At 69.1% G+C, this 40,765-nt stretch carries 35 protein-coding genes and 1 pseudogene (1 of these 36 cut by a window edge); 9 read left to right on the forward strand and 27 right to left on the reverse strand.

What is annotated here, in order from left to right; genetic code table 11:
• The 3 genes from galA to J7357_RS10420 form a co-directional block, all read right to left on the reverse strand.
• Positions 1-434 carry the 5' portion of a beta-galactosidase GalA gene (gene galA / locus J7357_RS10410; RefSeq protein WP_209246227.1) on the reverse strand. Its footprint begins 2,449 nt before the window's first position, so 434 of the gene's 2,883 nt are visible here — the first part of the coding sequence; its start codon is at positions 432-434; the stop codon falls past the left edge of the window.
• Between the two features lie 85 nt (positions 435-519).
• Positions 520-3,219, reverse strand: coding sequence for a TonB-dependent receptor (locus J7357_RS10415; protein WP_209246229.1), 2,700 nt, complete (start codon positions 3,217-3,219; stop codon positions 520-522).
• Positions 3,220-3,644: 425 nt separating this feature from the next.
• Positions 3,645-3,914, reverse strand: a complete 270-nt coding sequence (locus J7357_RS10420; protein ID WP_209246231.1) for a hypothetical protein — start codon at positions 3,912-3,914, stop codon at positions 3,645-3,647.
• A gap of 444 nt (positions 3,915-4,358) precedes the next feature.
• Here J7357_RS10420 and J7357_RS10425 point away from each other — a divergent pair, with 444 nt between their 5' ends.
• Positions 4,359-6,992: a TonB-dependent receptor gene (locus tag J7357_RS10425; protein ID WP_209246233.1), complete on the forward strand. Its 2,634-nt coding sequence runs from the start codon at positions 4,359-4,361 to the stop codon at positions 6,990-6,992.
• A gap of 106 nt (positions 6,993-7,098) precedes the next feature.
• Here the strand turns inward: J7357_RS10425 and J7357_RS10430 are convergent.
• The 3 genes and pseudogenes from J7357_RS10430 to J7357_RS10440 all read right to left on the reverse strand — a co-directional run.
• Positions 7,099-7,701, reverse strand: a pseudogene (locus J7357_RS10430) (expansin EXLX1 family cellulose-binding protein); the annotation flags it as partial.
• 268 nt (positions 7,702-7,969) lie between these two features.
• Positions 7,970-8,371, reverse strand: a complete 402-nt coding sequence (locus J7357_RS10435; RefSeq protein WP_244663830.1) for a VanZ family protein — start codon at positions 8,369-8,371, stop codon at positions 7,970-7,972.
• Complete coding sequence (locus J7357_RS10440) at positions 8,371-9,555, reverse strand: SAM-dependent methyltransferase (RefSeq protein WP_244667419.1); 1,185 nt, start codon at positions 9,553-9,555, stop codon at positions 8,371-8,373. The genes J7357_RS10435 and J7357_RS10440 overlap by 1 nt, the downstream gene beginning before the upstream one ends.
• A 54-nt stretch (positions 9,556-9,609) precedes the next feature.
• Between J7357_RS10440 and J7357_RS10445 the strand changes: the two genes are divergently transcribed.
• Positions 9,610-10,344, forward strand: coding sequence for a pteridine reductase (locus tag J7357_RS10445; protein WP_209246238.1), 735 nt, complete (start codon positions 9,610-9,612; stop codon positions 10,342-10,344).
• A 118-nt stretch (positions 10,345-10,462) separates the two neighbouring features.
• Here J7357_RS10445 and folK read toward each other — a convergent pair whose 3' ends face one another.
• Complete coding sequence (folK, locus tag J7357_RS10450) at positions 10,463-10,987, reverse strand: 2-amino-4-hydroxy-6-hydroxymethyldihydropteridine diphosphokinase (protein WP_209246240.1); 525 nt, start codon at positions 10,985-10,987, stop codon at positions 10,463-10,465.
• Between the two features lie 95 nt (positions 10,988-11,082).
• Between folK and J7357_RS10455 the strand changes: the two genes are divergently transcribed.
• A complete protein-coding gene (locus J7357_RS10455) occupies positions 11,083-11,922 on the forward strand; it encodes a 20S proteasome subunit A/B (protein ID WP_209246242.1) in 840 nt (279 codons plus the stop codon).
• 284 nt (positions 11,923-12,206) lie between these two features.
• Here the strand turns inward: J7357_RS10455 and J7357_RS10460 are convergent, their stop codons facing one another.
• The 5 genes from J7357_RS10460 to J7357_RS10480 form a co-directional block, all read right to left on the reverse strand.
• Positions 12,207-13,721: a hybrid sensor histidine kinase/response regulator gene (locus J7357_RS10460; protein WP_209246244.1), complete on the reverse strand. Its 1,515-nt coding sequence runs from the start codon at positions 13,719-13,721 to the stop codon at positions 12,207-12,209.
• Between the two features lie 6 nt (positions 13,722-13,727).
• On the reverse strand, positions 13,728-14,168 hold the full coding sequence (locus J7357_RS10465) for a response regulator (RefSeq protein WP_209246246.1): 441 nt from the start codon (positions 14,166-14,168) through the stop codon (positions 13,728-13,730).
• A complete protein-coding gene (locus J7357_RS10470) occupies positions 14,165-15,976 on the reverse strand; it encodes an ATP-binding protein (RefSeq protein WP_209246248.1) in 1,812 nt (603 codons plus the stop codon). Before J7357_RS10470 ends, J7357_RS10465 begins: the two co-directional genes overlap by 4 nt.
• A 199-nt stretch (positions 15,977-16,175) precedes the next feature.
• The gene (locus J7357_RS10475; RefSeq protein ID WP_209246250.1) at positions 16,176-16,544 is read right to left on the reverse strand and encodes a hypothetical protein; all 369 of its coding nucleotides are present in this window, start codon (positions 16,542-16,544) and stop codon (positions 16,176-16,178) included.
• Positions 16,545-16,707: 163 nt separating this feature from the next.
• Positions 16,708-17,127, reverse strand: coding sequence for a BON domain-containing protein (locus tag J7357_RS10480; protein WP_209246299.1), 420 nt, complete (start codon positions 17,125-17,127; stop codon positions 16,708-16,710).
• Positions 17,128-17,268: 141 nt separating this feature from the next.
• Here J7357_RS10480 and J7357_RS10485 point away from each other — a divergent pair, with 141 nt between their 5' ends.
• Positions 17,269-18,309 (forward strand): oxidoreductase, encoded by a 1,041-nt coding sequence (locus tag J7357_RS10485; protein ID WP_209246252.1) that lies wholly within the window; start codon positions 17,269-17,271, stop codon positions 18,307-18,309.
• Positions 18,310-18,319: 10 nt separating this feature from the next.
• Here J7357_RS10485 and gnd read toward each other — a convergent pair whose 3' ends face one another.
• Entirely contained in the window at positions 18,320-19,264 is a 945-nt protein-coding gene (gene gnd, locus J7357_RS10490) for a phosphogluconate dehydrogenase (NAD(+)-dependent, decarboxylating) (RefSeq protein ID WP_209246254.1), read from the reverse strand.
• Positions 19,265-19,334: 70 nt separating this feature from the next.
• The gene (locus J7357_RS10495; protein WP_209246256.1) at positions 19,335-20,618 is read right to left on the reverse strand and encodes a hypothetical protein; all 1,284 of its coding nucleotides are present in this window, start codon (positions 20,616-20,618) and stop codon (positions 19,335-19,337) included.
• Positions 20,619-20,828: 210 nt separating this feature from the next.
• On the opposite strand from J7357_RS10495, the gene J7357_RS10500 reads away from it, so the two are divergent.
• Positions 20,829-21,719: a TIGR01777 family oxidoreductase gene (locus J7357_RS10500; RefSeq protein ID WP_209246258.1), complete on the forward strand. Its 891-nt coding sequence runs from the start codon at positions 20,829-20,831 to the stop codon at positions 21,717-21,719.
• A gap of 146 nt (positions 21,720-21,865) precedes the next feature.
• Here the strand turns inward: J7357_RS10500 and J7357_RS10505 are convergent, their stop codons facing one another.
• From J7357_RS10505 to J7357_RS10530, 6 genes are all read right to left on the reverse strand, one after another.
• A complete protein-coding gene (locus J7357_RS10505) occupies positions 21,866-22,234 on the reverse strand; it encodes a glycine zipper 2TM domain-containing protein (RefSeq protein ID WP_048492391.1) in 369 nt (122 codons plus the stop codon).
• Positions 22,235-22,365: 131 nt separating this feature from the next.
• Positions 22,366-23,106 carry a DUF2242 domain-containing protein gene (locus tag J7357_RS10510; RefSeq protein WP_209246259.1) on the reverse strand — a complete coding sequence of 247 codons (741 nt, stop codon included), beginning with the start codon at positions 23,104-23,106 and terminating at the stop codon, positions 22,366-22,368.
• 124 nt (positions 23,107-23,230) lie between these two features.
• Positions 23,231-24,280 carry a DNA methyltransferase gene (locus tag J7357_RS10515; RefSeq protein WP_209246261.1) on the reverse strand — a complete coding sequence of 350 codons (1,050 nt, stop codon included), beginning with the start codon at positions 24,278-24,280 and terminating at the stop codon, positions 23,231-23,233.
• A complete protein-coding gene (locus tag J7357_RS10520; protein WP_209246263.1) occupies positions 24,273-25,379 on the reverse strand; it encodes a hypothetical protein in 1,107 nt (368 codons plus the stop codon). Before J7357_RS10520 ends, J7357_RS10515 begins: the two co-directional genes overlap by 8 nt.
• Before the next feature lie 9 nt (positions 25,380-25,388).
• Entirely contained in the window at positions 25,389-26,813 is a 1,425-nt protein-coding gene (locus J7357_RS10525; RefSeq protein ID WP_152243648.1) for a nicotinate phosphoribosyltransferase, read from the reverse strand.
• A 61-nt stretch (positions 26,814-26,874) separates the two neighbouring features.
• A complete protein-coding gene (locus J7357_RS10530) occupies positions 26,875-27,930 on the reverse strand; it encodes a bifunctional nicotinamide-nucleotide adenylyltransferase/Nudix hydroxylase (RefSeq protein WP_017909091.1) in 1,056 nt (351 codons plus the stop codon).
• Positions 27,931-28,215: 285 nt separating this feature from the next.
• Between J7357_RS10530 and J7357_RS10535 the strand changes: the two genes are divergently transcribed.
• Positions 28,216-29,214 carry an arabinogalactan endo-1,4-beta-galactosidase gene (locus J7357_RS10535; protein WP_209246265.1) on the forward strand — a complete coding sequence of 333 codons (999 nt, stop codon included), beginning with the start codon at positions 28,216-28,218 and terminating at the stop codon, positions 29,212-29,214.
• Positions 29,215-29,300: 86 nt separating this feature from the next.
• A complete protein-coding gene (locus tag J7357_RS10540; RefSeq protein WP_244667421.1) occupies positions 29,301-30,182 on the forward strand; it encodes an endonuclease/exonuclease/phosphatase family protein in 882 nt (293 codons plus the stop codon).
• A gap of 575 nt (positions 30,183-30,757) precedes the next feature.
• On the opposite strand, the gene J7357_RS10545 is transcribed toward J7357_RS10540, so the two are convergent.
• Entirely contained in the window at positions 30,758-31,657 is a 900-nt protein-coding gene (locus J7357_RS10545) for a LysR substrate-binding domain-containing protein (RefSeq protein ID WP_209246266.1), read from the reverse strand.
• A gap of 86 nt (positions 31,658-31,743) precedes the next feature.
• Here J7357_RS10545 and J7357_RS10550 point away from each other — a divergent pair, with 86 nt between their 5' ends.
• Positions 31,744-32,487, forward strand: coding sequence for a sulfite exporter TauE/SafE family protein (locus tag J7357_RS10550; RefSeq protein ID WP_209246303.1), 744 nt, complete (start codon positions 31,744-31,746; stop codon positions 32,485-32,487).
• 337 nt (positions 32,488-32,824) lie between these two features.
• Here J7357_RS10550 and J7357_RS10555 read toward each other — a convergent pair whose 3' ends face one another.
• The 4 genes from J7357_RS10555 to J7357_RS10570 form a co-directional block, all read right to left on the reverse strand.
• Positions 32,825-35,002, reverse strand: coding sequence for a carboxy terminal-processing peptidase (locus J7357_RS10555; RefSeq protein ID WP_209246268.1), 2,178 nt, complete (start codon positions 35,000-35,002; stop codon positions 32,825-32,827).
• Between the two features lie 232 nt (positions 35,003-35,234).
• A complete protein-coding gene (gene lipA, locus J7357_RS10560; RefSeq protein ID WP_043094712.1) occupies positions 35,235-36,245 on the reverse strand; it encodes a lipoyl synthase in 1,011 nt (336 codons plus the stop codon).
• A 22-nt stretch (positions 36,246-36,267) separates the two neighbouring features.
• A complete protein-coding gene (gene lipB, locus J7357_RS10565) occupies positions 36,268-36,975 on the reverse strand; it encodes a lipoyl(octanoyl) transferase LipB (protein ID WP_209246270.1) in 708 nt (235 codons plus the stop codon).
• A complete protein-coding gene (locus J7357_RS10570) occupies positions 36,963-37,241 on the reverse strand; it encodes a YbeD family protein (protein WP_010343116.1) in 279 nt (92 codons plus the stop codon). Before J7357_RS10570 ends, lipB begins: the two co-directional genes overlap by 13 nt.
• Positions 37,242-37,575: 334 nt before the next feature.
• Here J7357_RS10570 and J7357_RS10575 point away from each other — a divergent pair, with 334 nt between their 5' ends.
• Positions 37,576-38,631 (forward strand): lipid A deacylase LpxR family protein, encoded by a 1,056-nt coding sequence (locus tag J7357_RS10575; protein ID WP_209246272.1) that lies wholly within the window; start codon positions 37,576-37,578, stop codon positions 38,629-38,631.
• A 164-nt stretch (positions 38,632-38,795) separates the two neighbouring features.
• On the opposite strand, the gene J7357_RS10580 is transcribed toward J7357_RS10575, so the two are convergent.
• Both J7357_RS10580 and J7357_RS10585 read right to left on the reverse strand, forming a co-directional pair.
• Complete coding sequence (locus tag J7357_RS10580; RefSeq protein ID WP_010343114.1) at positions 38,796-40,007, reverse strand: D-alanyl-D-alanine carboxypeptidase family protein; 1,212 nt, start codon at positions 40,005-40,007, stop codon at positions 38,796-38,798.
• A 148-nt stretch (positions 40,008-40,155) separates the two neighbouring features.
• Positions 40,156-40,765 (reverse strand): SPOR domain-containing protein (locus J7357_RS10585; RefSeq protein ID WP_209246274.1); only part of this gene is annotated, 610 nt, incomplete at its 5' end.

Here is a 40,765-nt window from a genome sequence, read left to right on the forward strand (position 1 = left end):
TGCGCCTCGTCCAGCCGCAGGCTGCGCCGGTACCAGCCGATGCCGCGGCGGCGATAGCCCTGCGCCACGTTGGCGCTGGCCTCGATCGGCTGCTCGATGGCGAAATCGTGCGGCAGCCGCAGTTGCCGCCACTGGCTGTCGTCGAAATCGCCGGCGGCAGCGCCCCAGGCCTTGCCGGCCTTGGCGTTGTCGTAGCTGGCGTCCTGCCCGGTGATCGGCGGAAACGGGATGTCGCCCTCGTGGAAACGCCAGCCCTCGTCCAGGCAGAACAGGCCGGGATCGGCCGCCAGGGTCACGGTGGGTACGGCCGCCACGGCGGCCGAGCCCCTGCTGGCGAGCCCGGCAGACGCCGCCGTGCCGGCCCGGCTCCCGCGCGGCAGCGCCAGCAGCAGGCCAGCGCCGGCACTCCCCGCCAGGAAGGTTCTTCGTTGCATGCGCTTGTCCTCATCGGATCAACCGCCCGGCGCCACCGCGGCGCCGGGTCGGGGTCGCGCTAGCCCGCAGGCGCCTGCGCCGCCCTCACAGGATGTCCCACTGCATCGACACGTAGAAGCTGCGGCCGGTGACCCCGGTCATCTGCCAGCGGCTGCTGATGTCCTTGTACGCCTCTTCCTTCTTGTTGGTCAGGTTGAGCGCGCCGAGCTGGAAGCTGAGTTTGTCGGTGGCCTGGTAGCCGAGCACCGCATCGACCTGGGTGCGCGCCTTCATGGTGTGGCCTTCGCGGGCGAAGAAGCTGTCGCTGCTGTCCTGCTCGTACTCGCTGCGATGGTTCAGCGACAGGCGTGCGGAGAACATCGCGTTCTCCCAGTAGCCGGTGGCGTTCCAGGTCTTCTCCGACAGGTTGCGGATCTTGAAGTCGGTGTCGCGCTGCGGGATCACCCGGGTGAAGTTGGCGGTCAGGCCGAAGCCCTGGATCGGCAGCCAGGCATCGAAGGATTGGGTCCAGCCCAGTTCGTAGCCCTTGATCTTGACCTTGCTCGGATCGTTGCGGGTGGCGGTGATCTCGTAGATGTTGCCGCTGCCGTCCACGCAATCGCCGGCGCCATTGGTGGACAGCGCCGTGCCGTTGAACGTGGCCGGGCAGACGATGCTGTTGAAGGTGCCGTTCTTGACGTTCTTCCAGAAGCCGGCCAGGGTCAGCCCGCCGCCCTGGCCGTAGTACCACTCCAGGCTGAGGTCGGCCTGGTCGGCGGTCAGCGCCTTCAGGTCGGTCTGGCCCAGCGCCACGTCGTAGGTGGTGGTGCCGCCGGTGTTGCTGCCGGAGGAGATGGTGGTGGCGATGGCGGTGTTGCTGTCCAGGATCGGCCGCACCAGCACCTTGCCGGCGGCGAAGCGCAGCAGCAGGTCCTCGCGCATGTCCAGCACCAGGTTCAGGCTCGGCAGCCAGTTGTGGTAGTCGTACGGGGCGCGCGCGGTGCCGACCACCTCGTTGGCGTCCTCGCTGTATTGCGAGGCGGTGGTCAGGTAGGTGTCGGTGGTGCGCTTGGTGCCCTCGTAGCGCACGCCGACGTTGCCGCGCAGGCGCATGCTGCCGACGTCGGTGTCGATCTTGGCCAGCGCGTAGGCGGAGAAGATGTCGTTGCGGATGTGGTAGCTGGCCTGCGGCGCGAACAGCACCGGCACGGTGATGCCGGAGGCCGCCAAGGCCCTGGCGTAGGCGTACACGTCCGGCGCCACCCAGTCGCTCTGCGAGGCCAGGTCGCCGTCGAGGAAGTTGCTGACGTTGGAACTGGCCGCCGACAACTCCGGGAACATGCCGTAGCCGGACACCGCGCCGGAGTTGATCAGGTACAGGAAGTCGCGGCGCCAGACGTTGCGGTCGAAGGTCTCGCGGCGGAACTTGGTGCCGACCTTGACCGCGTCCAGGAAGCCGTTGCCGACGTAGCGCTCGGCATCGAGCTGCAGCGACCATTCCTTGTTGCGCAGCGCGTTGATCGCACCGTTGGGGTATTCGTCGCGGACCAGGTTGGCCTTGTTCCAGGCGCTGGCGTCGGTGGCGTCGGCATCGGTGGTCAGCGAGATCGCGCCGGGATTGGACATGTCGAACAGGGTCGCGCTCGGCTTGCGGCCGAGGATCACCGCGCGCTCGTCCTCGTCGGTCTTGCCTTCGGTGTAGTTGGCCACGCCACTGAAGGTCCACGCATCGCCCTTCCAGCGCGCGTCCCAGGTCAGCAGTTGCGAGCTCAGGTCGTGGCGCTCGAGCTGGCGGTTGTTCTCCAGCCAGTAGTTGGACGCCGACACCTTGGTCGCGGTCAGGCCTTCGGTCTGCAGCACGGTCAGGTAGTTGCGGTCGAAGGAGTAGACCAACTGGTTCATGTCGTTGTCGGTCTTGTCCTGCGAATACAGCGCGGTCAGGTTCATCTCCAGGCGGTCGTTGGGTTTCCACTGCAGCCCGGCGGTGAACATCTTGCGGTCGGTCTCGCGCTCGATCGAGCGATAGCGCGGACGGCGCGGAATGTAGAGGGTGCCGTCGCCGGTGTCCTGGGTGTACCAGCGGTCGATCCACAGGTAGTCGGCACGGTCCCGGAGCTTCTGGTAGCCGGCGTTGACGAACACGCCCAGTTCGCCGCCGTCGGCCAGATGGAACTGGTCGATGTAGGTCAGCACGCCCTTGGGCGTCGGCGCGCCGCCGGCGAACTCGGCGTACTGCTCCTTCGCCGAGAAGATCAGCTTGCGCTCCTTGTAGTCCAGCGGCTTGGTGGTCTCGATGTTGACCGTGCCGGACAGGCCACCGGCATCCATGTCCGCCGACGGCGACTTGATCACCTCGATCGCCGCGGCCACCTCCGGCTGGATGATGTCGTAGCGGAAGCCGTCGGTGAAATCGGCGCTCTTGATGGTCTGGCCGTTGATCGTGGTGGCCGAGTACTGCGGGCCCAGGCCGCGGATGCTGATGGTCGAGCCGCGCCCGTTGATGGTGGAGATCTGCACGCCGGGAATGCGCTGGATCGCCTCGGCGATGTTTTCGGCCGGGAACTTGCCGATGTCCTCCGACGAGATGCCGTCGGTCATGCGCGCATCCTCGCGCTTGTTGTCCAGCGCGGTGATCAGGCTCTTCTGGTAGGAACTGGTGACGGTCACCGTGTCGAGCTGGAAAATCGAATCGGACGCGGGCGCTTCCTGCGCCTGCGCAGCGGCACTGAACAGGCCCAACGCGATGGCGCTGGCGAGGACGGACAGGGGACAACAATGCGAACGGGAGCGGGCGACATGTGGCATTGGGCTATCCTGGTTGATGGCGATCGGCACGACGACGTCTGACATCCAGGGCGGCGATCGGCAGGCAGCACCCTCCCTCGCGCCCGACGCGACGCGCAGGGCGATGCCGTCCGTGCGGACGGAGTCGATGGAACGTTCTGGCTGTTTCCTGCGCCCTGTGTTGCGGGAGGCGCGTCCCCGTCCCTTCCCCGGAACGGGCGACTGCATGGTGCGGCTTGACGGATCTGACCCGAATTGGCAAGGACCAATTCCAGGCGCTTCGATTCTTATGGTCTTAGAAAGATTGTGTCAACGCCACACCGCACGAAATCGAAGAATGACCCCTGGACTTGTGCGTTGAAGCGATTAAATCTCTTATAGATCAATTGCTTTAATGAGAAAAATATTTCTAGCGCGGCATTGTTCACGCATCGTTGTCACGATACCTATGCCGCACCAATTGTGACAACGAGACCAATTTTGTGCATCGCCGCATAAGCGCATTGCATTCTCATTTGCGCAAGGTGGCGCGCTGCGCGGAGCTCTTGCACAAATAATTGAAAAATAACAGCTTTTGTGCCGACGACGCATCCTTTCCGGGATCCACTGCCGATATTGAGCGACAAAACCAGAACCAGACAAATTTTCGCGGCAAGGCTTGACATCGTTGTCATGGGCTCGTAAGAATCGGCGCACACGGGGGTGTAGCCGCGCATTGCGGCGCGAAAGCGGGGCCAAGGGAGGCATGTGATCGCAATGATCCGTTCGCACGCGTCGCGTGTCGCACGCGGCACTTCATGGCATGACCAAGCACAGCCGTTGCCGAGCGCGCATGCCGCGCTCAGTCCACTGCGGCTGTTGCTGCGCCGCGCCGCTCTCGCAGCACGGTCCGATCGACCGCGATGGGCGGCCTCGCTGATCGCCGTCTCCGGTGACCGCCCTACCACCCTGCACGCGCCAAGGCCGGCCACGCATGCACGTGCGCACCGCACCGGCAGCCCCTGCCCTTCCGCGCAACACGGGACGGCCTCCACGTTTCGCAACACCCGGCACTCCAGCCCGCATCCGCACCACAGGCAATAAGGCAACAGGCCACTCCGGCGCGCGGCGCACCGTCCGCGCAATCGCGTTGATCCATTGAATGATGAGGGAGAGACATCATGCAATATCGCCGTTCCGTCTTGTCCGCGGCCATCGCCGCCAGCGTCCTCGCCTTCGCCGCGCAGGCGCAGCAGGCCGACTCCGCCGCCACCGATCTGGACGCGGTCCAGGTGGTCGGCATCCGCGCCAGCCTGGAGAAGTCGCTGGACACCAAGCGCAACAACGTCACCGTGTCCGAGGCGATCACCGCCGAGGACATCGGCAAGTTCCCCAGCACCAACGTCGCCGAAGCGTTCGCGCAGATTCCCGGCGTCACCATCGACCGCCGCTTCGGCCAGGGCGAGCGGGTCAGCATCGACGGCACCGATCCCAGCCTCAACCTGTCGTTCCTGGACGGCCACCCGGTGGCGCAGGCGATCTGGCTGTACGGCGAGCAGCCCAACCGCGGCTTCGACTACACCCTGCTGTCGCCGCAGATCCTGGGCCGCGCGGAGATCGTCAAGTCCACCGAAGCGCGGCTGACCGAAGGCAGTCTCGGCGGCACCGTGCTGATGTACAGCCGCCAGCCGCTGGACCTGAAGGCCAACGAGATCGCCGGCTCGGTGGGCTACAGCTACAGCCAGCAGGCCAGCGAGGGCAAGCCCAACGCATCGCTGCTGTACAGCTGGAAGAATCCGCAGGAGACCTTCGGCGTGGCGGTCTCCGCGCAGCACTACGAGGAACGCGTGGATCGCCAGGGCCTGGAGGTGTTCGGCTACGCCAAGGCCGGCAGCTTCGCCAACGCCAGCGGCGTGCCTGCCGATGCCGACGTGCCCAACTCGATCAACGCCGCCTGGTTCCAGCAGGACCGCAAGCGCGACAGCGCAGTGGTGAACCTGCAGCTCAAGCCCAGCGACGCGCTGGAGTTCAACCTCAGCGGCCTGTACATCAAGGAAGACTTCGACAACTACAACCAGTCGATGTACAGCTTCCTGACCTGGAATCCGGGCACCGTCGCCGCGGTCGACGCGCTGGGCGACGTGCGCAACGGCGTGGTCCGCAGCGGCCATTCCAGCGCCAACGCCAACGCGGGCGGCGGCACGGTGATCTACGACAACAACGTGCGCCAGTCGCAGGTGACCACCAAGGGCCTGGACCTGCGCGGCGCCTATCGCGGCGAACGCTGGACCCTGCGCGGCCAGCTCGGCCAGAGCAAGTCCGACAACGACGACCTGGCGCAATACTTCATCGAACCGTTCTACAACGGCGGCTTCCGCTGGGATCTGGACCGCGGCATCCGCTTCGACGATCCCACCGCCGCGCGCAACCCGGCCAACTGGGGCTCGGCCGGCGGCTGGATCGGCAACAACGGCGTGTTCTCCACCCAGAGCAAGGACCGCTACGGCCAGCTCGACCTGGAGCTGCAGTTCGACGGCGTGTTCAACCAGTTGCTGGTCGGCGTGCGCCAAGGCAAGCACGACGAGGACTTCGCGCTCAACGTCTACGGCGGCGTCACCCCCGGCACGCTGGCCGACATCGGCACCATCGGCCTGACCGACATCCGCGGGTTCTATCCCGACCACGGCCAGCACGTGCAGGCCGGGCGCGGCAACGTGATCGACTGGATCCGCAACAGCCCGGTCGACTACGCCAACCCGGACCCGTCCAGCTACCTCAACAACACCTGGGCGCTGCAGCAGACCAACAACGCCGCCTACGTGCAGCTGAACTTCTCCAATGCCGGCCTGCGCGGCAACCTCGGCCTGCGCTACGTGGATTCCAAGACCGAAGGCAGTGGCTTCGTCTACAGCGGCACGCCGACGCTGCAGGACCTGGACAGCAAGTGGCAGACCCGCACCAAGACCGAACACTTCCTGCTGCCGTCGCTGAACCTGGCCTACGACACCGAGAACGACTGGGTGTTCCGCTTCGGCGCCGGCAAGGTGATCGCCTGGGCGCCGTACAACCAGATGGTCAACAACACCTTCCTCAACGACACCACGCTCACCGGCAGCGGCGGCAATGCCGAGCTGTCGCCGTACGAATCGTGGAACTTCAACCTCTCGGCCGAGTACTACTTCGCCCCGCAGGCAGTGGTGGCGTGGTCGGTCTTCTACAAGAAGATCGACAACTACATCGACACCTCGGCCACCATCGAGCGCCAGTACAACGCGATCCGCGACACCTCGCCGCAGACCTGGGCGCAGATGCTCGGCAGCAATGGCTGTACCGCCGACGGCTACTGCGACTACAGCATCCAGCGCCCGCGCAACGCCGGCACCGGCAAGGTCAAGGGCTTCACCCTGGCCTACCAGCAGCCGTTCGGCGACAGCGGCTTCGGCCTGTCGGCCAACTACACCTACGCCAGCGGCGAGAACAACAGCGGCAACCCGCTGCCCTACCAGTCGCGCAACAGCGTCGCCTTCAGCCCGTACTACGAGAAGGGCCCGTGGAACGCGCGGATCAGCCTGAACTGGCGCGACAGCTACCTGGCCGGCGGCTACGTCGCCGGCGCCGCGCCGGCCAGCGTCGACGACTACACCGACCTGGGCGCGAGCGTGGGCTACGCGATCAACGCGCAGTGGTCGCTGCAGCTGGACGCGCAGAACCTGCTGGACGAGGAGTACCTGCAGTACCTGGGCGACAAGGACCACCCGGTTGGGCGCTACCACAACGGCCGCCGCTACATGGCGACGGTGCACTTCAAGTTCTGAGCGCGAGGCTTCGCCTGCGCTGCGGCGCCATCGCCGCGACGCAGGCGCGCGCATACCAGTGCAAGCAGCGCCGGCGCGCGACCGCCGGCGCATGCCCGGACGCGCTTCACTTCGGGAACTGCACGTGCCCGTCGGCGAAGTACACGCCCTTGTCGCCCTGGCTGGGCAGCGCGCCGAGGGTGTCGGTGACCACCTGGCCACGAATGTCGGTCAGGCGGATCTCCAGCAGTTGCGCGCCCATCTGCTCGCCGACGAAATGGTTGTACGCGGTCTTCGGCAGGCTGACCCAGTCGCCGTTCTTCTTGTATTCGAACTTCACCACCGGATAGCGGTGGTTGCGCACCTGGATCGCCGCCCAGTATTGCGAGCTGCCCTCCTTGATCCGGTACACCACGTTGCCGGTGACCGGCGCGGCCACCACCTGCCAGCGGATCGGGATGCGCCCGGCGCTGGTGTCGCCGATCGCGGCGAAGGCGTTGGGCGACAGGTCCAGCCCGCAGTCGGCGCCGTCCGGATACAGGTCGGTGACGTACACGGTGACCGAGCCGCGCGGCCCCTGCACCTGCAGATAGGCGCCGGCCAGCGCCGCCTGGATTCCGCCGTAATTGAGCTGCGTCGGGTTCAGCGCGGTGATCGTGGCGGTCGGGTCGATGGGATCCAGCAGCAAGGCGCCGCCGGAATACCCGGAGCTGGTGTAGGTGGCGGTGCCATTGCACAGGTCGTTCCAGGCGGCGCTGGCGGGCGCGGTGCTGATCGCCAGGCACAGCGCGGCGCACAGGCCGGCGCCGCGCGCGGCACGGGTGGATTGTCGTGCTTGCATGCGTGTTCTCTCCCGCACGGACGCGCGGAGTCGCCGCGCGGCGACCGGGCGGGGTGCCCGGCGCCGGCACTCTAGGACGCGGCGCGCCTGTCGCACCTTGCGCGCGGCCGGGAAATCCGGCGTTTGGCCGACGGCGTAGACCGCGCCGCCACCGCGCTCAACGACGGCGCAGGCTGCCGCGCTCCAGCCGCCACAGCAGATCGCGCCACGGCGTGGCCGCGGTGGCCATGCCGGCCGCCACGCCCAATGCATCGGCCAGGGCATCCAGTGGATCGGCCGAGCGCGTGGTGGTCCAGGCGCCCTGCGCGAATTCGATGCCCACGCCCAGCGCGAGCAGGCCCAGCGCGGCCCAGGTCCAGGCGCGCGGCCCGGCATAGACCTGCACAGCCGCGGCGGCCAGCAGCAGGTAGGCGATGAAGTGCTCGGCCTTGTCGCTGTCGGGCAGGTCCGACAACTGCGGCGGGTGCGGCATCATGCACACGTAGATCAGCACCACGATGCCCAGCCACCACAGCCCCAGCCACAGCCAGGGCCAGCGGAAGTCGCGCACAGCCGCCATCACAGCCGCCAGGTCAGGTCGCCGGACAGGAACGCCGGCGCCAGCGACACGTCGCGCTCGAAGCCCATCACCTGGAAACGCTCGCCCATCTCACTGGGCAGGGTCAGTCGCTTCACCTGCTGGCGCAGGCGCAGCCGCGCGGCCTCGTCGCTGCGTGCCTCGGCCTCGGCCAGCAACGCGTCCAGGCCGTTGCCGAGCAGGAAGCTGGCCTGGTTGCAGTAGCCGGCCAGGTCGAACCCCGCCCCGGTGCCGGCCTCGGCCAGCGCGGTGAAGTCCACCGACGCGGTCAGGTCCTGCAGGCCGGGCCAGCGGTACGGATCGGCATGCGTGCGGTGTCGGTAGAAAGCGCGCAGGGTGCCGTCGTCGCGCTCGGGCAGATAGAACTCGCGGCGCGGATAACCGTAGTCCACGAACAGCATCGCGCCGCTGCGCAGGCCGCCGGCCACCGCCTGGATCCAGTACGGCAACTGCGGCAGCAATTCGGAGCGGTAGCCGTCGGCGAACGGCGTCTGCAGGTAGCGCTCGAGGTGGCGCACCGCCGCCGCCAGCAGCGGATCGGCCGGCTGTTCGCCGCGGCGGAAGCGGCCCTCGCCGTCCAACATCACGGTCTCCTCGAACACCTCGCCGTCGCGCAGCGCGAAGCGCGGCGTCGGCAAGGCGTCGATCACCTCGTTGGCGAACAGCACGCCGTTCCAGTCGTCGTCGAACGGCCGGTCCAGCCATTCCACCAGGTCGAACACCGGCGGGATCAGCGTGCGCGCCAGGCGCTCGCGCTGGCGTTCGCGCAAATCGGCGCTGGGCTCCAGGATCGCGTAGCGCTCGGGCAGCGCATCCAGCGCCAGCAGGCGCTTGAGCATGACCTCGGCGAACGCGCCGCTGCCGCCGCCCACTTCCAGCATGCGCGCCTGCGGCCCGAGTTGCTGCAGCACCGGCGCCAGCGCATTGGACACGGTGGCGGCGAACAGCGGCCCCAGCTCCGGCGCAGTGACGAAATCGCCTTCCTCGCCGAACTTGCTGCTGCCGGCGCTGTAGTAGCCCAGACCGGGCGCGTACAGCGCCAGCTCCATGAAGCGCGAGAACGGAATGGCTCCGCCGGCGGCGGCGATCTCGGCGCGCATGTGCGCGGCCAGGCGATCGCTGTGGGCCAGCGCGGTGGCATCGGGCGAAGGAAGGTCGGTGGGCATGCGCTGCACGATTGCGTGGACAATGCACAGCATAGCCGAGCATGGAACCCGCACATGACCCAGACCAAAGTCGCCCTGATCACCGGCAGCGCGCGGCGCATCGGCGCCGGCATCGCCCGGCGCCTGCACGCGGCCGGCTATGACCTCGCCTTGCATGCGCACACCTCGCAGGCCGAGCTGCAGGCGCTGGCGCAGGAACTGGAATCCCTGCGCGCCGGCAGCACGCTGACGCTGCAGGCCGACCTGCGCGACACCGCGCAGCTGCCCGACCTGGTGGCGCAGTGCGTGTCCCGCTTCGGCCGGCTCGACGCGCTGGTCAACAACGCCTCCAACTTCTATCCCACGCCGCTGCACGAGGCTACGCCGGCGCAATGGGACGACCTGCTCGCGGTCAACGCGCGCGCGCCGCTGTTCCTGGCGCAGGCCGCGGCCGCGCAGCTGCGTCAGCACGGCGGCGCGATCGTCAACATGACCGACGTGCACGCGGAAACGCCGCTGCGCGCGCATCCGCTGTACAGCGCGGCCAAGGCCGCCCTGGCGATGCTGACCCGCTCGCTGGCGCTGGAACTGGCACCGCAGGTGCGCGTCAACGCCATCGCCCCCGGCGCGATCCTGTGGCCCGACGCCGGCAAGGACGCCGCCGCACAACAAGCGCTGCTGGCACGCACCCCGCTGGCGCGCACCGGCCAGGTCGAGGAAATCGCCGACACGGTGCGCTGGCTGCTCGACGACGCCAGCTTCGTCACCGGGCAGACCGTGCGGGTGGATGGCGGACGTGGGCTGACCTGAAGGCTGGGAACCGGGAATAGGGAATGGGGAATCGGCAAGCGCGACCTCTTCCCAGCCATTGCTGAGAGCCACGCCAGGCCGCGTCATGACAACGCGACGATCGGCCCGGCGCCCAGCTCTACCGATTCCCCAATCCCGATTCCCCATTCCCGGCTTCATCGACCAACTCGACCACCTCGAACGCCTTCCCATGCTCCGCATGCGCCTGCCATAGCGCGCCCAGGGTTTGGCCGCTGACCGGATCGACGAAATCGGCGGCGATGTCGGCCAGCGGCTTGAGCACGAAGGCGTGGCGCAGCTCGGGCCGCGGGATGCGCAGGTGGCCGGGGCCTTCGACGATGCGGTCGCCGTAGAACACCACGTCGATGTCCAGGGTGCGGTCGCTGAAGCGCGGGCCGCTGCGGTCGCGGCCATGCGCGTCCTCCAGCGCATGCAGCCAGTCGTCCAGCGGCGCCAGCTCCCAGTCGGTCTGCAGCGCCACCGCGTTGTTCAGGAACGCCGGCCCGTCGAAACCGACCGCCGCGGTGCGATAGGTCGGCGACACCGCGATCGCGCCGAACTGCCGGCGCAGCGCCGCGATCGCCGCGGCCAGGTGGTGATGCGGGCGCAGATTGCTGCCCAGGCTCAGAAGCACGGTGGTCATGCACTATTCGCGCATGCCGCGGCGCCGAGCGTCAACGGCTAGCCAGCCCGCGCCAGCCCGCATAGAATCCAGATGCACCCGGTTTCGGCATCGCCATGACATATTGCGTCGGCATCGAAGTGGACGAAGGCCTGGTCTTCGCCGCTGACACCCGCACCAACGCCTCGCTGGACGACGTCCGCGTGCATCGCAAGCTGCACGTGTTCGAGTATCCGGGCCAGGCGGTGTTCGCACTGATGTCGGCCGGCAACCTGGCGACCACCCAGCTGACCATTTCGCGCCTGCAGCGCGACGCCGACGATCCCGAGGCGCCGCGCAGCCTGCGCAGCTTCCGCCATCTGTTCGAGGTGGCCGAGTACGTCGGCGAGGTGCTGGCCTCCAGCCAGATCAAGCTCTCCGAGCAATCCCAGCACAGCGGCGTCAACGTGCAGTCGACGCTGATCCTGGGCGGGCAGATCGCCGGCGAACGGCCCGGGCTGTACATGATCTACCCGCTCGGCAACGCCATCGCCACCTCGCCGGAGACGCCCTACCTGCAGATCGGCGAATCCAAGTACGGCAAGCCGATCCTGGACCGCATCATCCGCTCGGAGATGCAACTGGAAGACGCCGCGCGCACCGCGCTGGTGTCGCTGGACTCGACCATCCGCTCCAACCTGTCGGTGGGCATGCCGATCGACCTGGCGCTGATCCGCCGCAACGACCTGCGCGTGACCGAGCGCATGCGCCTGGAAGCGGACACGCCGCTGTACGCCGAGATCCACGACACCTGGTCGCGCAAGCTGGAGAACGCCGTGCGCACCCTGCCGCGTTTCCCGTGGGAACCGGCCCTGGCCGCCGACCACGACACCGAAGCCCGCGACGCCCTGCCGCCCCTGCCTCCCCGCCGCGCCCCCGCCCGCCGCGACCCGGAAGACCAGTCGGCGCAGCAGTGAGGGGCCGGGATTGGGGAGTCGGGAATGGGGAATCGGAACAGCCGGAGCGCGGAGCTTGCGCTGAGACATGATGGCCGCTGAGGCGTCAATCCGCTGTCCTTGCGTTCCAAGCTGCACTTATCGGATCCGGTGAGCTTTGCCTCTCTCGGTGAATCCAGATAAACGAGTCACGTCATCGCGCAGCTAGCGCTGGAGATACGGTCGCCATGCAGCAATGAGCATCGGCTTTGGCTTTGGCTTTTGCCGTTCCCATTCCCCATTCCCCCATCCCCATTCCCAGCACCTCAACCGCTTTCGAGGGCATGCGCCACGGCCCGGAACACGCGCTGCATTTCCAGCGGCTTGCGCAGGACGTGCACGGCGATGTCGGCGGGGAAGTGGTCGCGTTCCAGGGTGGTGCCGGTGTCCTCGAGCACGATCGCCGGGCCCTGGTAGCCGAGGTCCTGCAGCGCCAGCAGCAGGTGCACCGCCGAGAGCAGGATGATGTCGCTGTCGACGATCACCAGATCCGGCAGGCCGTGCTCCTCGACGTCGCGCAGCGCGGCAGCGCCGTCGGACGCCAGTTGCGGGCGGTAGCCCTGGCTGGACAGCGCGTTGCCGAGCAGCGACAGCCGCGTGGCCTCGCCGTCGACCAGCAGCACGCGCTGGCCCTTGCCCATCGGCAACGACAGCTCGGGCTCGGTCGATGGCGCCGGCGCGCGCAGCGGGATCAGCATTTCGAAACAGGTGCCCTGGCCCGGCGTGCTGTCCACGCCGATCCGGCCGCCGTAGCTTTCGACGATGCGCTTGCACGAGATCAGGCCCAGGCCGGTGCCGTCCGGCTTGGTGGTGAAGAAGGGGCTGAACAGCCGCGCCTGGGTCTCCGCGTCCATGCCCATGCCGCTGTCGCGGACCAGGATGCGCACCTGCTCGCTGCCGTCGGCGCCGATCGCCGGCGCCGCCGAGAAGCTCAGCTGGCCGCCGTCGGGCATGGCCTGGATCGCGTTGAGGCCGAGGTTGAGCAGGCACTGCTGCAGTTCGGTGTAGTTGGCCTCGATCGACAGCGCCGGGTCGGCCACGTCCGCCTGCAGCGTCACCCGCTCCGGCAGGCTGCTCTTGAGCAGCATCTGCACCGCCTGGAACAGTTCGGCGATGCGCACCCGCTCGCTCGGCGTGCGCGAGCCGCGCACGAACGAGAGCATCGACTCGGCCATTTCGTGGCCGCGCCGGCCGCACTCGGCGATCACGTCGGCCAGATGCCGAACCTGCGGATCGTCGCTGCGGCCGACCAGCAGTTCCGGCACGATCAGCAGCGGCTGCAGGATGTTGCGCAGGTCGTGGCTGAGGCCGGCGGCGAGCAGGGCCAGGCTCTCCAGGCGCTGCGCGCGCATCAGCTCGCGCTCCACCCGCTGCCGCTCGCGCTCGGTGCGGGCCTCGCGGATCGCCCGCGCCACCGCCGACGGCAGGCGGGTCGGGTTGTGCTTGATGATGTAGTCGTTGGCGCCGTCGCGCAGCGCCTCCACCGCGGTCTCCTCGCCGATGGTGCCGGAGACGAAGATGAAGGGCACCGCGTTGCCGTCCTCGCGCACCACCCGCAACGCCTCGTGCCCGGAGAACCCGGGCATGCTCAGGTCCGACAGCACGATGTCCGGGGCGAACTCGCCCAGCGCCTCGCGCAGGGTCGGCTCGCTTTCCACGCGGCGGAAGGTCGCCTCCAGGCCGGCGTCCAGCAACTGGTCGGACAGCAGCTCGGCATCCTCCGGCGAATCCTCGACCATGAGGATCCGGATCGGGCCAAGCCTGGGGCCGGTGGTGGGCATGCGCGCTTACTCTTTGTCCGGCGCCTGGTTGATCAGCGCCCAGAAGGTGCCCAGGGTCTTCACCGCGGTGAAGAACTGGTCCACGTCCACCGGCTTGACCACATACGCGTTCACGCCCAGGTCCCAGCTGCGGGCCAGGTCGCTTTCCTCGCGCGAGGACGACAGGATCACCACCGGCAGGCGCTTGAGCGATTCCTGGCTGCGCACCAGCTTGAGCACTTCCAGGCCGTCCATGCGCGGCATCTTGATGTCCAGCAGCAGCACCGCCGGCAGGCCTTCCTCGCGGTCGGCATAGGCGCCGCGGCGCAGCAGGTAGTCCATCGCCTCCACGCCGTCCTCGACGTGCACGATGGGATTGGCCAGACGCGCGTCGCGCAACGCATCCACCGCCATTTCGGCGTCGGCGGGACTGTCTTCGGCAAGCAGGATGGTGCGGATGGCGGTCATGCAATGAACTCGGTAGAGGACGCTTCGGGCGCCGGGGGCAAGACGAAATGAAAGGTGGCGCCCTGGTCGGGGGCGGACTCGGCCCAGATGTGGCCGCCATGGCGGGCCAGCACGCGGCGCACGCTGGCCAGGCCGATGCCGGTACCGGAATACTCGCTGGCCTTGTGCAGGCGCTGGAACACGCCGAACAGCTTGGCCGCGTAGGTCATGTCGAAGCCTGCGCCATTATCGCGCACGCTGAAGTGATGGCTGCCGTCCGGCTGCACCTGGTAGCCGACCTCGATCTGCGCGACCTCGCGCTTGGCGCTGTACTTGACCGCATTGCCGAGCAGGTTCAGCCACAGCTGGCGCATCATGTTTTCGTCGGCGACCAGGATCGGCAACGGCGCGATGCTCCATTCGATGCGATGCCCGCTGTCGCCATGGTCGGACTGGTAGTTGGCGTCGAGCACCGAACGCGTCTCCGCCACCAGCGACTGCATGTCCACCGCCTGCAGGCGCAGCGCACTGCGGCCCAGGCGCGAGTACACCAGCAGGTCGTCGATCAGCGAGGCCATGCGCCGCGCCGAGGTGCCGATCACCTCCAGGTAGTGCCGGCTCTTCTCGTCGGCGCCATCGCCCAGGTGGCGCACCAGCTTGTCGGCGAAGCCGGCCACGTGGCGCAGCGGCGCGCGCAGATCGTGCGAGACCGAGTAGCTGAACGCCTCCAGTTCGCGGTTGACCTCCGACACCTGCTCGACCTTGCCTTCCAGTTGCCGGTTCAGCTCCTGGATGCGCTGTTGGGCGCTCTTCTGCAGGGTGATGTCGCTGACCGTCATCAAGACCACTTCATCCTCGCTGTCCGGCAGCGGCATGCGCCGCGCATTCAGCAGCATGGTTCTTGGTACGCCGTCCGCGCCGAGTTGTTCGTGCTCGAAATCCCATAATTCGCGACCGCGCAGCAGCACGTCGGCCAGGCGCTGGGCGATGATCGGATCCTGCCAGACGCCGTCGCCGACCTCGGTCAGCATCCTCGGCGGATCGGCCAGGTCCATGCCGTACAGCTCGGCGAAGGCGGTGTTGTGCATCAGCATGCGCTGCCCGTTGTCGAGCAGCACGATCGGCTCGCGCACGGTCTGCAGCACCGCCGCGGCGCGGCCGTTGGCGCGCAACATGTCGCGCTCGGCGTCCAGGCGCCGGCCGATCTGCCGTTGCAGCAGCCAGATCACCAGGCCCAACAGCAGCAGTTGCACCACCAGCGAGGCCCAACTGACAGCGGAAGCCAGCATGCGCCGCTGATCGGCGTCGGCGGTGCGCTCGACCAGCAGGTCGTCCTCGCGCCGCTGCAGTTCGTTGATCAGGCCGCGCACCGGGTTGTCGGCGGTCATGTCCTGGATCAAGGCGCGGATCCGCTCCGGATCGCGGGTCTGCGCGATCCGCTCGGCGATCAGGCCGCGCCGTTCCAGCGTGCTCTGCAGGCGACCGACGCGGACCTGCTGGTCCGGATTGTCGCGGGTCAGCTCGGCCAGGTGCGCAAGGGTCGGCTGCAGCGACTTGCGCGACTGCTCCATGCGGGCGGTCAGGATCGGCGACTGCACGCCATGCGACATCGCCATCGCCGCCGACTCCATGTCGCGCAGATCCGCCTCCATCCCGTTCAGGGTGGCGGTCACTTCCTGGCTGTGCGCCACCCAGTCGGCCGCGCGCAGGGTGCTGGCATTCATCTGCCGCAGCAGCAGCGAGGGCAGGATGACGATCAGGACGACGGCCAAGGCCAGCAGCGGCAGGCGCCAGCGGTCCCAAGCATCGTGTTTGGCGATGGTCTGCATAGCGGATGCGTGAAAAGAAGGAACGGCTGCGGCCATCGCGGGCGCGCATTGTCGCCCATCTTCCCCGGCAGCAGATGAATTATTCAGCGGAAGCGCGACACCCCGATCGCGGCATCGGCAATGACTCTAACCCAGTGCACGCGCACGACGAAGCGGGCGGCATGTGGCCGCCCGCACCAGTCCCCCGCACACACCGCGCTCAGGGCCGGCGCGCCGAGGGCGGGGCGGAACCGGCATTGGCGCCGACCAAGGTCCAGGCCGGCATGCCGGCGCGCACCAGCAGGAAATCGGCGTGGCTGTGCAGGCGCCGGCGCTCGGACAGGCTCAGGCCCTGATCCAGCTCCTGCATCAGCACGGAGAACGCGGGCCAGAAGCCGGCGTCGTCATGAAAGGTGGTCAGCAACATGCTCAACTGTGCCTCGAGCCTGCGCACGGCCGGCAGCAACAGCGACGGCTGGGCGCCACGGCTCGACAGCGCGGCGCCGAGCGCTTCGGCCGCCGCCGCCGCAGGGCTCGCGGCTGGGTGGGCTTGGGTCTCCAACATCGCGCGTGATCCGTTGACGAACATGAAGGCATGATGTCTGAGCCGGTGTCAAAGCGACGCGAAATGCGATGCACGTCTCAAATTTCGAGATTCCAAAAAAAACGCACCCCGCAGGGTGCGTCGCGAGCCGGCTGTCGCGGGTGGGGCGCCTCGTCGCATCCCCACCCGCGGCCGCGGAGCGCAATGCTTACTTCTTGGCGGCGGCGCTGACCTTCAGGTCGGTCGCATCGACCTTCTTGACCCCGTCGATCTTCTTGGCGACCGCCACGGCCTTGTCCTTCTCCGCCTTGGTGGCGACCGCGCCCGAGAGCTTGACCGTGCCATTGACGGTATCGACCTTGATCTCGGTGCCCGACACGTTCTTGGTGGCCAGCAGATCGGCCTTCACCTTGGTGGTGATCCAGGTGTCGGTGACCGGCTCCTTGGAGTCGTGGCGGCTGGCGTCGTGGGCGGTGGTGTCGTGCTGCATGGCGTCCTGCTGGCCCATGGTGCCGTGGTCCTTGGCACCGGTGGCCTGACCGGCGGCGAACGCCTGGCCCGCGCCGAACGCGAAACCGGCCACCAGGGTGGCGCCGAGCAGGGTGCGTGCGTTGATCGTCTTCATGATGTCTTCCTCCGCTGAATGTGCGCGCAGTCTCCACCACGTCGTCGTACAGGCAGCGTGACCACGGAATCGCCGCAGCGTGAATGCGCAACCCACGGACAGGGGCCGGGCCATACTGAGTGCCCGTCGCTTCCGCCCGCGCCCATGCCCGTCTTCAATCTCGCCCTGCTCGGCTTCGGCTACGTGGGCCGCACCTTCCATGCGCCGCTGATCGCACACACGCCCGGCCTGCATCTGCACACCGTGGTCTCGCGCCAGGCCGAGGCGGTGAACGCGGCCTGGCCACACGCGCACGTGGTCGCCGATGCGGCGCAGGCCTTCGCCGATCCGCGGATCGATGCGGTGGTGATCGCCACGCCCAACCAGACCCACGCGCCGTTGGCGCTGGCCGCCCTGGCCCAGGGCAAGCACGTGCTGGTGGACAAGCCGTTCACCCTGGACCTGGCCGAGGCGCAGCAGGTGCTCGACGAGGCGCAACGCGTCGGCCGCATCGTCAGCGTGTTCCAGAACCGGCGCTGGGACGGCGACTTCCTGGGCGTCCGCGCCTTGCTGGAGGCCGGCACGCTCGGCGAGATCGCCGAATTCCATTCCCACTTCGACCGCCATCGTCCGCAGGTGGTCGACCGCTGGCGCGAGCACGCACTCCCCGGCTCGGGGCTATGGTTCGACCTGGGGCCGCACCTGCTCGACCAGGCGCTGCAACTGTTCGGTCCACCGCAGGCGCTGCAGGCCGACCTGGCGCTGCAGCGCCCCGGCGCGCAGACGGTCGATTACGTGCACGCGGTGCTGCGCTACCCGCGGCTGCGGGTGGTGCTGCATGCCGGTTCGCTGGTCGCCGCGAACGGCCTGCGCTTCGCGCTCCACGGCACCGCCGGCAGCTATCTCAAGCATGGACTGGACACGCAGGAAGCGCAGTTGCGCGCCGGGGTCGCGCCGGGCGCGCCCGGCTGGGGCGAGGATCCCCTGCCCGGCCAGTTGCGCCTGGTCGGCGCCGACGGCACCCATGCCGTGCAGACGCTGCCCGCGCATCGCGGCGATTACCGCGACTGCTATGCGGCGTTTCGCGAGGCGCTGGCCGGGCGCGGGCCTGCGCCGGTGGATGCGGCGCAGGCGCTGGCGGTGATGCGCCTGCTGGAGGCGGGCGTGCACAGCGCCGCCTCCGGTTGCAGCGTGGCGCTGGACTGAGCGTCGCGGCTCAGGCCGGACGCGTGCCGCCCGGCGCGGGTGCGACGCCGCCCTCGTGCTTGATCGCATGGCCGCCGAACTGGTTGCGCATCGCCGCCAGCAGCTTGTCGGCGAACGAATCGTCGTCGCGCGAGCGCAGCCGCTCCAGCAGCGAGAGGGTGATCACCGGCGCCGGCACGTCCAGGTCGATCGCCTCGGCCACGGTCCAGCGGCCTTCGCCGGAATCCTGGACGAACGGCGCGATGCCGGCCAGGGTCGGATTGTCGCCCAGCGCATCGGCGCACAGGTCCAGCAGCCACGAACGCACCACGCTGCCCTGGCGCCAGACCTCGGCCACCTGGTGCAGGTCCAGTGCGAATTCCTGCTTGCGCCCCATCAGCGCGAAGCCTTCGGCATAGGCCTGCATCATTCCATACTCGATGCCGTTGTGGACCATCTTGGTGAAGTGGCCGGCGCCGCTGGGGCCGACATGTCCCCAGCCGGCATCGGCCGCCGGCGCCAGGGTCGCGAACACGTCGTGCAGGCGCTGCACCGCGGCGGTGTCGCCGCCGATCATCAGGCTGTAGCCCTCGCGCAGCCCCCACACGCCGCCGCTGGTGCCGCAGTCGACATAGGCGATGCCGTGCGCGGCAAGTTCGCCGGCGCGGCGCATCGAATCCTTGTAGTAGGAATTGCCGCCGTCGATCACCACGTCGCCCTTGCCCAGCAGCGGCAGCAGCGCCGCCAGGGTGTCGTCGACGACCTTGCCGGCGGGCACCATCAGCCATACCGCGCGCGGCGCCGGCAGCGCCGCGATCAGCGCGGCCATGCTGTCGACCGCTTCCACCCCGCGCTGCTGCGCCGCACTGCGCGCGGCCTCGCCCAGGTCGAAACCGACCACGCGATGCCCGCCGCGCACCAGCCGCTCGGCCATGTTGGCGCCCATCCGGCCCAAGCCTACAAGTCCCAGTTCCATGCGTCGTTCCCGGTTCGAAAAAAAGGAGGGTTAGGGTCTCACGAAGCGGCGGCGCCGACGTGACGCGCAGCTAAGGCGCCGGCACATCGGCACGCGCCGACCGCGACGCCTGTGCGCAGTCGTGCAGTTGCAGGTCGCGCCAGCGCCGGTACAGCGTGGTGTGCAGGTTGTGCAGGGTCAGCTCGATCGCGAACGGGGTGCGCGGATTGCGATCCAGCAGCCGCACCACGTGATAGCCGATCGGCTTGACGCCCTTGGGATGCACGTAGACCTGAAAGCCCCGGTAGAACGGATCGTCGAGCAAGGCGTCGAGTTGCGCGAGCACCGCCTGCTGGGCCGGATCCAGGCGCGCGCGCAGCACCGGGTCGCGCGCGTACAGCAGGCGCTCGAAGCGTTCGCGCCCCGGCCCGCGCAGCGTCTGCGCCAGTTCCCAGATGCGCCGGTTCTGGCCGTCGTAGTACGCGAAGCCACCATGCGCGCGCAGAGACGCCGCGGCCTCGGCACTGACCGCGGCGACCACGAAGTTTTCCGCCTGGTTGTTGATGTCGTCCAGGTAACGGCGCTCGAACACGTGCACGATGTAGCCGGGCGCACCGAGGAAGGCGGCACGGCCGCGCTGCGCGGTCCTGGCCGCCTTGCCGTCGGCGAAGAACTCGCCGGCGTGCGCGCCGAGCAGGATGCTGTCGGTGTCGTGCAGGGTCAGGAAGGTGCCGATCGACAGCTCGTCGGCGCTGAACGCACGATCGAACGCGGCATCGCCATACAGTTCGCGCTGCGTCGCGAGTTGCGCGATCTGCCGGCCGACGCCGCATTCCGAGCGCACGTGGCCGCTGTAGAACGCCTCGATCGCCTGCGCATTGCCGCCTGCCGGCCGATAGCCGCGGCCGAAGCTGCGGAAGCGCTCCCAGCCATGCGCGTGCGCGCCGCGCAGGCCGAAGCCGATCCAGCCCAGTTGCAGCGCCGAGAAGCGATAGCCGGGGTTGTCCTGCAGCCGCGCGACCGCACGCGTGGTAGCCGCGCCCAGTTGCAGGAAATAGCCGCACTGCGTCGCCGGCGCGTCCAGCAAGGCGCGCAGCGCCTGCTGCCGCTGCGCGTCGCTCCAGCCGGCGGGCAAGGCCGCCTGCAGATCGCCGTGCGCCTGCGCCTCGGCCAGCGAACCGCGTTCGCAGGGTGCGCCAGCGGCGATGCGTGGCTGCGCGTCGGCGGTCCTGCCGATGCGCCAGCCGAGCCGCTCCAGCAGGGTGGTCAGGCAGGCGGCGCTGGCCTGGTCGGCCGGCGCTGGCGCGGCCGTCGCCGCGGTACTGGCCAGCAGCGCGGCCAGCAGCACGCCGACGCCGCGGCGCAGACGCGGCATGCAAGCGAACCTCGGTGGTCGGATCATGGAGCGGACATCGCGAACAGGAGCTTCCGTTGGCCACGCGGCGGCGGCGCCCGCGCAGCGTGCCGCCGCGCCCGTGCAGGCGTCGCGAAACCCACAGCCAGCGCACCGGCGGCCCGGCATTCACTCTTCCGCCATGCCCGGCGCACCTACACTGCGGCTCCCTTGGCGCAAGCGATCCCCTGCATGCACGTGCTCGTTACCGGAGGCACCGGATTCATCGGCCGCGCGTTGTGCCCTGCCCTGCTCGACGCCGGGCACACGGTCAGCGTGCTCACCCGCGACCCGGCGCGCGCGGCACGGCTGTTGCCGGCGGTGCAGGCGCTGGACGACCTGCGGCGTGCCGGACCGGCCGATGCGGTAGTCAACCTCGCCGGCGAACCGCTGGGCGAAGGACGCTGGAGCGCCACCCGCAAGCGCCGCTTCCGCACCTCGCGCATCGGCACCACCCGCGCCCTGCTCGACTGGATGCGCGGACTCGACGCCGCGCGGCGCCCCGGTTGCCTGATCTCCGGCTCGGCGATCGGCTACTACGGCGATCGCGGCGACGAGGTCCTGGACGAAGCCAGCACGCCCGGCGACGACTTTTCCGCCGAGCTGTGCCGCGACTGGGAAGCCGAAGCGTTGCGCGCGCAGGACCTGGGCGTGCGCACCAGCCTGGTCCGCACCGGCGTGGTGCTGGGCCGCGACGGCGGCGCGCTGGCGCGGATGCTGCTGCCGTTCCGCTTCGGCATGGGCGGACGCATGGGCGATGGCCGCCAGTGGATGAGCTGGATCCACCGCGACGATCAGGTCGGGCTGCTGCTGTGGCTGCTGCAGCACGGTGGCGAAGGCGCCTACGACGCCACCGCGCCAGCACCGGTGACCAATGCCGCGTTCGCGCAGCAACTCGCCGCGACCCTGCATCGTCCGGCGCTGCTGCCGATGCCGGCGGCGGCGCTGCGCCTGGGCTTCGGCGAGATGGCCGAACTGTTGCTGGGCAGCCAGCGCGTGCTGCCCGCACGCGCGCAGCGCGAGGGCTATGTGTTCCGCTATCCGCAGCTGGACGCGGCGCTGCGCGACCTGCTCGCCGATTGAGCTGCCGCGACGCCGCATCGCGCGACGTCGCAAGCAGCACCCAAAAAGAAAACGCCCCGGCGGAGGCCTCCGCCGGGGCGTGCTGTATCACGTCGTCAGGTCGTCAGGTCGGCGGCAGACGCCGAACGACACGACGCAGCCGCGACTCAGTAGCGCTTGCAGACGGTCTCGACCACGCGGTTGCCGTTGGCCTGCTGACGCTGGCCCTGGATGTAACGGCCGGTAGCGCCACCGGCGACCGCGCCGCCGACCGTGGCCAGCTTGCGGCCATCGCCCTTGCCGATCTGGTTGCCGAGCAGGCCGCCGATCGCCGCGCCCGCCAGGGTGCCGCCGATGCGGTCCGGGTCGGTGCTGTTCTTGCGCACCGCGACCTTCTTGCAGTGCACGCGGGTGCCGTCGCTGAAGCGGCGGCCATTGTCCTCGGGACCGTAATGGCGCTGCGCCTCGGCGAGCGGCGCGGCGGCCGTGGCGATGGCGAGCACGGAAAGACACAAGGCGGATTTGAGAGTGTTCATGCTGATTGCTCCTGGGTGGCGGAGCCGATGCACAAGCACCGCGCTCTCGACGGGCGCCACCTTCTCACCGACTTCGCGAATGGTTCGTGAAGCGAAATCGGCCGCATTCAGCTTCTGCAGCAGCGCCTGAATCAGTCGGCGCCACCGGGTTCGTTGCTTGCCGGTGCCGTCGTGGCCGGCGGCTGCGCTGCCGTGGTCGATGCGGGTGCCGGCGGCGGCGTGGGCACCGCGGCGGGCGTCGGTGACGGCTCGGGCGACGCGGCCGCTGCGGGTGCTGCCGGTGCTGGTGCCGGTGCAGCCATCGCCGCAGGCGCCGGCGGATGCGCGGGCGGCGCCGGTGCTGGCTTGCTCTTGGGCAGGTACTCGCTCATCAACTGGAAGAAGCGCTTGTAGAAGTCGCCGTCCTGCACGGTGCTGCTGGCGACCCGCACCATCGAGTCGTCGCTGCTGCCGATCGGCAGCGACACCGAGCCGAGTACGCCGACACCGACGCTGGCCGAGGTCGGGCTCTTCTTCAGCGCGTAGCGGTCCTGCAAGGCACTGACGAACACCCAGGATTCGTCCTGCCCGTGCGCCACGCAGGACACGCGCAGTTCCAGCTGCTCGTGCAACTCATCGCTGGGCTGGAAGTTCTTGGTACCTTCCACCGCATCGGCGGTGGCCTTGGACACCACGTAGCCCTGGCTCAGCAGGGCGCGGCGCGCCGATTCGCAGGCCTGCGCCGGCTGCACCGGATAGTTGCGCGAATAGGTGTTGTCGGAGTTGAAGGTCTCTTTCACCAGGCCGTCCTGCTTGCGCGCGAAGCAGCCGCTCAGGCCGATCGCGATCAGCGCGAGCGCGGGAATGGCGAGAACCTTGGAGGGAGCGGACATAGGCCGTTGACCGGAGAGAGGGAACCGCGGCAAAGGATAGCCGCAAGCGCGTCGGCGCGGCCTTGACGCCGCCGCGGCCGCTCATCCCGCGGTTAGCGAGATGCGCGGCCCGGCCGCCGCCGGGTCAGGCGGCGGCGGGTTCCAGCGCCAGGTCCACGCGCAGCAGGCCGCCGTCGCCGGCGCGGCGTTCGGCGCGCAGGTAATGATGGGCGTCGAGCAGTTGCAGGGTCGGCGGTGCCACCAGCGGCTCGCCCCACAGGCTCAGCAGGAAGCCACGCGCGCGCAGCCAGTCGAGCAGCCGCAGCAGGCCGTCCAGGTCGCGCGGCAGCAGCAGGTCGACGTCGCCGGGCAGACGCGGCGCCGCCGCCGGATCGGCCAGCCAGCGCGGATAGCTGCCGTACAACGCGAAGGCGAAACCGTCTGCGCGCAGGGCCGCCAGCAGTTGCGCCGTGCCTGCCAGGTCGATGCGCTGGCGCCGGTGCTGGAAGATCAGCGCGTACTCGTGGCTGCGATCGTTGCGGGTGTCGCCTGGCGCCAGCGGCTGCGCCGTCTCGCGCGGGTAGCACAGCACCCGCTCGGGACAGGGCACGAACAGGCTGCCCAGGATCCGCGCCAGGTCCCAGGCCTGCGGCACCGTGGTCTCGCCGAGCTGGACGTTCTCCACCATCGCGATGCAGAAGCCGTCCTCGCGCAGGTGGCGGCGCACCCCATGGAACACCGCACGCAGGCCGTGCAGGTAGCCTGCATAGTCGGCGCTGGCGTAGAGCTGACCGGCCCCTGCCTCAGCCGGCCAGGCGCAGCCGAAGTACGGGACATTGGTCAGGCACAGGTCCACCGGCGCGGATGGCGCGCAGTGCGGCAAGCCGCCGTCCAGCACCTCGGCGTGCAGGCGCAGCCGCTGCAGCCGTTCGCGCGCCAGCCGCGCACGTGCCGCGTCGATCTCCAGGCCGATGCCGTGGCGGCCTTCCAGTTCGGCCGCGAGCAGCGTACTGCCGAAGCCGCAGAACGGATCCAGCACACGCGCGCCGGGCGCGCTGAAATGGCGCACGAACGGGCGCATCTGCCCGACCCAGCCGCAGTCGCGCGCGCCCAGCGGGTCGCGCTGGCGCAGGTCCTCCGGCAGCCGATGTTCCGGCGGATCCGGCGACGGCGTCCACCAGCTGCGGCTATCCATGCGGCGCCCGCCACAGCAGATCGCGGTCCGGCTGCCAGCCGGCGCACAGCCGTCCATCGGCGAAGAACACCAGCTTGTAGATGTCGCCGCTGTCGTGGCGCGCGTGCATCGCGCCGTAGTCGGAGGTCTCGAACACCACCTCCATGCCGTCGGCGGTGGCCAGGCGCAGGTTCCAGAAGTAGTAGCCCTCGGTGATCTGCAGCGGCTGCAGCGTGCGCCACCACGGCGCAGCCATGCAGGCGCCGAGTACCTGCTCCACCGCGACCCGCGCCTGCGTCAGATAGCGCGCGGTGCCGCCATCGCGGTAGCCATCGCCGAGCCGGGAGAACTCGCGGAAGATCACGGTGCGCGCCCCGCAGGCGCGCGCCCAGTCCAGATAGGCGGCGACGCCGTCGGCATCGGCGATGCCGCCGTGCTGCAGGATGCACACCATGCGCAATGGCAGCGCTTCGGCGATGCGCTGCGCGGTGGCGACGAAGACGCCCGCGTCGGCAATCGCTTCGCCGTCGCGGAAACGCATGATCGGATCGTTGTGCGACTGCTGCGGATGGTGCCGCGACAGTTCGATCCACGACAGGCCGAAGCGCTGCAATGCCTGCAGCAGCGCGTCGCCGCGGCCGCGGGCGAAGCCGGCGCCATTGCTGTACAGCACCCGCTGCTCGACCAGCAGTCCCTCGCGCTCGGCCACGCCCAGGGTCTGCAGCAGTTCCACGAACCAGTCTTCGTCGTCGGTCATTTCCAATCCCGACAGCGAATGCGACAGCGGCAGCCCGCGCAGTTGCGCCAGCGCCTGGCGCAACTGCGCGAAGTAGTCCAGCGGCGGCCGCAGGCTGGCCGCGGCGGTGCCGCCGGCCTGCGGCCGCAGGGTTTCCGAGCAGAAACGGCAGCGCGCCGAACATGGCCGCACCGATGCGTAGGGGGTGAAGGTCACCGGCTGCGCCACGCGGTAGTCGCGCGCGCCGATGCGCTGCTGGCGCCAGCGCGAGGCATCCGCCGCGGCCGGCACCCGCCATTCCAGGTGCGGGGTGCTGGCGCGCAGCGCGGCGAACAGCGGCGAGCCGCCGCTCAATGGCGGCGGACTCGGCAGGGACGCATGCATGAGCGCCTCCTACAGGCGCGCGGCGTTCGCGCGCTCGCGCACCTCGGCGAAGGTCCAGTCGTGCAGCAGGCGGCCGTTCTCCCACACGGTGACCATCGCATCGTCGTAGCCGGCCGGGCCGGCGACCGCTTCGGCCGACACCGCGTCTGGCGCCACCGGCTCGGTGCGGTAGCTGCCGTACTCGCGGTGCCGCAGCAGACGCATGCGCCCGCGCTTGCTGAGCTTGCCCTTGTCGGTGACCGGATCCTTGTAGACATCGATCCAGCGGCCGTCGACGCGCGCGGCCGAGCACTTCAACGCGAACTTCTGGGTGTCGCGGTCGAGCCGCTGCAGCAAGGCGCCGCCCATGCCGAAGGCCAGGTTGTCGGTGGCGTAGCCGGCGCTGGTGATGCGCTCCAGGATCGCGCGGATGCTGGTCGGGTTGACCCCGTCGCCCTGGATCACCCGCACGTGGTTGAGCACCTTGTAGCCCTTGCCGTTGACGCTGTGGCCGAACGCCTCGTCGAGCAGTTCCAGGCACTGGTGCACCACTGCCACCGGATCGCCGGAGTCCGGGCGGATCACCACGGTGGCGCCGGAGGCGATCACCTCCTCGCGCAGCGTGGTGCCCCAGTGCTCGCGGATCGCGTGGAAGATGTCGTAGCTGTCCGACACCACCGCGACCACGCCGCCGGGCTTGCCGAACTGCTTGAGCATGTTGCGGTACGCATCGACCTCGCGCTCGCGGCCCCAACTGGTGATGGTGCTGTGCTCGGCGGCGGGGATCGAATAGCCGGCCATCGGCTCGTGGTAGTGCGCGCGCGCCAGCAACAGCCCGGACACGGTGTCGGTGCCGAGGAAGTTGACCAGATGCGCCGCACCGCCGATCGCCGCCGATTCCAGGCTGGACACGCCGCGCGCGCCGAAGTCGTGCAGCTTGAACGGCAGCTGCCCGTCCGGATCGTCGCTGGTGCGCTCCAGGAACTGGCGCAGGGTCTGCTTGGCGTGCCAGCTCACCGTGGCCACGGTCACCGGGTACCAGATGCGCAGCAGCAGCGTCTCCAGGTACGACGGCACCCAGTAGGCCTGCGCGTCGGTGGACTCGATGGTCATCAGCGCGTTGTGGGTCGGCACCACGCTGCCCTCGGGCACGGCGCGGATGCGGATCGGCAACTGGCCGCCGAGGCGGTCGACGATGTCGCGCCAACCGGCCTCGTTGAACGGCTCGCCGTGCGCGGCGAACAGGTCGCGCGCCTCGTCGATGTCGGCATGGGTGACGGGGCGGCCCAGCGCCTCCTTGAGGATCGACTGCAGGCCGAAGAACACGGTGCGGTCGTAGACGCCGCCGCGCGATTCCACATAGAAGAACGTGGCGTCGGTGCCGGGCGGGTACTGCAGCCAGTGGCTGGCCTTGTAGCTGTCGGTGTTGAGCAGCAGGTTGTTCAGGCATTGCATGACGGAAGCTCCTTCGCGTCTGGGAAAGCCGGCGGTCTGTCCGCCGGCCGGGGAGGCCGCGTCAGCCGCGGCCCAGGAAGAATTCGAGCAGGTGCAGATGGTCTTCGAACAGTTTCGGACCCATGCCCAGCACTTCGCTGACCGGCACCCAGCGCGCCTTGTCGGCGTCGTCGCCGCCGCGCACCTCGGGCAGTTCGCCGAACACGAATTCGAAGTGGAAGGCGTGGGTGATGGTGCGCCCGCGCAGGCTGCGTTCGGGGTGGTCGAACACATGGCGGTTCTTCAGCGAGCCCTTGAGCACCGGCACCGGGATCTTCAGCCGGGTCTCCTCGCGCAGCTCGCGCAGGCACGCATCGAGGATGCTCTCGTGCTGGCCGACGAAACCGCCCGGCAACGCCCACAGACCCTTGCCGGGGGCCGCGCGGCGGCGCACCAGCAGCACGTGCCCGGAATGCACCACCACCGCATCGGCGGTGACGAAGGTCGGCGGATACGGCGCCTCCTTCCAGGCGGCGCGGTATTGCTCGATGAACTGGTATTCGGCGAGCAGTTCGGCATACGACGGCGAGTTCTTGCGGAACGCCTCGAGCATGTCGAACACCGGCGTCGGCACGTTGCCGCGCAGCATCAGCAGCGCGCCGTGGAAATCGATGCTGCCGGCCTCGAACAGGTAACGGCGCAGCTCGGTCGCCGACAGCGTCTCGGTGTGCTGCACGTCGACCAGCGGCCACTGCGGGAACTCGCGCAGGTAATAGCTGCTGGCGTCCTTGTCCATGCCGATCAGGCCGATCCGCGCCTCGGCGCTGCCTCCGTCGCTGCGCACCGCCTCGGCCACCGTGGACTGCACCGCGGCGATCCACTGGCTTTCGTTGTACAGGTGATCGCGCAGCGGACGCAGGATCAAGCGCTCGCCGGCACCTTCCAGCGCGGCCTGGATCATCACGCTGCGCTCGGCAACGGTCCAGGGATTGCGGATGGTGCGGGGAGTCTCGGCCGAGCCGATCAGGAAGATGAGTTTCTGTCCACGCGCCAGGGCGTGGCGGGCAACGGCAGCGTGGCCGTTGTGGAAGGGCTCGAAGCGCCCGATGAACACCAGATAGTCGAACTCCATGAGCATCCCTCACGGTTGGGTGGATCGCCGCGGGTCTGTCCCTTGGCGTGGGCGAAATGCTACGCCGATGCCGCATCGCGTCAAGTGACGCACCGCGCAGATTCATCGGCCATCCAGACAACGCACGTGGACGCCGCGCCGGCGACGCTGCAGTGCAGCGCGCGTCGCCACAGCGATCGCGCTAGCCTCGTGCGCGCCGCGGCCAAGGGGACCGCCCGGCACGTCGCGCCGGCCGCCGTTCTCGGTCGCGCGACGCCCCTTCTTCCCTCCTCCCATCACTGCGAGAATCGCATGAACCGATCGAGCAAGCGCGTGTCCGCCTGGCTGCTGGTGTTGTTGCTCGCCTGCCTGTGTGCGCCGGCCATGGCGCAGACCTTCGCCAAGGGCGCCGATGTCAGTTGGATCGACCAGCAGGAAAGCAGCGGGCGCGTGTTCCGCAACGCCTCCGGCGCCACCACCGATTTCTTCTCGCTGCTCAAGGGCACCGGCGTCAACGCGATCCGGCTGCGCGTGTGGGTCAATCCGCAGGGCGGCTGGAACGACGGCGCCGACACGCTGAACATGGCCAAGCGCGCGAAGGCGCAGGGCATGCGCATCATGATCGACTTCCACTACAGCGACAGCTGGGCCGATCCCGGCAAGCAGACCAAGCCGGCGGCCTGGAGCAACCACGACTTCGCCACACTGGTGAAGGACGTGTATTCGCACACCAACGGCATCCTGTCCTACCTCAAGTCCAACGGCATCGACGTGAGCTGGGTGCAGGTGGGCAACGAGATCAACAGCGGCATGCTGTGGCCGGACGGCAAGACGCCCAACTTCGGCAACCTCGCGCAGCTGATCAACAGCGGCTACAACGCCAGCAAGTCGGTCTATCCCAACGCCAAGGTGATCGTGCACCTGGCCAACGGCTACGACAACGCGACCTTCCGCTGGTTCTTCGACAGCCTCAAGTCGGCCGGCGGCAAGTGGGACGTGGTCGGCATGTCGCACTACCCGTCCCCCAATGCCTGGCAGAGCGCCAACACCCAGATCGCCAGCAACATGCAGGACATGGTGGCGCGCTACGGGTCGGACGTGATCGTCAGCGAGGTCGGCATGGACTGGCAGCAGGCCGCCACCACCCGCGCGATGCTGGCCGATCTGCTCAGCAAGACCCGCGCGCTCGGCAGCCGCGGCCTGGGCGTGTTCTATTGGGAACCCGACGCCTACCCGGGTTGGCAGGGCTACACGATGGGTGCGGTCGACAACAACGGCAAACTCACCCAGGCGCTGTCGGCGTTCAACTGATCGCCGCTCGGCAGGCGCGCCACGCGGTGGTCACCGACACCACCGCCGTGCCACCATCGCGTGCTCCGCTCCTGTCGAGATCTGCCATGTCGCTGTCGCTGTCGTCCGCGCGCACGCTCGCGCTTCCTCTGCTGCTGGTGCTGGGCGCGTGCATCGCGCCGGCGCAGGCGCGCACGCCCGCAACGCCCGCCGCGCCGGCCCCGCTCAAGGTGATGAGCTTCAATGTGCGCGTGCCGGTCGACACCGACGGCGACAAGCGCTGGGATGTGCGCCGCAGCGCGATGGCCGCGCTGATCCGCGCGCAGCATCCGGATGTGTTCGGCACCCAGGAACTGGTCGAACGCCAGGCCGACTACCTGGCCGCGCAATTGCCGGAGTACCGCTGGTTCGGTCCCAGCCGCGACGGCAAGGACGACGGCGAACGCATGGGCGTGTTCTATGACAGCCGCAGGCTGAAGCTGGTGGACTCGGGACACTTCTGGCTGTCGGACACGCCGGAGGTGATGGGCAGCATCAGCTGGGGCCATCCGCTGCCGCGCATGGTCAACTGGGGCCTGTTCGAGCGCATCGGCGATGGCCGCCGCTTCTACCTGTTCGACACCCATCTGCCCTATCGCGACGAGGACGAAGCGGCCCGCGCCAAGGGCGCGGCGCTGATCGTGTCGCGGCTGAAGGCGCTGCCGGCGGACGTGCCGGTGGTGCTGACCGGCGACTTCAACACCGTGCCGGACTCGCCGACGTACCGCACCCTCACCGCCAGCCTGGCCGATGCGCGCACGCAGGTGGCGCAGCCGCAGGGCCCGGAAGCGACCTTCCACGATTTCACCGGCCACCCGGACCGGCGCATCGACTGGATCCTCTCGCGCGGGCTCAAAGCAACCGACTACGCCACGCTCGATGCGCGACCGCAGGGCCACTGGCCTTCGGACCATTTCCCGGTGATCGCCACCTTCGCCTGGCCGCAGTGAGGCGCGTGGGCCTGTGGCATGGACCGCAGGCCCGCGAACGGGAGCGGTTCCTATCTGTTCGGCACCAGCCGCGACGAGGCGCCAGCGGTAAAGCCTGTCGCGGCTGAAGCCGCTCCTACCAGGCGACATCATGCCTGGTGAAGCAGACGGTTAGCTAACGAAGTGCCGCTCGTCGTAGGAGCGGCTTCAGCCGCGACGCGCATGACGCGAAAGACCTTGGCGTGGCTGGCTGGCCAAGGCCACATCGAGCACTGCAAGACAGGCAACACCTCCGGCAGAGCCAAAGCAGAAGCGCGTGATCCGCTCAGCTCTTCAGTCGCAATCTCGCACCGGGAAGCATCCGGCTCCGGTAGCAGTCGGGACTGAAGTCCCTCCCACAGGAAGCAACTGCGCTGACAGAGGGCCGTGCGTCCGCAGGAGCGACTTCAGCCGCGACACGCGTCACCGGGGAACAGCGGTCGCAAGCGATCCCGAACAGCGTAGCAAGGCCCGCGCCTGCCAGTTAACGATGCCTCGCTGCACCATTGCGCAAGCGCATCGTCAGAGGCGTCCGTCGTGCGCCAGCCGACGGATACTCAGGCCGCCGGCACGGCATGCGCGCACAACCAGTCCAACACCTGCTGCACCGGCGACGATGGCGCCGGTGTCGCTCGCCACACGATCGACAACTGGCGCAGCGCCCACGGCTCCTGCAGCGGCACCGCGACCAGTTGCGCGCGCACGCTGACCCGCTCCAGCGCCGCCTGCGGCAGGATCGCCACGCCGACGCCGCGCGCCAGCATGCGGCACAGCGGTTCGATGCCGTGCACCTGCGCGCGCAGACGCAACTGGCCACCGGCACGCGCAGCCTGGGTCTGCAGATGCCGCTGCAACGCGCTGTCCTCGGCCAGGCCGAGCAACTGCGCCTGCCACACCTGCGCGAACCGCAGCTGCGACGCCTGCGCCAGCGGGTGCGTGGCTGCGGCCACCAGCACCAGTTGGTCCTGCCGGAACGGGTGGGCCTGCAGACCCTGCAGATCGGCGTGATCGGCGATCACCGCCAGGTCGGCGCGTTGCTCGCGCAGCGCGTCGGCCGCGGCGACGCTGCCCTGCTCGCGCAGCACCAGATCGATGCGCGGATGCGCCACCAGGAACTCGGCCAGCACCTCCGGCAACCACTCCGACAGCGCCGCGGTATTGGCCAGCAGGCGCACACTTGCCTGATGGCCGCCGGCGTATTCGCCCAGTTCGCTGCGCATCGCCTCCGCCTGGCGCAGCAACTGCCGTGCGTGCCGCAGCAGCGCGGTGCCGGCCGCGGTGAGGCCGACGCCGCGCGGACCGCGCTCGAACACCGCGACGCCGAGCTGCGCCTCCAGCGCGCGGATGCGTGCGCTGGCGGCGGCCAGCGACAATGCCGCGCGGTCGGCGCCGGCGGTGATGCTGCCGGCTTCGGCCACCGCCAGGAACAGCCGCAGATCGGTGAAATCCAGGTGCATCGGCGCCCCCGCCTTCGTCGTTGCCGAAGTCTGCCTGAAGCATTCGCGCATTGTCCGGCCGCCGCTGCACGCCGATGCTCGACGCCATGGACACGCTCGCCCCGCACCTGCTGCCGATCGCCCTGGTCTTCCTGCTGGCCGGCGGCGTCAAGGGCGTGGCCGGCATGGGCCTGCCGACGGTGGCGATGGGCCTGCTCGGGCTGTGGCTGACGCCGACCGAGGCGGCGGCGCTGCTGGCATTGCCGTCGCTGCTGACCAACCTGCAACAGGTTTGGGGCGCAGGCACGGGCGCGCTGCTGCGGCGGCTGTGGCCGCTGCTGGCCTGCATCGTCGCCGGCACCTGGTGCAGCGCCGGCATCCTCGCCGGCGCCGACCCGCGGCTGGCGCGCGCCGGCCTGGGCGCGTTGCTGGCGCTGTACGCCATGCTTGGCCTGAGCCAATGGCAGCCGCGCCTGCCGCCCTCGCAGGCGCGCTGGGCGGGGCCGCCCGTCGGCCTGGCGACCGGATTGCTGACCGGCGCCACCGGCGCGTTCGTGTTGCCGGTGCTGCCCTACCTGGTGGCGCTGGAGCTGCCGCGGGACACGCTGATGCACGCGCTCGGCAGTTGCTTCGCCGCGGCAACACTTGCGCTGGCCGCGGCACTGGTCGCGCACGGCGCCTTCCCCTCGCACGCGCTGGGTCCATCGCTGCTGGCGCTGCTGCCCACCGCCATCGGCATGTGGCTGGGCACGCGGCTGCGCCAGCGCATCTCCGCCAGGACGTTCCGCCGCGTGTTCTTCCTGACCTTGCTGGGATTGGGCGTGCACCAGGTGTGGCAGGCGCTGGGCTGAAGAGGTGGTTGCGCCGCTGTATCGCGCAGCGGTAGGAGCGGCTTCAGCCGCGATGGGGCCTTGTCGGGAATGCTGGGTCGCGGCTGAAGCCGCTCCTACGACGCCAAACGGCAAGGACGCGACGGATCAACGCCACGTCCGCGATGCGTGCCGATCACCAGCAGGCGGAATGCCGCCCCGCTCAGCCCTCCAGTTCCTCCGCAAGCACCGACACCGTGGATCGACCAGCGCATGACGATGGCGCATATCGGCTACCTGCAAAATCCGACCTGCAACAAAAAACGCGCCACCGCTGGGCGATGGCGCGTTCGTGTTCGGACGAAGGCGGCGAGCGGACTCAGTCGGCCCAGCGCCCCGGGCCGGTGGACTGCGGCAGCACCTGCACCGACAGCGGGCGATCCTTTTCCAGCAGGTTGACCGCATCGCTCAGGATCGAGGCCGACTCGCGCAGCAGCGGGTCCGGACGCTTGTCGACCAGTTTCTCGCGCGCGGCGTCCTTGACGATGTCGCGCTCGTTGCCGGTCAGGCCGTCGTCGCTGCTGTCGTCGGCCAGCGGATCCAGCGGCAGGCCGAGTTGCTTGCGGACCTCCTGGCGCTGCTTGCGCTGCGCGTCCTGCTTCTCACGCTCGGCGCGGCGCTCGGCCTCGTTGAGCACCACGTACTTCTTCGCCGCCTCGTCGCGGAACTGGCGCACGTCCTCTTCCCACCACTGGAATTCCTTGTCGTTGGCGATGCGCGTGGTGTGCAGCGCCTCCAGCTTGGGCAGCAGCGGCGCGAAATTGCCGTACTGGGTGTGCGGCACCGCGGCGATGCGGCTCCACGGCAGCGCGTTGTCGTAGGTGCTCTCGCCGAACTCGGTGGCATCGACGCTGGCCGGGAAGGCGATGTCCGGCACCACGCCCTTGTGCTGGGTGCTGCTGCCGCTGACGCGGAAGAACTGGGCGATGGTCAGCTTGACCTGGCCGAAGCGGTCGGTCTCGTTGGCCGGCCAGCGGTCCAGGTCGACGATGTTCTGCACCGTGCCCTTGCCGAAGCTGGTCTCGCCGATGATCAGGCCGCGGCCGTAATCCTGGATGGCACCGGCGAAGATCTCCGACGCCGAGGCCGAGCCACGGTTGATCAGCACCGCCAGCGGGCCGTCCCAGGCCACGGCCGGGTTCTGGTCGCTGTTGACGGTGACGCGGCCGCCGGATTCGCGCACCTGCACCACCGGGCCCTGCTCGATGAACAGGCCGGTCAACTCGATCGCTTCGTCCAGTGAACCGCCGCCGTTGTTGCGCAGGTCCAGCACCACGCCGTCGACCTTGTCGGTCTTGAACCCGGCCAGCAGCTTGGCCACGTCGCGGGTCGCCGAGGCATAGTCCTTGGCGTTGCGGCGGCGGCCTTCGAAGTCCTGGTAGAACGCCGGCAGCTTGATCACGCCGATGCGCCGCGCCGGCTCGCCGTCCTTCGCCGGCAGCTCGATGGTCTCGCCCTTGGCGGCCTGCTCGGCCAGGCGCACCTTCTGCCGGGTCAGCAGCACCTGGCGATGCTTGCCGTCCACGCCGGCTTCGGCGGGGATGTACTCCAGGCGCACCTGGGTGTCCTTGTCGCCGCGGATCTTGGCGACCACGTCGTCGATGCGCCAGCCAATCACGTCCTCGACCGGACCGCTCTTGCCCTGGCCGACGCCGACGATGCGGTCGCCCGGCTTGAGCGTGCCGTCCAGCGCGGCCGGACCGCCCGGGATCACCTCGCGGATCACCACCAGGTCGTCCTGCTTCTGCAGCTGCGCGCCGATGCCTTCCAGCGACAGCGACATCTGCTGGTTGAAGTTCTCGGCGGTGCGCGGGGTGAAGTAGTCGGTGTGCGGATCGACCGTATTGGTGTAGGCATTCATGAAGAACTGGAACACGTCCTCGCTCTTCAGTTCCTTCACCGAGTCGTCGAGGTTGGCATAGCGCTTATCGAGCGTCTTGCGGATGTCCTCCGGCTTCTTGCCGGCGAGCTTGAGCCGCAGCCAGTCGTTCATCACCGACTTGCGCCACAGCGCATCCAGTTCCTGGTCGTCCTTGGCCCACGGCGCGTTCTTGCGGTCGTACTCGAACTTCTCGTCGCCGTCGAAGTTGAAGTCCTGCTTGAGCAGCTTGCGCGCGTAGGCGATGCGCTCGTCCACCCGTTGCCGGTACACGGCGAAGATCTGGAACGCCGGTTCTAGCTGGCCGGAGGAAATATTGGCGCCGAGGTTGTTCTGGAAGGCGGCGAACTTGTCGATGTCGGCCTGGGTGAAGAACTGCTTGCTGCCGTCCAGGGTCTCCAGGTACTTCTTGAAGACCTCCTTGGAGGTTGCCTCGTCGAGGGCGCGCGGCCGGTAGGCGTAGCGGCTGTCGGAGAGCAGGCCGTACACCAGCTTGGCGGTGGTGGCCTGGTCGGCGGTGGCAGCGGCCGGCAGGGCGGGCGCATCGGTCCGGGCGAACAGCGCAAGCGGTGCGGTCAGCGCAAACGCCAGCAGGAAGGCGGAAGCTTTGAATTTCATCTGGGGACTCTCGGCACCAGGCCGTCAGGGGGGCAGCACATCGCGTGAGACAACACGACAGTGACGCAAGTTGCAGGCCGTGTCACCTGTTCATGAAGCAGACTAGCGGCGCGCCTGCGCAGAAGTGTGAACGCTGCCGGTGCGAGCCGCGCGGACGGTCGTCCTGCGGCGACGAACGCGCGTCGCCGCCGCGCCAAGGCGCGATCGACGACGCGGCTCAGGAGGAGGCGATTCAGGCGGCGACGCCGGCGCCGGCCGCCTGGCGATCGGCGTGATAGGACGAACGTACCATCGGGCCGGAGGCGACGTGGCTGAAGCCCAGCGCGTTGCCGTACTCCTCCAGCGCCTTGTATTCGTCCGGCGTCCAGTAGCGCATCACCGGGTGGTGATGGGCGGTCGGCTGCAGGTACTGGCCGATGGTGACCATGTCCACGTCGTGCGCGCGCAGGTCGCGCAGGGTCGCCTGCACCTGCTCCAGGGTCTCGCCCAGGCCGAGCATGATGCCGGACTTGGTGGCGATCGCCGGATGCTGCGCCTTGAACTTCTTCAGCAGGGTCAGCGACCACTGGTAGTCGGCGCCGGGACGCACGTTCGGGTACAGGTCCGGCACGGTCTCGATGTTGTGGTTGAACACGTCTGGCGGATTGGTCGCCAGGATCTCCAGCGCGCGGTCCATGCGGCCCTTGCCGCGGAAGTCCGGGGTCAGGATCTCGATGCGGGTGGTCGGCGCGGCGACGCGGATGGCGCCGATGCAGTCGGCGAAATGCTGGGCGCCGCCGTCGCGCAGGTCGTCGCGGTCGACGCTGGTCACCACCACATACTTCAGGCCCATGTCGGCCACGGTCTGCGCCAGGCTGGCCGGCTCGCCGGCGTCCGGCGGCTTGGGCCGGCCGTGCGCGACATCGCAGAACGAGCAGCGGCGGGTGCAGACCTCGCCGAGGATCATGAAGGTGGCGGTGCCGTGGCCGAAGCACTCGTGGATGTTCGGGCAGCTGGCCTCTTCGCAGACGGTGACCAGGCGGTTCTCGCGCAGCTTGGCCTTGAGGTTCTGCACCGCATTGCCGGAGGGAATGCGCACGCGGATCCACGAGGGCTTGCGCAGCACCGGCGCGTCGGCGAACTGCACCGGCGAGCGCGCGATCTTGTCGCCGCCCAACTGCTTGACGCCGGTCTGCAGCGGCGCGGGCGCGCTGTCGCCGGAAAGGACCTGCAAGGGAATGGAGCGTGCGCTGGGCTGGGTCATGGCGTGGTCGGCGGGCAGGCGGTCAGGCCGCGTGCGTGAGCGAAAGATCGGGCAAGGCGTCGAGCGGCTGCAGGGTCAGCCCGAACTGGCGCGCCAGTTGGGCCAGCAGGACCGGGGTGACCGCCTGCATGCCGGAGGGACCGCCCAAGTCTAGCACCGCGGTCACCTGCAGGCCCTGGTAGCCGCAGGGATTGATCCGGTGGAACGGCTCCAGGTCCATCGCCACGTTGAACGACAGGCCATGGAAGGTGCAGCCGCGGCGCACGCGGATGCCGAGCGCGGCGACCTTGGCGCCGCCGACGTAGACGCCCGGCGCGCCTTCGCGGCGCTCGCCGAGGATGTTCCATTCGTCGAGGGTGTCGATGATCGCCTGCTCGATCCGGCACACGTAGTCGCGCACGCCGATGTGCAGCCGGCGCAGGTCCAGCAGCGGGTACACCACCAACTGGCCGGGGCCGTGGTAGGTGACCTGGCCGCCGCGATCGACCTGCAGCACCGGGATGTCGCCGGGCGCCAGCACGTGTTCCGGCTTGCCGGCCTGGCCGAGGGTGAACACCGGCTCGTGTTCGACCACCCACAGTTCGTCGGGCGTTGTCTCGTCGCGCGCATCGGTGAAGCGCTGCATCGCCCGCCACACCGGCTCGTAGGGCTGGCGGCCGAGTTGGCGCACCCGACACGGCGGCAGCGCGAGGGCCGACGCCAGTGGCGCGTCCCCGGCTACAGCGTCCACTTCACTTCCGGGTGCTCGCGCAGCGCCTGGTGCGCGGCGTCGTACTGGGCGCGGTCCACGGCACGGAAGGCGATGCGCACCGACACGTACTTGCCGTTGGACGAATGCTTCCAGCTGATGCGCTCCTCCATCACCTCCACGCCGGCGGCGGCGAGCAGGCGCGGCAGTTCGGCCTCCAGGCCGGTGTTGGCCGTGCCCATGGCGCTGAGCTCGAACACGCCGGGGAACTGGAAACCGTGATCGGGGTTGTCGGAAGTGATGTCCATGCCCGCATTATCGGGCCGGGGCCGGACAAACCCAAGGCCGGGCCTGGGTGGACGGCATCGGCGAGTGGCCTGCCAGCCGCATGCCAGGCACCGGTGTGGAGCGGCCACGCTGCCTCGGCATGGGCCTCCCTGCGCGGGTCATTGCGCACCATCGCCTTCACGCGGCAAGAGGGCGAATGGGACAGACAAACCCAAACGGACGAATTTGTCCGCTACCGCACTTTTGCCTATCCTTCACTGCACGGGCTGCGTTCATGGTCCGGGATGTCGCCGGCATCGACTGCCTGCAGGCGGACATCGCCGCTCACGCCTTTTTCGACCAGAGACGCCGCCCATGCCGTCGCCCCGCCCGCTCGTTCCGCTGGCCATCGCCCTGGCCTTCGCCTCGGCCCCGGTCGCCGCCACCACGCAATGTCCACACGACACCCTGGAAGCGACCGCGCCGACCATCAACGTCCGCGTCGACAACGACCTGTTCGGTGGCGCCGGCCAGGACCAGGGCTATACCAATGGGTTCGGCCTGATCATCGTCTCGCCGAACCTGCGCGACTACACCGACGACCCCTGCCTGCCGCGGCTGGCGCGGGCGGCGAACCGCGCCCTGACCTGGCTGCAGCCGAACAGCGATTTCACCCAGCGCAACATGACCTTCGCGATCGGCCAGGCGTTGTTCACCCCCACCGACAAGACCCGCCGCGACCTGATTGAGGACGACCGTCCCTACGCCGGCCTGTTGCTGATGAACATCGGCTACAACGCGCGCAACGACGAGCGCCTGCGCACCACGCAACTCACCCTGGGCCTGGTCGGCCCCTCGGCGCAGGGCAAGCAGGTGCAGGATGCGGTGCACGACCTGCTGGGCGACGCCAAGTTCCAGGGCTGGGACAACCAGTTACACGACGAGCCGGTGTTCCGCGTGCTGCACGAACGCCTGCGCCGCTGGTCCGGCGACGGCAGCCGCGACGGCTGGGGATGGGACGCGATCAGCCACTGGGGCGGCGCGCTCGGCACGCTGGATACCCACGCCAATGCCGGCATGGAACTGCGCCTGGGCTGGAAGCTGCCCGACGATTTCGGCAGTTCGCCGCTGCGCCCCGCCGGCGAGAACGTCGCCCCGCCGGCCGACAGCGTCGGCGGCGGCTGGTCGGCGCACCTGTTCGTGACCACCGATGGACGCTGGGTAGTGCGCGACATCACCCTGGACGGCAACACCTTCCGCGACAGCCACAGTGTGAAGAAGCGCCCCTTCGTCGGCGACGCCGGCATCGGCCTGGCGGTGATGCGCGGCAAATGGAAGTTCGCCCTCGCCCGCTACTGGCGCACCCGCGAGTTCGACCTGCAGCGGCAGACGCCGGTGTTCGGGAGTTTTACGGTGAGTCGGAAGCTTTGAGGCTGGGAATGGGGAATGGGGAATGGGGAATGGGGAATGGCAAAAGCGGGCTTCCCATCCGCCAACCAATCCGCCAGGTCGCGGGACACCGCTTTACCAATTCCCGATTCCCCATTCTCCATTCCCAAGAAAAAAGCCGGCATCAGCCGGCTTTTTTCAAACACTCATTCCGATTCCCACCACATCCAGAAGCTGTCCCACAGACGCTTGAAGAAGCCGGCCTCGTCGACCGCCTTCAGCGCCACCAGCGGGGCCTGCGCCACCACCTTGCCGTCCAGGCTCACCTTGACCGTGCCGATCTGCTGGCCCTGCTTGATCGGCGCCTCCAGGGTCTTGGGCACTTCGATCGCCGGCTTCAGTTCGTTGTAGCGGCCGCGCGGCACACTGACCAGCAGCGGCTGCGCCACGCCCAGCAGCACCTGCTTCTCGGTGCCCTTCCACACGCGCTGCTGCGCGACCTGCTTGCCCGGCTCGTACAGGCTGTGGGTCTCGAAGAAGCGGAAACCCCAGTTCAGCAGCGCCAGGCTGTCCTCGGCGCGCTGCTTCTCGGAACTGTCGCCCATCACCACCGCGATCAGGCGCTGGTCGCCGCGCTTGGCCGAGCTGAGCAGGCAGTAGCCGGCTTCGGAGGTGTGGCCGGTCTTGATGCCGTCCACGCTGGGGTCGCGCCACAGCAGCAGGTTGCGGTTCGGCTGGGTGATGTCGCCGACGCGGAATTCCTTGATCTTGTTGTACGCGTAGGTTTCCGGGTAGTCGCGCACCATCGCCCGGCCCAGCAGCGCCAGGTCGTAGGCGGTGGTGTAGTGGCCGTCGGCCGACAGGCCGTGGGCGTTGACGAAGTGCGAGCCGGTCATGCCGATCTTCTTCGCGTACTCGTTCATCAGCGAGGCGAAGGCTTCCTCGCTGCCGGCGGTATGTTCGGCCAGCGCGATCGCCGCGTCGTTGCCGGACTGGATCGCCATGCCCTTTTCCATGTCTTCCAGGCGCGCGGTCTTGTTGACCGGGAAACCGCTGTAGCTGCCGTCGGTGCCGGCACCGCCCTCGCGCCAGGCGCGCTCGCTGAGCATGACCTGGTCGTCGCGGGTGATCTTGCCCAGCTTCAGTTCGGCCGCGATCACGTACGAGGTCATCACCTTGGTGATGCTGGCCGGAGCCACGCGTTCGTGCTCGTTCTCGCCGGCGAGCACCTGGCCGGTGGCGTAATCCATCAGCACCCAGGACTTGGACACGGCCGGCTTGGGCGCGGGCGGGATCGCCACGGTGGCCGGAGCGGCGGCAGCGGCGGCCGGCGGCGCGGGAACCGGACCGGGCGTCTGCGCGGAAACCAGGCCGACGGCGAACGTGGCCACGGCAGCGACGGCGAAGCGGAATTTCATCTAAAACGACTCCTGGCGGGCCCGAAGGCCGATGGAAAACGCGACATTGTAGGCCGAGCCGGCGCCCGGGCAGGCGCGGCCGGGATACGCGCGCAAACCGGCGTTAAGCCATCGGCGCGACGCGCGCCCGCCGTGGCGGCGCGCGGCCTCAATCCTTGACGATCTGCGGCCGGCCGAAGCCGAGGCCGGCGATGCGCGTGGCCAGTTCCGCGGCGCGGCCATGGTCCTCGGCCGCCACCCGCAGCCGCCACAGGGTGCGGCCGCCGGAGACGATGTCGCTGATGCTGGCGCCGACGATGCCGGCCGAGGCCAGCTGCGACAACGCACGGTTGGCGTTCTCGCGGCTGGCGAAGCTGGCCACCTGCAGCAGGATGCCGAGCGGCCCGCGCGCGCTGTCGGCGTCGGCCCGCGGCTCGGCGCTGGCGACCGCTCTGGCGGGAGTCGCCGGCGTCGGCGTGGCCACGGCGACGCTCGGCGTGGCCGCGACAGGTGCGGCCGTGGCCGTGGCGGCTGCGGTGCCGCGGGATCCGCGCACCGGGGTGCTCGCCGCGGCCACGCTGGGCGCCGGCGTGGTCGGTTTGCCGGTGGCCACGCGCACGCCGCGCGACTTCATCCAGGCATCGAAGCGGTCCGCATCGCCGACCCGGCCCGGCGCGTCCTGGACGCGATAGCGCCAGCGCTCGCCTTCCGGCAGCGCCGCGGCCGTGGCGGTCGCCGCGGCGGCGGTAGGCGCGGCCACGGCAGCCACCGGCACGGCA

The sequence above is a fragment of the Xanthomonas sp. D-109 genome (assembly GCF_017746095.1).
Taxonomy (GTDB): domain Bacteria; phylum Pseudomonadota; class Gammaproteobacteria; order Xanthomonadales; family Xanthomonadaceae; genus Xanthomonas_A; species Xanthomonas_A sacchari.

Bases quoted from the DNA above. Each gene is read 5' to 3' on its own strand.
- J7357_RS10525 (WP_152243648.1), bottom strand. From the start codon at position 26,813: ATGCAATGCCTGAACAACCTGCTGCTCAACACCGACAGCTACAAGGCC.
- J7357_RS10570 (WP_010343116.1), bottom strand. From the start codon at position 37,241: ATGGACATCACTTCCGACAACCCCGATCACGGTTTCCAGTTCCCCGGC.
- J7357_RS10465 (WP_209246246.1), bottom strand. From the start codon at position 14,168: ATGACCGCCATCCGCACCATCCTGCTTGCCGAAGACAGTCCCGCCGAC.
- J7357_RS10460 (WP_209246244.1), bottom strand. From the start codon at position 13,721: ATGCCCACCACCGGCCCCAGGCTTGGCCCGATCCGGATCCTCATGGTC.
- J7357_RS10555 (WP_209246268.1), bottom strand. From the start codon at position 35,002: ATGAAATTCAAAGCTTCCGCCTTCCTGCTGGCGTTTGCGCTGACCGCA.
- J7357_RS10575 (WP_209246272.1), top strand. From the start codon at position 37,576: ATGCCGTCGCCCCGCCCGCTCGTTCCGCTGGCCATCGCCCTGGCCTTC.
- J7357_RS10440 (WP_244667419.1), bottom strand. From the start codon at position 9,555: ATGCCCACCGACCTTCCTTCGCCCGATGCCACCGCGCTGGCCCACAGC.
- J7357_RS10470 (WP_209246248.1), bottom strand. From the start codon at position 15,976: ATGCAGACCATCGCCAAACACGATGCTTGGGACCGCTGGCGCCTGCCG.
- J7357_RS10550 (WP_209246303.1), top strand. From the start codon at position 31,744: ATGGACACGCTCGCCCCGCACCTGCTGCCGATCGCCCTGGTCTTCCTG.
- J7357_RS10515 (WP_209246261.1), bottom strand. From the start codon at position 24,280: ATGGATAGCCGCAGCTGGTGGACGCCGTCGCCGGATCCGCCGGAACAT.
- J7357_RS10435 (WP_244663830.1), bottom strand. From the start codon at position 8,371: ATGGCGGCTGTGCGCGACTTCCGCTGGCCCTGGCTGTGGCTGGGGCTG.
- gnd (WP_209246254.1), bottom strand. From the start codon at position 19,264: ATGGAACTGGGACTTGTAGGCTTGGGCCGGATGGGCGCCAACATGGCC.
- J7357_RS10535 (WP_209246265.1), top strand. From the start codon at position 28,216: ATGAACCGATCGAGCAAGCGCGTGTCCGCCTGGCTGCTGGTGTTGTTG.
- J7357_RS10530 (WP_017909091.1), bottom strand. From the start codon at position 27,930: ATGCTCATGGAGTTCGACTATCTGGTGTTCATCGGGCGCTTCGAGCCC.
- lipA (WP_043094712.1), bottom strand. From the start codon at position 36,245: ATGACCCAGCCCAGCGCACGCTCCATTCCCTTGCAGGTCCTTTCCGGC.
- J7357_RS10445 (WP_209246238.1), top strand. From the start codon at position 9,610: ATGACCCAGACCAAAGTCGCCCTGATCACCGGCAGCGCGCGGCGCATC.
- J7357_RS10420 (WP_209246231.1), bottom strand. From the start codon at position 3,914: ATGCGCGGCTACACCCCCGTGTGCGCCGATTCTTACGAGCCCATGACA.
- J7357_RS10455 (WP_209246242.1), top strand. From the start codon at position 11,083: ATGACATATTGCGTCGGCATCGAAGTGGACGAAGGCCTGGTCTTCGCC.
- J7357_RS10540 (WP_244667421.1), top strand. From the start codon at position 29,301: ATGTCGCTGTCGCTGTCGTCCGCGCGCACGCTCGCGCTTCCTCTGCTG.
- J7357_RS10415 (WP_209246229.1), bottom strand. From the start codon at position 3,219: ATGCCACATGTCGCCCGCTCCCGTTCGCATTGTTGTCCCCTGTCCGTC.
- folK (WP_209246240.1), bottom strand. From the start codon at position 10,987: ATGACCACCGTGCTTCTGAGCCTGGGCAGCAATCTGCGCCCGCATCAC.
- J7357_RS10580 (WP_010343114.1), bottom strand. From the start codon at position 40,007: ATGAAATTCCGCTTCGCCGTCGCTGCCGTGGCCACGTTCGCCGTCGGC.
- J7357_RS10505 (WP_048492391.1), bottom strand. From the start codon at position 22,234: ATGAACACTCTCAAATCCGCCTTGTGTCTTTCCGTGCTCGCCATCGCC.
- J7357_RS10500 (WP_209246258.1), top strand. From the start codon at position 20,829: ATGCACGTGCTCGTTACCGGAGGCACCGGATTCATCGGCCGCGCGTTG.
- J7357_RS10425 (WP_209246233.1), top strand. From the start codon at position 4,359: ATGCAATATCGCCGTTCCGTCTTGTCCGCGGCCATCGCCGCCAGCGTC.
- J7357_RS10520 (WP_209246263.1), bottom strand. From the start codon at position 25,379: ATGCATGCGTCCCTGCCGAGTCCGCCGCCATTGAGCGGCGGCTCGCCG.
- J7357_RS10495 (WP_209246256.1), bottom strand. From the start codon at position 20,618: ATGCCGCGTCTGCGCCGCGGCGTCGGCGTGCTGCTGGCCGCGCTGCTG.
- J7357_RS10475 (WP_209246250.1), bottom strand. From the start codon at position 16,544: ATGTTCGTCAACGGATCACGCGCGATGTTGGAGACCCAAGCCCACCCA.
- J7357_RS10510 (WP_209246259.1), bottom strand. From the start codon at position 23,106: ATGTCCGCTCCCTCCAAGGTTCTCGCCATTCCCGCGCTCGCGCTGATC.
- J7357_RS10545 (WP_209246266.1), bottom strand. From the start codon at position 31,657: ATGCACCTGGATTTCACCGATCTGCGGCTGTTCCTGGCGGTGGCCGAA.
- J7357_RS10485 (WP_209246252.1), top strand. From the start codon at position 17,269: ATGCCCGTCTTCAATCTCGCCCTGCTCGGCTTCGGCTACGTGGGCCGC.